General features: G+C 71.3%; 51 protein-coding genes and 1 pseudogene (1 of these 52 running past the window's edge). 33 read left to right on the plus strand and 19 right to left on the minus strand.

The features are described 5' to 3' along the window. Together ACZ52C_RS23105 and ACZ52C_RS23110 are read left to right on the plus strand one after the other, a co-directional pair. Positions 1–176, plus strand: a 176-nt coding sequence (locus ACZ52C_RS23105; protein ID WP_469076829.1) for a rodlin, incomplete at its 5' end; no start/stop codon positions are given. A gap of 130 nt (positions 177–306) precedes the next feature. Beyond that, on the plus strand, positions 307–711 hold the full coding sequence (locus ACZ52C_RS23110; protein ID WP_469076513.1) for a rodlin: 405 nt from the start codon (positions 307–309) through the stop codon (positions 709–711). 85 nt (positions 712–796) lie between these two features. Here the strand turns inward: ACZ52C_RS23110 and ACZ52C_RS23115 are convergent, their stop codons facing one another. Then, positions 797–2722: an AMP-dependent synthetase/ligase gene (locus ACZ52C_RS23115; RefSeq protein ID WP_469076514.1), complete on the minus strand. Its 1926-nt coding sequence runs from the start codon at positions 2720–2722 to the stop codon at positions 797–799. A gap of 120 nt (positions 2723–2842) precedes the next feature. Between ACZ52C_RS23115 and ACZ52C_RS23120 the strand changes: the two genes are divergently transcribed. Beyond that, positions 2843–3481 carry a chorismate mutase gene (locus ACZ52C_RS23120; RefSeq protein ID WP_469076515.1) on the plus strand — a complete coding sequence of 213 codons (639 nt, stop codon included), beginning with the start codon at positions 2843–2845 and terminating at the stop codon, positions 3479–3481. Positions 3482–3567: 86 nt separating this feature from the next. Here the strand turns inward: ACZ52C_RS23120 and ACZ52C_RS23125 are convergent, their stop codons facing one another. From ACZ52C_RS23125 to ACZ52C_RS23135, 3 genes are all read right to left on the minus strand, one after another. Beyond that, a complete protein-coding gene (locus ACZ52C_RS23125) occupies positions 3568–5190 on the minus strand; it encodes a vWA domain-containing protein (protein ID WP_469076516.1) in 1623 nt (540 codons plus the stop codon). A gap of 169 nt (positions 5191–5359) precedes the next feature. Beyond that, the gene (locus ACZ52C_RS23130; RefSeq protein WP_469076517.1) at positions 5360–6256 is read right to left on the minus strand and encodes an ABC transporter permease; all 897 of its coding nucleotides are present in this window, start codon (positions 6254–6256) and stop codon (positions 5360–5362) included. Continuing rightward, positions 6253–8910 (minus strand): alpha/beta fold hydrolase, encoded by a 2658-nt coding sequence (locus tag ACZ52C_RS23135; RefSeq protein WP_469076518.1) that lies wholly within the window; start codon positions 8908–8910, stop codon positions 6253–6255. The genes ACZ52C_RS23130 and ACZ52C_RS23135 overlap by 4 nt, the downstream gene beginning before the upstream one ends. A 321-nt stretch (positions 8911–9231) precedes the next feature. Between ACZ52C_RS23135 and ACZ52C_RS23140 the strand changes: the two genes are divergently transcribed. Further along, the gene (locus ACZ52C_RS23140) at positions 9232–9408 is read left to right on the plus strand and encodes a hypothetical protein (protein ID WP_469076519.1); all 177 of its coding nucleotides are present in this window, start codon (positions 9232–9234) and stop codon (positions 9406–9408) included. Between the two features lie 90 nt (positions 9409–9498). Here ACZ52C_RS23140 and mmsA read toward each other — a convergent pair whose 3' ends face one another. From mmsA to iolC, 5 genes are all read right to left on the minus strand, one after another. Continuing rightward, positions 9499–11001, minus strand: a complete 1503-nt coding sequence (gene mmsA / locus ACZ52C_RS23145; protein ID WP_469076520.1) for a CoA-acylating methylmalonate-semialdehyde dehydrogenase — start codon at positions 10999–11001, stop codon at positions 9499–9501. A gap of 16 nt (positions 11002–11017) precedes the next feature. Then, the gene (iolD, locus tag ACZ52C_RS23150) at positions 11018–12919 is read right to left on the minus strand and encodes a 3D-(3,5/4)-trihydroxycyclohexane-1,2-dione acylhydrolase (decyclizing) (protein WP_469076521.1); all 1902 of its coding nucleotides are present in this window, start codon (positions 12917–12919) and stop codon (positions 11018–11020) included. Beyond that, positions 12916–13764: a 5-deoxy-glucuronate isomerase gene (iolB, locus tag ACZ52C_RS23155; RefSeq protein ID WP_045557628.1), complete on the minus strand. Its 849-nt coding sequence runs from the start codon at positions 13762–13764 to the stop codon at positions 12916–12918. The genes iolD and iolB overlap by 4 nt, the downstream gene beginning before the upstream one ends. Positions 13765–13771: 7 nt before the next feature. After that, positions 13772–14602 (minus strand): Cgl0159 family (beta/alpha)8-fold protein, encoded by an 831-nt coding sequence (locus ACZ52C_RS23160; protein WP_469076830.1) that lies wholly within the window; start codon positions 14600–14602, stop codon positions 13772–13774. An 80-nt stretch (positions 14603–14682) separates the two neighbouring features. Further along, positions 14683–15633 carry a 5-dehydro-2-deoxygluconokinase gene (iolC, locus tag ACZ52C_RS23165; RefSeq protein ID WP_469076522.1) on the minus strand — a complete coding sequence of 317 codons (951 nt, stop codon included), beginning with the start codon at positions 15631–15633 and terminating at the stop codon, positions 14683–14685. A 125-nt stretch (positions 15634–15758) separates the two neighbouring features. On the opposite strand from iolC, the gene ACZ52C_RS23170 reads away from it, so the two are divergent. The 3 genes from ACZ52C_RS23170 (at position 15759) to ACZ52C_RS23180 (ending at position 17859) form a co-directional block, all read left to right on the plus strand. After that, positions 15759–16676: a sugar phosphate isomerase/epimerase family protein gene (locus tag ACZ52C_RS23170; protein WP_045557631.1), complete on the plus strand. Its 918-nt coding sequence runs from the start codon at positions 15759–15761 to the stop codon at positions 16674–16676. Positions 16677–17002: 326 nt separating this feature from the next. After that, positions 17003–17206, plus strand: a complete 204-nt coding sequence (locus ACZ52C_RS23175; RefSeq protein WP_060884633.1) for a helix-turn-helix transcriptional regulator — start codon at positions 17003–17005, stop codon at positions 17204–17206. 62 nt (positions 17207–17268) lie between these two features. Beyond that, positions 17269–17859 carry a GNAT family N-acetyltransferase gene (locus ACZ52C_RS23180; protein WP_469076523.1) on the plus strand — a complete coding sequence of 197 codons (591 nt, stop codon included), beginning with the start codon at positions 17269–17271 and terminating at the stop codon, positions 17857–17859. Here ACZ52C_RS23180 and ACZ52C_RS23185 read toward each other — a convergent pair. Next, a complete protein-coding gene (locus tag ACZ52C_RS23185; protein WP_469076524.1) occupies positions 17840–18883 on the minus strand; it encodes a zinc-dependent alcohol dehydrogenase family protein in 1044 nt (347 codons plus the stop codon). The two genes, ACZ52C_RS23180 and ACZ52C_RS23185, sit on opposite strands and share 20 nt — an antisense overlap. A gap of 207 nt (positions 18884–19090) precedes the next feature. Continuing rightward, positions 19091–21325, minus strand: coding sequence for an MMPL family transporter (locus ACZ52C_RS23190; protein WP_469076525.1), 2235 nt, complete (start codon positions 21323–21325; stop codon positions 19091–19093). A 171-nt stretch (positions 21326–21496) separates the two neighbouring features. Here ACZ52C_RS23190 and ACZ52C_RS23195 point away from each other — a divergent pair, with 171 nt between their 5' ends. The 3 genes from ACZ52C_RS23195 to ACZ52C_RS23205 all read left to right on the plus strand — a co-directional run bounded on the left by ACZ52C_RS23195 (position 21497) and on the right by ACZ52C_RS23205 (position 24848). Beyond that, positions 21497–22225 (plus strand): TetR/AcrR family transcriptional regulator, encoded by a 729-nt coding sequence (locus ACZ52C_RS23195; protein WP_329912260.1) that lies wholly within the window; start codon positions 21497–21499, stop codon positions 22223–22225. Positions 22226–22300: 75 nt separating this feature from the next. Then, on the plus strand, positions 22301–22540 hold the full coding sequence (locus ACZ52C_RS23200) for a heavy-metal-associated domain-containing protein (RefSeq protein ID WP_045557636.1): 240 nt from the start codon (positions 22301–22303) through the stop codon (positions 22538–22540). Positions 22541–22565: 25 nt separating this feature from the next. After that, positions 22566–24848 (plus strand): heavy metal translocating P-type ATPase, encoded by a 2283-nt coding sequence (locus ACZ52C_RS23205; RefSeq protein WP_469076526.1) that lies wholly within the window; start codon positions 22566–22568, stop codon positions 24846–24848. A gap of 677 nt (positions 24849–25525) precedes the next feature. Here the strand turns inward: ACZ52C_RS23205 and ACZ52C_RS23210 are convergent. Together ACZ52C_RS23210 and recD2 are read right to left on the minus strand one after the other, a co-directional pair. Next, on the minus strand, positions 25526–26815 hold the full coding sequence (locus ACZ52C_RS23210; protein WP_329897229.1) for a citrate synthase: 1290 nt from the start codon (positions 26813–26815) through the stop codon (positions 25526–25528). Positions 26816–27088: 273 nt separating this feature from the next. Then, positions 27089–29353, minus strand: coding sequence for an SF1B family DNA helicase RecD2 (recD2, locus tag ACZ52C_RS23215; protein ID WP_469076527.1), 2265 nt, complete (start codon positions 29351–29353; stop codon positions 27089–27091). 188 nt (positions 29354–29541) lie between these two features. Between recD2 and ACZ52C_RS23220 the strand changes: the two genes are divergently transcribed. From ACZ52C_RS23220 to ACZ52C_RS23275, 12 genes and pseudogenes are all read left to right on the plus strand, one after another. After that, on the plus strand, positions 29542–30111 hold the full coding sequence (locus tag ACZ52C_RS23220; RefSeq protein WP_469076528.1) for a hypothetical protein: 570 nt from the start codon (positions 29542–29544) through the stop codon (positions 30109–30111). A 160-nt stretch (positions 30112–30271) separates the two neighbouring features. Further along, the gene (locus ACZ52C_RS23225) at positions 30272–31306 is read left to right on the plus strand and encodes a LacI family DNA-binding transcriptional regulator (protein ID WP_469076529.1); all 1035 of its coding nucleotides are present in this window, start codon (positions 30272–30274) and stop codon (positions 31304–31306) included. Then, positions 31303–32832, plus strand: coding sequence for a sugar ABC transporter ATP-binding protein (locus ACZ52C_RS23230; RefSeq protein WP_469076530.1), 1530 nt, complete (start codon positions 31303–31305; stop codon positions 32830–32832). Before ACZ52C_RS23225 ends, ACZ52C_RS23230 begins: the two co-directional genes overlap by 4 nt. Further along, positions 32822–34783, plus strand: coding sequence for an ABC transporter permease/substrate-binding protein (locus ACZ52C_RS23235; protein WP_469076531.1), 1962 nt, complete (start codon positions 32822–32824; stop codon positions 34781–34783). The genes ACZ52C_RS23230 and ACZ52C_RS23235 overlap by 11 nt, the downstream gene beginning before the upstream one ends. Positions 34784–34897: 114 nt before the next feature. Further along, a complete protein-coding gene (locus ACZ52C_RS23240) occupies positions 34898–35797 on the plus strand; it encodes a ribokinase (protein WP_469076532.1) in 900 nt (299 codons plus the stop codon). Continuing rightward, complete coding sequence (gene rbsD, locus ACZ52C_RS23245) at positions 35794–36183, plus strand: D-ribose pyranase (protein WP_469076533.1); 390 nt, start codon at positions 35794–35796, stop codon at positions 36181–36183. The genes ACZ52C_RS23240 and rbsD overlap by 4 nt, the downstream gene beginning before the upstream one ends. A gap of 185 nt (positions 36184–36368) precedes the next feature. After that, a pseudogene (locus ACZ52C_RS23250) lies at positions 36369–36865 on the plus strand (type VII secretion protein EccC); the annotation flags it as partial. Then, positions 36780–37373 carry a DUF6177 family protein gene (locus tag ACZ52C_RS23255; protein WP_469076534.1) on the plus strand — a complete coding sequence of 198 codons (594 nt, stop codon included), beginning with the start codon at positions 36780–36782 and terminating at the stop codon, positions 37371–37373. The pseudogene ACZ52C_RS23250 and the gene ACZ52C_RS23255, both read left to right, overlap by 86 nt. Positions 37374–37501: 128 nt before the next feature. Then, positions 37502–38656: an ABC transporter substrate-binding protein gene (locus tag ACZ52C_RS23260; protein WP_469076535.1), complete on the plus strand. Its 1155-nt coding sequence runs from the start codon at positions 37502–37504 to the stop codon at positions 38654–38656. Between the two features lie 49 nt (positions 38657–38705). Then, positions 38706–40478 (plus strand): ABC transporter permease, encoded by a 1773-nt coding sequence (locus ACZ52C_RS23265; RefSeq protein ID WP_469076536.1) that lies wholly within the window; start codon positions 38706–38708, stop codon positions 40476–40478. Further along, complete coding sequence (locus tag ACZ52C_RS23270; protein WP_469076537.1) at positions 40471–41598, plus strand: ABC transporter ATP-binding protein; 1128 nt, start codon at positions 40471–40473, stop codon at positions 41596–41598. The genes ACZ52C_RS23265 and ACZ52C_RS23270 overlap by 8 nt, the downstream gene beginning before the upstream one ends. A 101-nt stretch (positions 41599–41699) precedes the next feature. Continuing rightward, positions 41700–42404 carry a hypothetical protein gene (locus ACZ52C_RS23275; protein WP_469076538.1) on the plus strand — a complete coding sequence of 235 codons (705 nt, stop codon included), beginning with the start codon at positions 41700–41702 and terminating at the stop codon, positions 42402–42404. On the opposite strand, the gene ACZ52C_RS23280 is transcribed toward ACZ52C_RS23275, so the two are convergent. Next, positions 42331–42861 carry an ATP-binding protein gene (locus ACZ52C_RS23280; RefSeq protein ID WP_469076539.1) on the minus strand — a complete coding sequence of 177 codons (531 nt, stop codon included), beginning with the start codon at positions 42859–42861 and terminating at the stop codon, positions 42331–42333. The two genes, ACZ52C_RS23275 and ACZ52C_RS23280, sit on opposite strands and share 74 nt — an antisense overlap. Before the next feature lie 157 nt (positions 42862–43018). Between ACZ52C_RS23280 and ACZ52C_RS23285 the strand changes: the two genes are divergently transcribed. Then, positions 43019–43912, plus strand: a complete 894-nt coding sequence (locus tag ACZ52C_RS23285) for a Scr1 family TA system antitoxin-like transcriptional regulator (protein ID WP_469076540.1) — start codon at positions 43019–43021, stop codon at positions 43910–43912. A 52-nt stretch (positions 43913–43964) separates the two neighbouring features. On the opposite strand, the gene ACZ52C_RS23290 is transcribed toward ACZ52C_RS23285, so the two are convergent. Both ACZ52C_RS23290 and ACZ52C_RS23295 read right to left on the minus strand, forming a co-directional pair. After that, complete coding sequence (locus ACZ52C_RS23290) at positions 43965–44534, minus strand: dienelactone hydrolase family protein (RefSeq protein ID WP_469076541.1); 570 nt, start codon at positions 44532–44534, stop codon at positions 43965–43967. A 105-nt stretch (positions 44535–44639) separates the two neighbouring features. Further along, the gene (locus ACZ52C_RS23295; protein ID WP_469076542.1) at positions 44640–45359 is read right to left on the minus strand and encodes a DUF6333 family protein; all 720 of its coding nucleotides are present in this window, start codon (positions 45357–45359) and stop codon (positions 44640–44642) included. A gap of 144 nt (positions 45360–45503) precedes the next feature. On the opposite strand from ACZ52C_RS23295, the gene ACZ52C_RS23300 reads away from it, so the two are divergent. From ACZ52C_RS23300 to ACZ52C_RS23310, 3 genes are all read left to right on the plus strand, one after another. After that, on the plus strand, positions 45504–46511 hold the full coding sequence (locus ACZ52C_RS23300) for an AraC family transcriptional regulator (protein WP_469076543.1): 1008 nt from the start codon (positions 45504–45506) through the stop codon (positions 46509–46511). A gap of 70 nt (positions 46512–46581) precedes the next feature. After that, positions 46582–46857, plus strand: coding sequence for a hypothetical protein (locus ACZ52C_RS23305; protein ID WP_469076544.1), 276 nt, complete (start codon positions 46582–46584; stop codon positions 46855–46857). Continuing rightward, positions 46854–47258, plus strand: coding sequence for a DNA-binding protein (locus ACZ52C_RS23310; RefSeq protein WP_469076545.1), 405 nt, complete (start codon positions 46854–46856; stop codon positions 47256–47258). The genes ACZ52C_RS23305 and ACZ52C_RS23310 overlap by 4 nt, the downstream gene beginning before the upstream one ends. A 48-nt stretch (positions 47259–47306) precedes the next feature. Here ACZ52C_RS23310 and ACZ52C_RS23315 read toward each other — a convergent pair whose 3' ends face one another. The 3 genes from ACZ52C_RS23315 to ACZ52C_RS23325 form a co-directional block, all read right to left on the minus strand. Continuing rightward, a complete protein-coding gene (locus ACZ52C_RS23315; RefSeq protein ID WP_469076831.1) occupies positions 47307–48104 on the minus strand; it encodes a sugar phosphate isomerase/epimerase family protein in 798 nt (265 codons plus the stop codon). Between the two features lie 38 nt (positions 48105–48142). After that, positions 48143–49297 carry a dihydrodipicolinate synthase family protein gene (locus ACZ52C_RS23320; RefSeq protein WP_469076546.1) on the minus strand — a complete coding sequence of 385 codons (1155 nt, stop codon included), beginning with the start codon at positions 49295–49297 and terminating at the stop codon, positions 48143–48145. 220 nt (positions 49298–49517) lie between these two features. Continuing rightward, complete coding sequence (locus tag ACZ52C_RS23325) at positions 49518–50675, minus strand: Gfo/Idh/MocA family protein (protein WP_033531296.1); 1158 nt, start codon at positions 50673–50675, stop codon at positions 49518–49520. Positions 50676–50913: 238 nt separating this feature from the next. Here ACZ52C_RS23325 and ACZ52C_RS23330 point away from each other — a divergent pair, with 238 nt between their 5' ends. The 7 genes from ACZ52C_RS23330 to ACZ52C_RS23360 all read left to right on the plus strand — a co-directional run. Beyond that, entirely contained in the window at positions 50914–51957 is a 1044-nt protein-coding gene (locus ACZ52C_RS23330; protein WP_469076547.1) for a LacI family DNA-binding transcriptional regulator, read from the plus strand. A gap of 501 nt (positions 51958–52458) precedes the next feature. Further along, the gene (locus ACZ52C_RS23335; protein ID WP_469076548.1) at positions 52459–53151 is read left to right on the plus strand and encodes a hypothetical protein; all 693 of its coding nucleotides are present in this window, start codon (positions 52459–52461) and stop codon (positions 53149–53151) included. 95 nt (positions 53152–53246) lie between these two features. Beyond that, entirely contained in the window at positions 53247–53456 is a 210-nt protein-coding gene (locus tag ACZ52C_RS23340; protein ID WP_469076549.1) for a CsbD family protein, read from the plus strand. 225 nt (positions 53457–53681) lie between these two features. Next, the gene (locus ACZ52C_RS23345) at positions 53682–54677 is read left to right on the plus strand and encodes an iron-containing redox enzyme family protein (RefSeq protein ID WP_469076550.1); all 996 of its coding nucleotides are present in this window, start codon (positions 53682–53684) and stop codon (positions 54675–54677) included. Positions 54678–54758: 81 nt separating this feature from the next. Then, positions 54759–54995 carry a CDGSH iron-sulfur domain-containing protein gene (locus tag ACZ52C_RS23350; RefSeq protein ID WP_469076551.1) on the plus strand — a complete coding sequence of 79 codons (237 nt, stop codon included), beginning with the start codon at positions 54759–54761 and terminating at the stop codon, positions 54993–54995. A gap of 15 nt (positions 54996–55010) precedes the next feature. After that, positions 55011–56537 (plus strand): FAD-dependent oxidoreductase, encoded by a 1527-nt coding sequence (locus tag ACZ52C_RS23355; protein WP_469076552.1) that lies wholly within the window; start codon positions 55011–55013, stop codon positions 56535–56537. A 49-nt stretch (positions 56538–56586) separates the two neighbouring features. Then, a protein-coding gene (locus ACZ52C_RS23360) for a sugar phosphate isomerase/epimerase family protein (protein ID WP_469076553.1) crosses the window boundary here: on the plus strand, positions 56587–56642 show its start. The gene runs 751 nt beyond the window's last position; 56 of the gene's 807 nt are visible here — the first part of the coding sequence; it begins with the start codon at positions 56587–56589; its stop codon lies off the right edge, out of view.

Consider the following 56642-nt stretch of genomic DNA (forward strand, 5'->3'; position numbering starts at 1 on the left):
TCGGGGGCATCGGGCTCATCGGCGTCGCCGCCCTCCAGGACGTGCCGATCCTCTCCGCCCCGCAGAACCAGCAGTGCACCGAGAACTCCACCCAGGCCAAGGGTGACGAGCCCCTGTCGCACATCCTGTCCGACATCCCGATCCTCTCGGACAACGGCAACGGCGGCGGCAGGTAACCTCCGCACCTCTGCACGACGATAAGCCGCCTATTGCGCCAATAGGGGCAATCTACGCAACCGTTGACCGGATGCCCTGTTGATCAGGGCGCAACTCCGCAACGGAGTCCGCTTTCCGAAGGGATCCAACATGAACAAGCTGTGGGCCACCGCGGCTGTTGCCGCTTCCATCGCCGGCCTCGGTGCCGCGACCGCGCCCCAGGCCCTCGCGGACGACGGTGGGACCACCTCGTTCAGCGGCAACGGTGCCAGCCAGGCGTTCGGCAACTCGGTGACCAAGGGCGACATGAGCCCGCAGCTCTCGCTGGTCCAGGGCTCGCTCAACAAGCCCTGCATCGGCCTGCCGGCCAAGCTCAACATCGGCGGCATCGGGGCCGTGGGCGTCGCCGCCCTCCAGGACGTGCCGATCCTCTCCGCCCCGCAGAACCAGCAGTGCACCGAGAACTCCACCCAGGCCAAGGGTGACGAGCCCCTGTCGCACATCCTGTCCGACATCCCGATCCTCTCGGACAACGGCAACGGCGGCGGCAAGTAGCCCCCACGCCACCACCGGGCAAAAGCGGGTCGCCGAGCATCGGCGGCCCGCTTTCATGTGCGGGGAGGGGCGTCACGCCCCCGGCTCACTTCCTGGCGTACAGCGACTCGATCGCCGCCGCGTACGCCGCCGTGACCGCGTGGCGTTTGACCTTCATGGACGGGGTGAGCAGGCCGTTCTCCTCGCTGAACTCGCCTTCCACCAGCTTGAACTCACGGATGGACTCGGCGCGGGAGACGGCCTGGTTGGCGTAGTCGACGGCCTGTTGGACGTCGGCGCGCATCCGGGGGTCGGTGACGATCTCGGAGAGCGGGGTGTCCGGGGACATGCCGCGGACGTGCAGCCAGTGGGTGACGTCCTCGGGGTCGAGGGTGATGAGGGCGGCGACGAAGGGGCGGTTGTCGCCGACGACCATGCACTGCCCGACCGGAGGGCGGCTGCGCAGCCGGTCCTCCAGGACGGCCGGGGAGACGTTCTTGCCGCCGGAGGTGACGAGGATGTCCTTCTTGCGTCCGGTGATGGTGAGGTAGCCGTCGTCGTCGAGGGCGCCGAGGTCGCCGGTGGCGAACCAGTCGTCGGTGAGGGCGGCGTCGGTGGCGAGCGGGTTGTTCCAGTACGTGCCGAAGACGATGGCGCCCTTGATGAGGACCTCCCCGTCGTCGGCGATGCGGACCGCGGTGCCGGGAACGGGTTGGCCGACCGTGCCGGGGCGTGGCCCGAGCGGCGGCACGATGGTGGCGGCGGCGGTGGTCTCGGTGAGGCCGTAGCCCTCGTAGACGATGATCCCGGCGGCGTAGAAGAACAGGTTGAGGTCGCGGTCGAGGGGGGAGCCGCCGCTGATGGCGTACCGCATGCGGCCGCCGAGCTCCTTGCGGACGCGGCGGTAGACCAGCAGGTCGTACAGGGCCCAGGCGGCGTACAGGCCGGGGGTCGGGCCGGGGCCCCGGTCCAGGAACTTGTCCAGGTGGGCGCGGGCGAAGCGGACGCCGAGGCGGTGGGCGCGGTCGAAGGAGGCGCCCCGGCCGAGGCGTTCGGCGGTGGCGCGGCCGGTGGCGTGGATCCGCTCGAAGAGGTACGGGACGCCGACCAGGAAGGTGGGGCGGAACTTCTTGAGCGCGGGCCGCAGTTCGTCGGGCTTGATGCTCGGGCAGTGGCCGATCTCGATGCGGGCCATGAGACAGGCGATCTGGATGGTGCGGCCGAGGATGTGGGCGAGCGGGAGGAAGAGGAGCGTGGAGGCGACCTGCCCGGAGATCTCCTTGAAGATCGGGTGGAGCAGTTCGACCGTGTTGGCGGCCTCCGCGTGGAGGTTGGCGTGGGTGAGGACGCAGCCCTTGGGGCGGCCGGTGGTGCCGGAGGTGTAGCAGATGGTCGCCGCCGTGTCGGGCGTGAGGGCGGCGCGGCGCTTGGTGACCTCGTCGTCGGGGACACCCCGGCCCAGGTCGGCGAGGTGGGCGAGGGCCTCCCGGTCGATCTGCCAGACGTGCGGGGGCTGGGAGTGGCGGGCGGTGGCGGTGGCGACGGCCTCCGCGTTCTCGGGGGTCTCCACCACCACGAATCGGCAGCCCGAGTCACGGACGATCCACTCGATCTGGTCCGGCGAGGACGTGGCGTAGACGGGGACGGACTGGCCGCCCGCCGCCCAGACGGCGAAGTCGACGACGGTCCACTCGTAGCGGGTGCGGGACATCACCGCCACCCGGCCGCCGGGTTCGAGGCCGGCGGCGATCAACCCCTTGGCGGTGGCGGCGACTTCACGGGCGAAGGCGGTGGCGGTGACCGGGTGCCAGGTGCCGTGGCGGTCGGTGCGGCGCAGGACGACGGCGTCCGGGGCCTCCGTCGCGTTGCGGAAGGGAAGATCGGCGATGCTGCCGCTGGTGGGGGGCGAGGCGAGGGCGGGTGTGCGTGCCTCACGGACGACTCCCCGCGCGTCCTTGACGACCTCGACCTCGACCCGGTCGAGCAGGGCGCCGCGCTGCTTCGCCCGGTTCAGGTCCTTGCGTACGCCCATCACGGCTCCCGAGGCCGACTCCTACATTACTGGCGAGTCAACTTACTCGTAAGTAAGAGATTTTCAAGGGTTTCGCCCGACTCCGGGGGGCGACTGAGGCACGTGTGATACCCGTGGATCATGCGCCCCCCACGCCTCAGGTCCGTCCTGATATCCGTCATGTCCGTCTGCGTCTCGTCCGCCGTGGTGCTGACCGGTGTCGCACCGGCCGCCGCCGATTCCTCGTCCACTCCCCCTCGTACGGTCGCGGGCGCCCGGTCGCTCACCGTGCTGACCGATCTGTTCGCCGAGCGGCTGCTCGTGGCGGACAAGGTCGCGGCGGCGAAGTACGGGACCGCCACGCCGATCGACGATCCCGTGCGGGAGAAGGCGATCCTGGACGACGTGGCGGCGCGGGCCGTCGGGCTCGGCCTCGATCCGGACGCCGTCACCGCGGTCTTCCGGGACCAGATCGAGGCCAACAAGCTGGTGCAGCGCGGTCTTTACGCACGGTGGGACGCGCACCCCGAGGAGCGGCCCACCGCGCGGCCCGATCTGGTGAAGGAGGTGCGGCCGGTGCTCGACCGGATCACCACCGAGGTGCTGAGCGCGCTCCGGGAGACGGAGTCGTCGCGGGCCGGGGCGTCGTGCGGGCCCCGGCTGCGGGTGGCGGCGGTGCGGTCCGCGGTCGAACACCGGCTGGACCGGCTGCACGGGGAGGGGCTGGCGCGGGCGCTGCCCTCGGCCTGCGCGCCGAGGTCCTACGCCGTCAGCCCCTGACCCCGTCCGGTTTGCGGTCCGCCAGGTTCCGGCCCGTCAGTTCCTGACCCATCAGGCCCTACCCAACAGGCCCTACCCAACAGGTCCTAACCCATCAGGTCCTCCGCCGTCCTGATCGCCTCGGCCAGGGCGCGGAGGTCCTTGTCCTCGCGGTCCCTCGCCAGATCGTCCGCCCGGTGGCCCAGCCGGCTCAGCGAGGGGCGGGCCGGGAGGTCGGTCCGGCCGTCCTCCTGGCGGAGCGCGTCGGCGAAGTACGCGGCCACGGCGGCGACCTGGAGACCGTACGGTGCGGAGGTCCACAGGCCGCCGTGGAGGTCCGAGGCCTCCAGGCCGGCCGATTCCTCGTGCGGGGTCCGGGTGTCGGGGTCGAGCCAGCGGACGGTGGCGGTGGCGAGATGACCGGCGTCGGCGCCGTCCTCGGTGCGGACGGCGTAGAGGGCGGTGACCGTGTGGCCGGGGCCGACCTCGCCGCCGTCGACGCGGTCGTCGCGGAAGTCCTCGTCGGCGACCTGCCGGTTGTCGTAGCCGATCAGGCGGAACTCCTCGACCGTCGCCGGGTCGAAGGAGACCTGGACCTTGGCGTCGCGGGCGGTGAGGTCGACGTGGCGCGGGAGTTCCTCGCAGAAGACCTCCTCGGCCTCCTCCTCGGTGGAGACGTAGGTGGTGTGGCCGTCGCCCCGGTCGGCGAGCTGTTCCATGAGGCCGTCGCCGTAGTCGCTGCCGACACCGACGCCGAAGAGGGTGATGCCGTGTTCGCGGCGTTCGCCGGCGATGCGTTCGAGGATGGTGTCGGCGTCGGTGGCGCCGGTGTTGGCGAGGGCGTCGGAGAGCAGGACGACCCGGTTCGTCGCGCCCTTGCGCAGGCCCTCGACGGCGGTCTCGTAGCCGGTCTCGACGCCCGCCGCGAGGTTGGTGGAGTCGGTGGGCTCCAGGCTGTCGACCGCTTCCAGGACCTCGTCCCGGTCCTCGTCGAGGCGGGTCATCGGCAGCACGGTCTCGGCCTCGTCGCTGAAGGTGACGATGGCGACCGAGTCGTCGTCGCGCAGCCGCTTCGTCATCGTGCGCAGGGCGTCCTGGGCGAGGTCGAGGCGGCCCGGTTCGGCCATGGAGCCGGAGACGTCGATGACGAAGGTGAGGGCGGCGGGCGGGCGTTCGCGATCGCCCCCGGCGGCCCGGGTGGCGAGGCCGACACGGACCAGGGACCAGGGTCCGTCCTCGCCGGTGGTGCGGGCGCCGTCGACGGTCACCGAGAAGCCGTCGCCGTCGGGGCGTTCGTAGTCCTGGCGGAAGCTGTTGACGAACTCCTCCGGGCGGACGGTCGACGGGTCGGGCAGGCTGCCGTCGGCCAGGGTGCGGCGGGCGTAGCCGTAGGAGGCGGTGTCGACGTCGAGGGCGAAGGTGGACAGGTGGTCCTCGGGGGTGGGTGCGATGTCCCGGGACTCCTCGTCCCCCTCCCGCTGTTCACGGGGGCCGTCGGGGGCGGGGGCCGGGAAGCCGTCCGCCTTGCCGCCGTTCCCTCCCCGGTCGTACGAGGAGGAGTTGCCCCCGTCACCGCTGTTCCCGCAGCCGGTGAGGAGCAGGGCGCAGGCCGCGCCCAGGGCGATGAGCGCGGTGCCGGTCCGTCGTCGTGCCGTCCGCCTCGATTCCGCCGGCCTCGATTCCGCCGGCCTCGTCGTCGGCGTGCTCCTGCGATAGCGGTACGTGTGCATCCGGGCCCCCTAGCCACGTCGTCCGTCGCCTTGTCGTGGGTTCTCGCAGGCGACTGTTGTGACTGTGACGGTGGTGGGGGCCCGGATGTGCGCCACGGGGAGTTGCGGATGCGTCTCGAAGCGGCCACGGCGGGGGCCCGTCGAGACCGGTCGGTGATCCTCCGTTGACCTAGGAGACGACGTCCTTGCGGCCGAAACCCCTGAAGGCCAGGGCGAACAGGATCAGGGCGTACGTTATCGAGATCGAGACGCCCTGGATCATGTCGGTGTACTCGGGCTGGGGGCGGACGACGTCCAGCCAGGCGTACTGCCAGTGCGCGGGCAGGAAGTCGCGCCAGTCACCGAGGGCGGTCACCGAGTCGAGCACATTGCCGACGATGGTGAGGCCGACGGCGCCGCCGACCGCGCCCAGCGGCGCGTCGGTCCGGGTGGACAGCCAGAACGCCATACCGGCGGTGACCAGTTGGGACACGAAGATGTACGCCACGGTGATCACCAGGGCCTGCGCGGCGGCACCCGCGGCGAGTTCACCACCGGTCGGCAGCTCCAGCGGGCCCCAGCCGTAGGCGGCGGTGCCGACAGCGAGGGCGACGACCGGCAGCAGCACCAGCGCGGCGAGGCTGAGGGTGAGGCCGACGACGAGCTTGGACCACAGCAGCCGGGCGCGGGGCACGGGCGCGGCGAGGAGATAGCGCAGGGAGGACCAGCTGGCCTCCGAGGCGACCGTGTCGCCGCAGAACAGCGCGACGGGGATGACGAGGAGGAAGCCCGCCGCGGCGAAGAGGTTCACCGCGGCGAAGTTCGCGCCGGACGCCGTCGCCGTGTCCATCAGGTTGACCCGGTTGTTGCCCTCGCCGGGCGAGCCGCCGACCTGGAAGGCGATCAGCAGCACGAGGGGCAGGGCGAACAGGATGCCGCCCATGACCATCGTGCGCCGGCGCTTCAGCTGGCGGACCAGCTCGACCCGCAGCGGGAGGGTGCGGCCGGCGCGGTAGCCGTCGGCGACCTCGACGGGCCGCGCGGAGTCGGGTTGTGCGTGCTCGGCACGCTCGGCCAGCGTGCTCATGCGGACTCTCCGATCAGGGTGAGGAAGGCGTCTTCGAGGCGGCGGTGGGGGCCGACCGACGCCACGGGGACCTCCAGCCGTACGAGGTCGGCGACCAGGCGCCGGGCGCTGCCGTCGGCGTCGAGGCGGACCACCAGTCCGTCGTCGGCGCGGACGGCCGAGTCGACGCCCGGCAGGGCGGCGATCTTCTCGACGACCGGCTCGTCCACGGGCTCGGACGTGCCGATCAGCAGCGTGTCGCCGGAGCCGACGATCTCGCTCACGGGGCCCGCCTGGACGAGCTGCCCGTGGTCCATGACGACCAGATGCGTACAGGTCTGCTCGACCTCCGCCAGCAGGTGGCTGGAGACGATGACCGTGCGGCCGGCGGCCGCGTACCGGATCATGACCTCGCGCATTTCGCGGATCTGCGGCGGGTCGAGTCCGTTGGTCGGCTCGTCGAGGATGAGCAGGTCGGGCAGGCCGAGCATGGCCTGGGCGATGGCCAGGCGCTGGCGCATGCCCTGGGAGTAGGTGCGGACCGCGCGGGCCAGGGCGTCGCCGAGTCCGGCGATCTCCAGGGCCTCGTCGAGGTGCGCGTCCTCGGCGGGGCGGCCGGTGGCGGCCCAGTACAGCTCCAGGTTCTCGCGGCCGGAGAGGTGCGGGAGGAAGCCCGCGCCCTCGACGAACGCGCCGACCCGGGAGAGGACCGGGGCGCCCGGCACGATCGCGTGTCCGAAGACCCGGATCCGGCCGCCGTCGGGCTGGATCAGGCCCATCAGCATGCGCAGGGTGGTCGTCTTGCCCGCGCCGTTCGGCCCGAGCAGGCCGAGGACCTGGCCCTTCTCGACACGGAAGGAGAGGTCGCGGACGCTGTAGCGGTCGCCGTTCTTGTACTTCTTGCTGAGGTCGGTGATCTCCAGCGGGACCTCGGCGAGCGCCGGGTCGGGGGCCGGGGTGACGATCCGGCGGCGGCCGGTGACCAGCAGGACGGCGGCGATCACGGCGCCGGCGATGGGCAGGTACCAGACCCAGGCGGGCAGCGCGTCCGCGCGGTCGGCCCGGCCGAGCGGCGTGGGCACCTCCAGGTCGCCCTTGAGGGAGACGGTGTACGTCGCCGGGGTCGTCGGAGAGGCGTAGCCGAGGTCGGTGGAGGCGAGGACCAGGCGCAGGCTGTGGCCGTCGTCGAGTTCGTGGTCGATGGCCGGGAGGGTGAGACGGACGTCCTTGCCGGACTTGGCGCCCTCGACGCGCAGGGGTTCGACGAGCTGGGAGGGCAGGACCTGGGACCTGCCGTCCGGGCCGACGTCGTACACCTTGGCGAAGAGGACGGCGTCGTCGCTGGTCGACTTGACGTGGACCGTGGCCGTGGGCGAGCCGGTGATCTGGAGGTCGTCGGCGACGGGCTTCGACTGGAACGCGGCGGACTGGCCGGGGAAGTCCAGGGAGATGCTGACGCCGAGCGAGGAGAGCTGGGCGAGGCCGCCGCCGGCGCCGAGGCCGGGGAGGGCGGAGATACCGGGCGGGTTGGCGCCGGCCGGGTTCTCGAAGCTCTGCTCACGGCCGGCGAGGGCGATCTTCGTGGGGTCGCTCTCCAGGCCCGGGTAGGTGTCGTCGGTGGTGCCGGCGAGGCGGGGCTCGCCGTCGCCGGAGCCGGTGCCGAGGGTGCGGGTGACGCGGAAGGCGGAGCCGGTGTCGGCGCCCTTGTCGTCCTTGAGGTAGCGGTCGAACCAGGCGGCCGTCCGGGCCTGGACCCGGCTGGTCTCCATGTCGCCGCCGTCGTGGCCGCCGGAGATCCAGTCGACGTCCACGGGGGCTCCGTTGGCCTTGATCGCCTTGGCGGCGGCGTCGGCCTGGCCGAGCGGGAAGAGGGAGTCGGTCTGGCCCTGCATCAGCAGGGTGGGCACCTTGATGCGGTCGCCGACGGCCTCGGGGCTGCGTGCGGCGAGCAGCTTCACGGCCTCCGCGTCGGGTCGTCCCGACTCGGCGACGCGCTGGTACATCTCGCACAGCTGGGGCTCGAACTTCTCGCAGCCGCCGCCGGTGTTGACGAAGAGCCCGGCCCACAGCTTCTTGAAGACGCCGTTCGGGAAGAGGGCGTCCGCCAGGTTCCAGTACGTGATCGCGGGCGCGATGGCGTCGACGCGGTCGTCGTACCCGGCGGTCAGCAGGGCGATCGCTCCGCCGTAGGAGGCGCCCGCCATGCCGAGGCGGGGGTCGCCCTTCTTGTCGAGCTGCACCTCGGGGCGTTTCGCCAGCCAGTCGATCAGCTTCGAGACGTCGGCGACCTCGCCCTCGGGGTCGTTGAGTCCGATCTTGCCGGTCGACTTGCCGAAGCTGCGGGCGGACCAGGTCAGCACCGCGTAGCCGTCGCGGGCGAGGGCCTCGGCCTGCTCGCGGACGTCGTTCTTGCTGCCGCCGAAGCCGTGGCCGAGCAGGACGGCCGGGCGGCGGCCGTCACCGCCGGAGGTGAAGTACGAGGTGTCGATGCGCACGCCCTCGGCCGTCTCCATGGCCTGGTCGGCGCGGGTCACCGGCGCCGCCTCGTCCGAGGCGGTGGCCGTCCAGGTGCCCGCGCCGGCGAGCACGACGACGGCGGCCGCGGCGGCGATGGCGCGCCTCGGCCTCCGCCGGAGCGCTCCGCGCAGGCGCGGCCCGGTCAGTCGAAGATCCATGCGTCAACGGTACGGGGCCCCCACCGTGCCCCAGGGCCCCCTGAGGGGGGAAGAGTGGGACATCCCACGGTCGTACGGGGGGAATTCGGCATACAGCGGGTGCGGTATGCGGGGGCGGGGGGCGGCCTCGACAGCAACCTGACAAGTCGGATCCGCCGGGGGCGCGGGGCGGCTGACCGTCAGCCCTTCAGTTCGGGGTCGAGCCCGCCCAGGTGCGACAGGACGAGAGTTACTTGAAGTTTCACATTGACTTGTGGGGCAGTGATCCAACAAGCTGATGATCTATCGCAACCCCCACTGCGCGAAGGGACCAACGCAGCGATGCAACGACTCATCACCAAGGCCCTGACCACGGCCGTGGCCGCCGCCGCCCTGATCGCCACAGCCGTCGGCATCACCTCCGCCGACACCGGCCGGACGCCGTCGAACGGTCACTCCGTCTCGGCGGCGTGCTGGCCGAACACCCCGTGCTGGAAGGATTGGGACGACAGGGGCTAGACCGGCGGCACGGTCGGCTCCGCCGACCGCCCGGGTGGCGTGACAGAGGGGGCGGCCGGTGCACGGCCGCCCCCTCTGTCACAACAGGGCTCAGTGGTTGCGCGGGAAGCCCAGGTCGACTGCCGACGGGCCGTCGGCCGGGTCGGGCCAGCGGGTGGTGACCACCTTGCCGCGGGTGTAGAAGTGGGTGCCGTCGTTGCCGTAGATGTGGTGGTCTCCGAAGAGGGAGTCCTTCCAGCCGCCGAAGCTGTGGTAGCCGACGGGGACCGGGATCGGGACGTTGACGCCGACCATGCCGGCCTCGACCTCCAGCTGGAAGCGGCGGGCGGCGCCGCCGTCGCGGGTGAAGATCGCGGTGCCGTTGCCGAAGGGGGAGGCGTTGATGAGGGCGATGCCCTCGTCGTAGGTGTCGACGCGCAGGACGGTCAGCACCGGGCCGAAGATCTCGTCCTGGTACGCCTTCGCGGACGTGGGCACCTTGTCCAGCAGCGAGATGCCGATCCAGTGGCCGTCCTCGTAGCCGTCGACCGTGAAGCCGGTGCCGTCCAGGACGACCTCGCAGCCCTCGGCCGCCGCGCCCTCGACGTACGACGCCACCTTGTCACGGTGCACGGCCGTGATCAGCGGGCCCATCTCCGAGGTCGGGTCGTTGCCGGGGCCGATCTTGATCTTCTCGGCGCGCTCGCGGATCTTCTCCACCAGTTCGTCGCCGATCGCGCCCACGGCCACGACCGCCGAGATCGCCATGCAGCGCTCGCCCGCCGAGCCGTACGCCGCCGAGACCGCCGCGTCGGCCGCCGCGTCCAGGTCCGCGTCCGGGAGGACCAGCATGTGGTTCTTGGCGCCGCCGAGGGCCTGGACGCGCTTGCCGTTCGCCGAGGCCGTGGTGTGGATGTAGCGGGCGATCGGGGTCGAGCCGACGAAGGAGACGGCCTTGACGTCCGGGTGCTCCAGCAGGCGGTCGACGGCCACCTTGTCGCCGTGGACGACGTTGAAGACGCCGTCCGGGAGACCGGCTTCCGCCAGCAGCTCCGCGATCTTGATCGACGCCGACGGGTCCTTCTCCGACGGCTTCAGGACGAACGTGTTGCCGGTCGCGATGGCGATCGGGAACATCCACATCGGGACCATCGCCGGGAAGTTGAACGGCGTGATGCCCGCGACGACACCCAGCGGCTGGCGGATCGAGGAGACGTCCACCCGGCTGGCGACCTGCGTGGACAGCTCGCCCTTCAGCTGCACGTTGATGCCGCAGGCCAGGTCGACGATCTCCAGGCCGCGCGCGACCTCGCCGAGCGCGTCGGAGTGCACCTTGCCGTGCTCGGCGGTGATCAGCTCCGCGATCGCGTCCCGGTTGGCGTCGAGCAGCGCGCGGAAGCGGAACAGGATCTCCGTGCGCTTGGCCAGCGAGGACTGGCCCCAGGTGGCGAAGGCCTCCTTGGCGGTGCGGACCGCCGCGTCGACCTCGTCGACGGTCGCGAAGGCGACCTTGGTGGTGACCGCGCCGGTCGCCGGGTCCGTGACCGGCCCGAACGTACCCGACGCGCCTTCGACGGTCTTGCCGCCGATCCAGTGGTTGACGATCTTCGTCATTCCAGAAACTCCTTGCTTACAGATGGCGGCGTCGGGTTGAGACGTGCCGGTCGTACTCCTCGCGTGCCTTGACCGCGGACGCGCGGGTCGCGGTCTCGGCCACAGGTACATCCCACCAGGCCTGCGCGGGAGGCGGGCCCGACACTGTGTCTGCCGTTTGGGTCTCCACGTAGACACAAGTGGGAGTGTCGGCCGCCCGCGCCTCGGCGAGGGCGGCGCGCAGCTCACGGACGGTCTTGGCGCGCAGCACGCGCATGCCGAGACTGGCCGCGTTGGCGGCGAGGTCCACGGGCAGCGGGGCGCCCGTGAACGTGCCGTCGTCGGGGTTGCGGTGCCGGTAGGCGGTGCCGAACCGCTCACCGCCGACCGACTCCGAGAGGCCGCCGATGGAGGCGTACCCGTGGTTCTGCACCAGCAGCACCTTGATCGGGACGTTCTCCTGCACGGCCGTGACGATCTCGGTCGGCATCATCAGATACGTGCCGTCGCCGACCAGCGCCCACACCGGGCGCCCGGGAGCGGCCAGCCGGACACCGATCGCGGCCGGGATCTCGTACCCCATGCAGGAGTAGCCGTACTCCAGGTGGTACTGGTCCCGCGACCGTGTCCGCCACAGTTTGTGCAGGTCACCGGGGAGGGAACCGGCCGCGTTGATGAGGATGTCGGACTCGTCGACGAGCTCGTCGAGGAGGCCGAGGACCTGGGCCTGGGTGGGCCGGGTGTCCGGTTCGTCGGCCTCGTAGCAGGCGTCGACGCGGTGCTCCCAGCGCTGCTTGTCCTCCGTGTACTCGGCGACGTACCCGTCCGCGACCCGGTGGCCGTGCACCTCCAGCGCCTCGGAGAGCGCTTCGAGACCCGCCCGCGCGTCCGCGATCAGCGGCAGACCGGAGAGCTTGTGGCCGTCGTAGGGCGCGATGTTGAGGTTGAGGAAGCGGACGCCGTCGGCGGCGAAGAGGGTGTTCGAGGCCGTGGTGAAGTCCGTGTACCGGGTGCCGACGCCGATCACCAGGTCGGCGGTGCGGGCGAGTTCGTTCGCGGTCGCGGTGCCGGTGTGGCCGATGCCGCCCACGTCCTGCGGGTGGTCGAAGCGGAGGGAGCCCTTGCCGGCCTGGGTGGAGGCGACGGGGATGCCGGTGGCGTCGGCGAGTTCGGCGAGCGCCTCCTCCGCGCGGGCGTGGTGGACGCCGCCACCGGCGACGATCAGCGGGCGGCGGGCCGCGCGGATCGCGTCGATCGCGGTGGCCAGTTCGGCGACGTCCGCCGCGGGGCGGCGCACGGTCCAGGTCCGCTCGGCGAAGAACTCCTCCGGCCAGTCGTACGCCTCCGCCTGCACGTCCTGCGGCAGGGCGAGGGTCACCGCGCCCGTCTCGACGGGGTCCGTGAGCACGCGCATCGCCTGGAGCGCGGCCGGGATCAGCGCCTCGGGGCGGGTGATCCGGTCGAAGTACCTGGACACCGGGCGCAGGGTGTCGTTGACGCTGATGTCGCCCGCGTAGGGCACTTCGAGCTGCTGGAGGACCGGGTCGGCCGGGCGGGTGGCGAAGATGTCGCCGGGGAGCAGCAGGACCGGCAGGTGGTTGATGGTGGCGAGGGCGGCGCCGGTGACCAGGTTGGTGGCGCCGGGGCCGATGGACGTCGTCACCGCGTGCGTCGACAGCCGGTTCGACTGGCGGGCGTAGCCGACGGCCGCGTGCACCATCGACTGCTCGTTGCGGCCCTGGAGGTAGGGCATGTCGTCGGCGTACTCGACCAGCGCCTGGCCGAGGCCCGCGACGTTGCCGTGGCCGAAGATGCCCCAGGTGGCGCCGATCAGTCGCCGCCGCTCGCCGTCGCGCTCGGTGTACTGGGCGGACAGGAAGCGGACGAGCGCCTGGGCGACCGTGAGCCGTGTGGTGGCCGTGGTCGAGGTCGGGCTCATCGGTAGCCCTCCGTGTGGTCGGGGTGGAAGCAGATCTGCCACTTCCGCTCGGGGCCGGGGCCCGCCATCACGTTCAGGTAGTACATGCTGTGGCCGGGCTGGGCGATGGACGGGCCGTGCCAGCCGTCGGGCACGAGCACCGTGTCACCGGAACGGACCTCGGCGAGCACCTCGGCGCCGCCCTCGCGGGAGGGCGACACCCGCTGGTAGCCGAAGCCGTGCGGGCCGTCGATCTCGAAGTAGTAGATCTCCTCCAGCTCGGTCTCCTCCCCCGGCCGGTTCTCGTCGTGCTTGTGCGGCGGGTACGAGGACCAGTTGCCACCGGGGGTGATGACCTCGACGGTGATCAGCTTGTCGCACTCGAAGGCGTCGGCGGAGGCGAAGTTGCGCACCTGGCGGGCGCAGGTGCCGCTGCCCCGGTCCTCCACGGGGACCTCCGGCGCGGGGCCGTAACGAGCGGGGAGTCGTCGCTCGCACTTCGCTCCTGCCAAAGCGAAGCGGCCTCCCGCGCCGGAGGCGATCTGTACCCGGGCGTCACGGGGCGCGTACACGAAGTCGGAGACTCCGGCGAACACGCTCTCCCTGCCCAGGATTTCGAACTCGGTGCTGCCGCCACCGTCTGAATTGCCCGGTTCCTCCGACACCTGAACCGTACAACCGCCGCTCAGGGACAGCACGATCCATTCACTGTCCTCGGTCGCGAACGTGTGCGAGCCACCCGGCTCCAACTCCACGACGCGCAGGCTGCTGTGGGTCCAGCCGGCCCGCTTCGGGTCGATGTCCACGGCGTACCGGGCGTTCGCGGTGGCGCCCTTGGGTACGTACAGCTCGGTCTTCTGTGTCATGCGGCCCTCACAACAGTCCGACGGCGGTGTCCACGGCGGCGGTCACGTCGTCGTCCGCCGGGTAGAGCAGCGAGCGGCCGACCACCAGGCCCTGCACGGTGGGCAGTTGCAGCGCGCCGCGCCACTTCTCGTACGCGCCCTCCTGGTCCTCGCCGACGTCGCCGCCGAGCAGGACGGCGGGCAGCGTCGAGGTCTCCATCACGCGGGCCATGTCGTCGGGGTTCTCGGTGACGGGCACCTTCAGCCAGGTGTACGCCGAACTGCCGCCGAGGCCCGCCGCTATGGCGATCGACCTGGTGACCGCCTCGGCGCTCAGGTCGTTCCTGACCTTGCCGGTGGCCGGGTCGCGGCGGCTGATGAACGGCTCGACGAACACCGGGAGTCGGCGCTCGGCCATGGCGTCCACGGCACGGGCGGTGGACTCCAGGGTGGTGAGCGAGCCCGGGTCGTCGTAGTCGACGCGCAGCAGGAGCTTGCCGGCGTCGAAGCCGAGGCGCTCCATGTCCTCGGGGCGGTGGCCGGTGAAGCGGTCGTCCAGTTCGAAGCTGGCGCCCGCGAGACCGCCCCGGTTCATCGAGCCCATGACGACCTTGCCGTCGAGGGCGCCGAGGAGGAGAAGATCGTCGAGGATGTCGGCGGTCGCGAGGACGCCGTCCACGCCGGGGCGGGACAGCGCCAGGCACAGTCGTCCGAGGAGGTCGGCGCGGTTCGCCATGGCGAGCTTGCGGTCGCCGACGGAGAGCGCGCCACGGGCCGGGTGGTCGGCGGCGACGATCATCAGCCGGCCGGAGTCGCCGATCAGGGGGCGCCGGACGCGGCGGGCGGCGGCCTCGGCGATCGCCTCGGGGTGGTGGACCCGGGTGCGGACGAGGGCGGAGACGTCGACGGGGCCGAGGGGGCCGGCTTGGCGGGTGGAGGTCACAGCACCGCTCCCGCCGCGACCGCTGTCTCGATCTCTTCCACGGTCGGCATCGCGGAGGAGCACTCCAGACGGGAGGCGACGATCGCGCCGGCCGCGTTGGCGTACCGCATGATCTTCTCCAGGTCCCAGCCTTCGAGCAGGCCGTGGCAGAGGGAGCCGCCGAAGGCGTCACCGGCGCCGAGGCCGTTGAGGACGTTCACGGGCAGCGGCGGGACCTCGGCGGACTCGCCCTTGCTGTTGACCGCGAGGACCCCCTTGGGGCCCTGCTTGACGACCGCCAGTTCGACGCCGACGTCGAGCAGCGCGCGGGCGGCGGCCTGCGGCTCACGGACACCGGTGGCGACCTCGACCTCGTCCAGGTTGCCGACGGCGACGGTGGTGTGCCGCAGGGCCTCCTCGTAGAACGGGCGGGCCTCGGCCGGGTCCTTCCAGAACATGGGGCGCCAGTCGAGGTCGAAGACCGTCGTGCCGGCCCTGGCGCGGTGGGCGAGCGCGGCGAGCGTCGCCGTGCGGCTGGGCTCCTCGCTCAGGCCCGTGCCGGTCACCCAGAAGATCCGGGTTCCGGCGATCGCGTCGAGGTCGAGCTCGTGGGCGTCGATCTCCAGGTCGGGCGCCTTGGGGCGGCGGTAGAAGTAGAGCGGGAAGTCGTCCGGGGGGAAGACCTCGCAGAAGGTGATCGGGGTCGCGAGGCCCGGCACCGGGGTGACCCAGCGGTCGTCCACCCCGAAGTCGCGCAGCGCCTGGTGGAGGTAGTCGCCGAACGGGTCCTCGCCGGTGCGGGTGATGACGACGGTGGAGCGGCCGAGACGGGACGCGGCCACCGCGACGTTCGTCGCCGATCCGCCGAGGAACTTCCCGAAGGACGTCACCTGCGGCAGCGGGACCCCCGTCTGCAACGGGTAGAGATCCACACCGATCCGCCCCATGGTGATCAGGTCGTACGCCATCGAGTTCCCTTCACGCGCCGGTTCCCGTCAAGGTCTAGTCGCGCGGGAGCGACCCTGTCAATACTTTGTCCAGACATTCGGACTACCTATTGACACCCTCAGCTCCGGGGCTGAAGCTGACTCCCATGACGTCGTTGTCACCTCAGTCCTCACTCTCGCGCATCCGAGTCGGCTCGGCGCCCGACTCCTGGGGCGTCTGGTTCCCCGACGACCCCCAGCAGGTCCCCTGGCAGCGCTTCCTCGACGAGGTCGCCGCTTCCGGCTACGAGTGGATCGAGCTGGGCCCGTACGGCTATCTGCCGACCGACCCGGCGGTCCTCGCCGAGGAGACGGCCAAACGCGGCCTGAAAGTGTCGGCCGGCACCGTCTTCACCGGCCTGCACCACGGTCCGGACGTCTGGGAGAAGACCTGGGCGCACGTGGCCGACAACGCGGTCCTCGCACAGGCCATGGGTGCCAAGCACCTCGTCGTCATCCCGTCGTTCTGGCGGGACGACAAGACGGGCAAGGTGCTGGAGCCCAGCGAACTGACCGTCGAGCAGTGGCGTCACCTCACGCAGCTGACCGAGCGGCTCGGGCGCGAGGTGCGGGAGAAGTACGGCCTCCAGATCGTCGTCCACCCGCACGCCGACACCCACATCGACAGCGAGGAGAACGTCGTCCGCTTCCTGGACGGCACCGATTCCTCGGTGGTGTCGCTCTGCCTCGACACCGGGCACTACGCCTACTGCGGCGGCGACAGCGTCAAGCTGATCGAGACCTACGGCGAGCGCATCGGGTATCTGCACCTCAAGCAGGTCGACCCCGAGATCCTGGCCGACGTGCGGGCGAACGAGGTCCCGTTCGGGCCGGCCGTCGCCCGGGGCGTGATGTGCGAGCCGCCGAAGGGTGTGCCCGAGCTGGGGCCGGTGCTGGCCGCCGCCGCGAAGCTGGACGTGGACCTGTTCGCGATCGTCGAGCAGGACATGTACCCGTGCGAGCCGGACGCTCCGCTGCCGATCGCCCAGCGGACGCGGGCGTTTCTCAGGTCCTGCGGGGCGTGACGGTTGGCGTGCCCGGAAGGGGCTGGGGCTGCGGGACGTTCGAGGCCGCGGGTTCGTCGTGGCTGGTCGCGCAGTTCCCCGCGCCCCTGAAGGGCGCGGCTGTCGGGCCCCGTCATGCACTGCTCGGCACTTGTGTCACAAAAGTTCCCCTTCTGTCACGTGTGTCACGTGTACGCGGGTCTTCCGTCACACGTGACACACGAGGGCTCGCTTCGATCACTGAGGGTCGTTGACCGGTCACAGATTTGTGAATCGCCAGCGCAGCGCCCGGCTCCCCCTACGGCCTTCCCGGCCGCCGCCGTGGTGCGCGCAGGGAGGTGCCACTGATGACGACCGACCGACTTCTCTGGTCGTACAAGGACATCGCGGCGCACATCCGTGTGCAGCCCGACACCGTCCGCTCCTACCGCAAACACGGGCTGCTGCCGCCGCCGGACCACGTGGAGAGCGGCAAGCCCTACTGGTACGCCGACACCATCCGCGCCTGGGTCGCCTCCAGACCGGGCAACCGGGGGCGGAAGGTCGAGTGAGGCGGTCCCTCGTCGCACCTATTCGCTTGTCCCCGGGTCCGCGCCTTGTCCAGGATCCGGGGATGAGCCTTTTCGAGAACCCCGTCCTCACCGGTGAGAAGGCCGTGCTGCGGCCGTTCAGGGAGGACGACGCGCCCGTGATGGCGCGCATCCTGGCCGACCCGGAGGTCGTCCGGCTCACCGGCAGCCCGACCGAGCGATTCGAGCTGGACCGGCTGCGGTCCTGGTACGGCAGCCGCAACGACCAGACCGACCGCCTCGACCTCGGCATCGTGGACCGGGCGAGCGGTGACCTGGTGGGTGAAGCCGTACTCAACGAGGTCGACGAAGCCAACCGCAGCTGTTGCTTCCGGATCCTGATCGGTCCCGGCGGGCAGGACCGGGGGGTGGGCACGGAGGCCGTTCGGCTCACGGTCGGCCATGCCTTCGAGCACATCGGTCTGCACCGCGTCGCGCTGTACGTCTTCACCCACAACCCCAGAGCCCGGCGCGCCTACGAGAAGGTCGGCTTCGTGGCCGAGGGAATCGAGCGGCAGACCCTGTGGCAGGGCGGGGAGTGGATCGACGCCGTGCGGATGTCGATCCTCGCCCCGGAGTGGGCCGCCCATCGGGGGCGACCCGAGGGGGACGGGGTCAGCTCCACGGTTCGATGACCGTCACCCCGCTGCCCGGAGCCGTGCCCATCGCGGCGAGTGCTGCCGGGGCCGCGTCCAGGCCGATCGTCGCGGTCACCAGGAGGTCGGGGCGCAGGACGCCCTCTTCGACCAGCTTCAGCATCGTGGGGTAGGCGTGGGCCGCCATGCCGTGGCTGCCGAGGAGTTCCAGCTCCAGGGCGATCGCGCGGGCCATCGGCACCGGGGTGGTGCCCGTCTCCGAGGGCAGCAGCCCCACCTGGACGTGGCGGCCCCGGCGGCGGAGGCCGTTGACGGAGGCCGCGCAGGTGGCCGGGGAGCCGAGCGCGTCCAGGGAGAGGTGGGCGCCGCCGCCCGTGAGGTCGCGGACCGCCTCGGCCGTGTCCTTGACCGCCGACGCGTCCACGCACTCCGCCGCACCGAACTTCCTGGCCAGCTCCAGGGCCCGGGGCGACACGTCGACGGCGATCACCCGGGCTCCGGACGCCGCCGCCACCATCACCGCCGACAGGCCCACACCGCCGCAGCCGTGGACGGCGACCCACTCCCCCGCCGCGACGCGGCCCTGCGCCACCACCGCGCGGAACGCCGTGGCGAAGCGGCAGCCGAGCGAGGCCGCCGTGCCGTACGACAGGTCGTCGGGCAGCGCCACCAGGTTCACGTCGGCGTGGTCCAGGGCGACGTACTGGGCGAATGAGCCCCAGTGGGTGAAGCCCGGCTGTGTCTGCCGCTCGCACACCTGCTGGTCGCCGGCCGCACAGGCGGGGCAGGTGCCGCAGGCGCACACGAACGGGACGGTGATCCGGTCGCCGGGGCGCCAGCCCGTGACCGCCGCGCCGGTGGCCTCCACGACGCCGGCCAGTTCGTGGCCGGGGACGTGCGGGAGCGTGATGTCGGGGTCGTGGCCCTGCCAGCCGTGCCAGTCGCTGCGGCAGAGGCCGGTTGCCTCGACGCGGACGACTACGCCGTGGGGGGTGGGGGTGGGGGTCGGGACGTCTTTTGTCTTGGGCGTCTTTCCGAACTGCTCGAACACTACTGCGCGCATGTGGCCCACCCTTCCGTTCGGGGCCGGTGATCGCTGGCGGCCCCGGTCAGCATCGCATCGTCGGTGCGTGGGGTTTTCTCGCCCCCGCCGCCCCTACCCGTCCCATCCTCAAGGGCTGCGCCCCTTTGACCCCCAGCGTCCGTCCGGTGGGGGCTGGTCGCGCAGTTCCCCGCGCCCCTGAAAAGCAGGGGCTGCGCCCCGTGCTTTTCAGGGGGCCGAATGCGTGGCGACCGGCTCCGGTTGCGGTTCGGGGGTGGGGGTGGGGGTCGGTGGGGCCGCTTCGGTCAGGCCGAACCTGTTGTGGAAGCGGCGTAGTGGGGGTGGGGCCCACCATGTCGCGCGGCCTGTGAGGCGCATGACCGCGGGGACCAGGAGGCTGCGGATGACCATGGCGTCCATGAGGACGGCCAGGGCTATGCCGAGGCCGAGCATCTTCGTGTTGGTGACCCGGGAGGTGCCTATGGCGACCATGACGACGGCGAGGATGACGGCGGCGGCGGTGATCAGACCGCCGGTGCGCTGGAGGCCGAAGCGCACCGAGGCGGTGTGGTCGCCGGTGTGGTCGTACTCCTCCTTGATGCGGGAGAGCAGGAACACGCCGTAGTCCATGGAGAGTCCGAAGGCCACGCAGAACATCAGGACCGGGAGGGTCGTCTCTATGGAGCCGGGGCTGGTGAAGGCGAGCAGGCCGGAGAGGTGGCCGTCCTGGAAGACCCACACCAGCGCGCCGAACATCGCCGTCAGGCTGAGGGCGTTGAGAAGGACCGCCTGGAGGGGGATCAGCACACTGCCGGTGAGCAGGAAGACCAGGATCAGCGTGACGATCACGATGAAGGAGAGGGCCCAGGGGAGGCCGTCCCCTATCGCCACCTTGGTGTCGACCAGCACCGCCGCCGTGCCCGTCACCGAGGTGTCGAAGGGGGCGTGCGTCGCCCGGATCTCCTCGACCAGGTGTTGCGCGCCCTCGTCGACCGCCTCGCCCTTCGGCTGCACGGTGAAGTAGGCCCAGTCGCCCTCGACCAGGGGCCCCTCCACCCTGAGCACCTCGGGGAGGTCCGCCAGCCGCTCCTTGTAGGCGCCGTACTCCGCCTTCGTCGCCTCGCCCTCCGCGAGCACCGCCAGGCCGCCGCCGGGAGTGCCCGGGAAGCCCTCGCGCAGATGCTGCTGGACGACGTGCGACTCGGCGGTGGAGGGGAGTTGGCGGTCGTCGGCCGTGCCGAACCTCACCCCCAGGAAGGGGAGGCCGAGGAGGAGCAGACCGGCGGTCGTGGCGACGGCGAAGTACGGGGCGCGGCGCATGACGAGGGCTGCCGTGCGGCCCCAGGCCGCGCCCTCCTCCGCGGCCGGGGAGTCCCCGCTGCCGGTCTCCGCCTTGCGGCGGCGCTTGAACAGTTTGCGCAGGTCCAGGGCGTTGACGCGGTCGCCCAGGAGGACGAGCGCGGCCGGGAGGAGGATCAGGGCCGCTGCGGCCGCCAGCAGGACCACCGCGATGCCCGCGTAGGCGAAGGACTTCAGGAAGTACTGCGGGAAGACCATCATCGCGGCGAGGGAGACGGCGACCGTGAGGGCGGAGAAGAGGACCGTGCGGCCGGCCGTGCGCAGGGTGGTGGCGACGGCCGTCAGGGGGTCGGCGCCGGTGGACAGCTCTTCGCGGAAACGACGCACGATGAACAGGGCGTAGTCGATCGCCAGGCCCAGGCCCATGGCCGTGGTGAGGTTCAGGGCGAAGACCGACACGTCGGTGACCTCGGTGAGGCCGCGCAGGATGGCGTTGGTGCCGAGGATCGCGACGATGCCGACGCCGAGCGGCAGCAGGGCGGCGACCGCGCTGCCGAAGACCATGACCAGCAGGACGAGGGTCACCGGCAGGGCGATCATCTCGGCCCGCAGCAGGTCCTCCTGGATGGTCGTCTGCATCTCGTGGCGGACCGCGAGGATGCCGCCGACCTTGACCTCGACCGGGCCGTGCGTACCGCGCAGCTCGGGGGCGATGCGGTCCAGGGTCTTGTTCACGGCGGTGTCGTCGCCGGTGAGGCGGGCCGCTATCAGTGCCTCGGTCCCGTCCTCCGAGCGCAGCGTCGGGACGCCGGTCAGCCAGTAGGAGCCGACGCCCGTGACGCCCTTCTCGGCGGTCAGCCGCTCGGTCAGCTGCTTCGCCTCGGCGGCGACGGCCGGGGCGTCGACCGAGGTCTCGCCGGCGTCGACCAGCAGCAGGAAGTTCGGCTGGGAGTCGGGGAACTCGCGCTCCAGAGCCTTGGTCGCGTAGGTGGACTGGGCGGCCGGGTCCTCCCAGCCGCCGCTGCCGAGCCGGTCGGCGACATCGCTGCCCGCGACGACCGCGAGGGCGGTGAGCACCAGGGCGACCAGCAGGGAGAGCCGGGGGCGGGCGGTCACGAACCGGGTCCAGCCTCCGGGTCGGGGTGGCCGGTTGACTTCGGTCATGGTGCGGTGTCCCCTTCACTCTGATCGCTCCGCGTCCGCGCCGAGCGCAGCCAGGTGGCACGGGAGCACCGAGCCATACACTGGCAAACACGAGCAGTCGCTCGCGTTTCATCAGAATGCGAGCGACCACTCGTGTTTGTCAATCACGTCCGGAAAGCTGGGGATAACCGCGTGCCCACCCACCAGGAGAAGGAACAGCCCGAACAGCCCCAGAAGGCTGAGCGACTCCGGGACAAGGAGCAGCCGCGCCGCCGCCAGGCCCGCGGCGAACGCCGTATCGCCCAGCTCCTCGACGCCGCGGCCTCCGTGTTCAGCTCGACCGGGTACACCGCCGCCAGCACCAACGCGATCGCCCGCGAGGCGGGGGTCTCACCGGGCACGCTGTACCAGTTCTTCCCGAACAAGGAAGCGATCGCGATCGAGCTGGGCGAGCGGCTCATGCGGGAGATGCAGGCGGCGTACGGCGAGGCGCTCGCCCCGGTCGACCCGGCGACCCCGCTGGAGGAGGCCGTCGCGGCGGCCGTCGACCGTTTCATCGACTTCAACTGCCGGCACCCGGTGTTCTTCGCCCTGATGCACGGCCCGGACGTCCCCGGACGGATCGCCGAGCAGCACGACGCCCTGCACACGACCCTGGTCGCACGCGTCGAGGCCCTGCTCACCCCCCTCCTGCCCGACGAACCGGCCGCCGCCGTCAGCCGCGTCGCGCGTGTCTGCATCGGCGTCTACATGGCCGGTCTGGAGCTGGTGCTCGCCCACGAGGGCGCCGAACGCGACGCCTACGTACAGGAACTGAAGAACGTCGTGCTCCGGTACCTGGAGCCCCTCGTGGGCGACAAGCTCGCTGCCGGCCCCGCGAGCGGCACTCCCGCCCCACGCGCCTTGGATTCATACCCCTAGGGGGTATAAGATGGGCACCCTGAAGGGTTACCCGACCCGACATCGCCCCCACCCGCCCCGATGAGGAGTAACGACATGACCACCGAGACCGACACCCAGGGCACCGTCACCGCCGTCTACAAGGTGAGCGGCATGAGCTGCGGGCACTGCGAGGGCGCCGTTTCGGGCGAGATCACCCAGCTCGACGGCGTGTCCTCGGTGAAGGCCGTCGCCTCCACCGGCGAGGTCACCGTGGTCTCGGCCGCCCCGCTCGACGAGGAGGCCGTGCGCGCCGCCGTCGACGAGGCGGGCTTCGAGCTGGTCGGCAAGGCCTGAGGCACCGGGTCGTACGGGCACGGACATGACGAGCACCACCGCGGCAGCGGCCCCGAGCGCCCCCGTCCACGAGGTCGAGCTGACCATCGGCGGAATGACCTGCGCCTCCTGCGCGGCCCGCGTCGAGAAGAAGCTCAACCGCCTGGACGGGGTCACCGCGTCGGTGAACTACGCGACGGAGAAGGCGAAGGTCACCTACCCCGCCGGGACGGAGGTCGCCGACCTCATCGCCACCGTGGTGAAGACGGGCTACACGGCCGAGGAGCCACCGCCCCCGGCCCCTCCGCGGACCGAGGAGGACGAGCCCCTCCCGGCGGCGGAGGCGGACCCCGAACTCGCCTCGCTGCGGCAGCGGCTGACCGTCTCGGCGCTGCTCGCGGCGCCCGTCGTCCTGATGTCCATGGTCCCCGCCCTCCAGTTCGACAACTGGCAGTGGCTCTCGCTGACGCTGGCCGCGCCCGTCGTCGTCTGGGGCGGGCTGCCCTTCCACCGGGCCGCGTTCACCAACCTCCGACACGGCGCGGCCACGATGGACACGCTCGTCTCCGTCGGCACGCTCGCCGCCTTCGGCTGGTCCCTGTGGGCCCTCTTCCTGGGGCACGCGGGCATGCCGGGCATGCGGCACGGCTTCGAGTTCACCGTCTCCCGGACGGCCGCCTCGTCGACGATCTATCTCGAAGTGGCCGCCGGGGTGGTCGCGTTCATCCTGCTCGGCCGCTATCTGGAGGCCCGCTCCAAGCGCCGCGCGGGCGCCGCCCTCAAGGCGCTGCTGAAGCTGGGCGCCAAGGACGTCTCGGTGCTGCGGGAGGGGCGGGAGGTGCGCATCCCGGTCGGGCGGCTGGCGGTGGGTGACCGTTTCGTCGTACGCCCCGGGGAGAAGTTCGCCACCGACGGCACCGTCGTGGAGGGCGCCTCCGCCGTCGACGCGTCCATGCTGACCGGCGAGTCGGTGCCGGTGGACGTGACCGTCGGCGACACCGTCACGGGCGCGACGGTGAACGCCGGCGGACGGCTGGTCGTCGAGGCCACCCGGATCGGCGCGGACACGCAGCTGGCCCGGATGGCACGGCTGGTGGAGGACGCGCAGAACGGCAAGGCGGAGGTGCAGCGGCTCGCCGACCGGATCTCGGCGGTGTTCGTGCCGGTCGTCCTCCTGATCGCGGTCGCCACGTTCGGCGTCTGGCTCGGCGCCACCGACGACATCACCGCCGCGTTCACGGCGGCCGTCGCGGTGCTGATCATCGCCTGCCCGTGCGCGCTCGGCCTCGCCACCCCGACCGCCCTGATGGTCGGCACCGGCCGGGGCGCCCAGCTCGGCATCCTCATCAAGGGCCCCGAGGTCCTGGAGTCCACCCGCCGCGTCGACACCGTCGTCCTGGACAAGACCGGCACCGTCACCACCGGCCGGATGACGCTGAGGCGGGTGTACGTCGCCGGGGACGCCCACGCGGGCACCGATGACATCGGCGAGGCGGACGTCCTGCGGCTCGCCGGTGCGGTCGAGCACGCCTCCGAGCACCCGGTGGGCCGGGCGATCGCCGCGGGCGCCGAGGAGCGCGTGGGCGCGCTGCCGCCCGTGGAGCGCTTCGAGAACCTGCCCGGAAGGGGCGTACGCGGCCTCGTGGAGGGCCACGACGTCCAGGTGGGCCGATTCCCCGGCCGGTCGCTCCCCGAGGCCGTACGGAGCGCCAAGGAGGCCGCGGAGGACGACGGGCACACGGCGGTCGTCGTCCTCCGCGACGACGTGGCACTCGGTGTCGTCACCGTCGCCGACGCGGTCAAGGAGACCAGCGCCGAGGCGGTGCGGCGGCTGCGCGCCCTCGGGCTCACCCCGTTGCTGCTGACCGGGGACAACGAGCGCGTGGCCCGGTCCGTGGCCGCGGCGGTCGGCGTCCGGCCCGAGCACGTGATCGCGGAGGTACTGCCCGAGGACAAGGCCGACGTCGTCCGCGGGCTCCAGGGCGAGGGCCGTACGGTCGCGATGGTCGGCGACGGGGTCAACGACGCCGCCGCGCTGGCCGTGGCCGACCTCGGGCTCGCGCTGGGCACGGGGACGGACGCGGCGATCGAGGCGGGCGATCTGACGCTGGTGCGCGGGGACCTGCGGGTGGCCGCCGACGCCATCCGGCTGTCACGGCGGACCCTGTCCACGATCAAGGGCAATCTGGCCTGGGCCTTCGGATACAACGTGGCCGCGCTGCCGCTGGCCGCCGCCGGATTGCTCAATCCGATGATCGCGGGGGCGGCTATGGCCTTTTCGTCCGTTTTCGTGGTAACGAACAGCTTGCGACTGAGGACATTTTCGTGACCGAGGGGCAAAAGTCCCTCTAGAGTCCGGAAGCAGCCTCACATAAGCTCTTCACAAGGCTCGCGCATCATCCTTACGCTGGGACCTCGATCACCGAATCGGGTCTCTTGCGCATCTTCAGGACATAACGCAAGAGACGCAGATCACAGTCGAGTGAACGTAACCACCGAAGGGGTTCGTGAGTCTAAGTTGGCGATGTCAGAAGCGTCTTGGGGGGCGTGACTGGCATCTGGGGATGTCTTGGGGGACGTTCCCGGAATTGCGTTGCCGGGGCACGTGCACCGGGGAGCTTTGAGCGGCCCTCCCGTACGTACGCGTCCCGGCAGACCGCACACCGCAGCACAACAGACACATACAGGTAGGACGACGAGTTCCGCTCGTCCAGCTCAGCGAATTCAGGCGCTGTGCCCACCAGACGCCCGGCCGGATCCCGTGGGGGGAATCCGCACCGGGACATGGGAAGGCGCCCTGCTCGCCGGCCCGTGGGGGGACCAGCGTTGCAGGGCGCCTTCTCCTATTTTTTGGGCTCGGTTCGCCTCCGGGGCGCCCTCTGCTGTAGCGAGGCACGTAGCGGGACTGCGCGTGACGGGACCGGCGAGGTGCAGCGGAGGGGCCCGTACGGACGGCTCTCCGTACGGGCCCCTCTGCTGCTACGGGTACTACGGGTACTCGGTCGTTCAGCGGGCCTCGACCGGGACGAAGTCGCGCTCGACCACGCCCGTGTAGATCTGACGGGGGCGGCCGATGCGGGAGCCGGGCTCCTTGATCATCTCGTGCCACTGGGCGATCCAGCCCGGCAGGCGGCCGAGGGCGAAGAGGACCGTGAACATCTCGGTCGGGAAGCCCATGGCGCGGTAGATCAGGCCCGTGTAGAAGTCCACGTTCGGGTAGAGGTTGCGCGAGACGAAGTAGTCGTCGGAGAGCGCGTGCTCCTCCAGCTTCAGCGCGATGTCCAGCAGCTCGTCGGACTTGCCGAGGGCCGAGAGGACGTCGTGCGCGGCGGCCTTGATGATCTTGGCGCGGGGGTCGAAGGACTTGTAGACCCGGTGGCCGAAGCCCATCAGGCGGACGCCGTCCTCCTTGTTCTTCACCTTGCGGATGAAGGAGTCGACGTCGCCGCCGTTGGCCTTGATGCCCTCCAGCATCTCCAGCACGGACTGGTTGGCGCCGCCGTGCAGCGGGCCCCAGAGCGCGGAGATGCCGGCGGAGATCGAGGCGAACATGTTCGCCTGCGAGGAGCCGACCAGGCGGACCGTGGAGGTCGAACAGTTCTGCTCGTGGTCCGCGTGCAGGATGAGCAGCTTGTCGAGCGCGGAGACGACGACCGGGTCGAGGTCGTACTCCTGGGCCGGGACCGAGAAGGTCATGCGCAGGAAGTTCTCGACGTAACCGAGGTCGTTGCGCGGGTAGACGAACGGGTGACCGATCGACTTCTTGTACGCGTAGGCCGCGATGGTCGGCAGCTTGGCGAGCAGACGGATCGTGGAGAGATTGCGCTGCCGCTCGTCGAACGGGTTGTGGCTGTCCTGGTAGAACGTCGACAGGGCGCTGACCACGGAGGAGAGCATCGCCATCGGGTGGGCGTCCCGGGGGAAGCCCCGGTAGAAGTTCTTGACGTCCTCGTGCAGCAGGGTGTGCTGCGTGATCTCGTTCTGGAACGTGGAGAGCTCGTCGACGGTCGGAAGCTCGCCGTTGATCAGCAGGTACGCCACCTCGAGGAAGGTGGAGCGCTCGGCCAGCTGCTCGATCGGGTACCCACGGTACCGAAGGATGCCCTGCTCACCGTCGAGATAGGTGATGGCGGATTTATAGGCGGCGGTGTTCCCGTAGCCGCTGTCCAGGGTGACCAGACCGGTCTGGGCCCGGAGCTTCCCGATGTCGAAGCCCTTGTCGCCGACGGTGCTGTCGATCACCGGGTAGGTGTACTCGCCGTCGCCGTACCGCAGTACTACAGAGTTGTCGCTCACGTCATCCCTCACCGACGTAGTGCCTCTTCTTCGAGGTGCCCTGACTGTCTCTACCATCCCCCAATTGGCTCTGGAGAGTGCACTCGGGGTCGACCATCGGGCCCATCGGCGGCACTCAGTGCCGCCAACTTGCTCATCCTGCCCCCTCCGTCCGACATCTGGAAGGGCTGTGTGACCTTTACGACTCATTTGATCGATCAAATTTCACTCACGGGGCGACGCGCCGTCACGAGAGGTCCCCAACCGGGCGTCGGGGCGGCCCCGCCGGGACGCTCACAGGGACCGCGGCGCGAGCCGGAAGTCGAGGGCCGTGCACCTCCGTCCCGCCGACACCGTCCGTACCGCCTGCCCTATCGCCTTGCGGGAGCCGACGAGGACGACCAGCTTCTTCGCCCTGGTCACCGCCGTATACAAAAGGTTGCGCTGGAGCATCATCCAGGCACCGGTGGTGACCGGGATCACCACGGCCGGGTACTCGCTGCCCTGGGACCGGTGGATCGTCACCGCGTAGGCGTGCGCCAGCTCGTCCAGTTCGTCGAACTCGTACCCCACCTCCTCGTCCTCGTCGGTGCGGACCGTCAGCCGCTGGTCGACCGGGTCGAGCGCGGTGACCACGCCGACGGTGCCGTTGAAGACGCCGTTCTCGCCCTTCTCGTAGTTGTTGCGAATCTGGGTGACCTTGTCGCCGACGCGGAAGACCCGGCCGCCGAACCGCTTCTCGGCCAGGTCGGGGCGGGCGGGGGTGATGGCCTGCTGGAGCAGCCCGTTGAGGGTGCCCGCGCCGGCCGGGCCCCGGTGCATGGGCGCGAGGACCTGGACGTCCCGGCGCGGGTCGAGCCCGAACCTGGCCGGAATGCGACGGGCCGCCACGTCGACCGTGAGCCGCCCGGCCTCCTCCGTGTCGTCCTCCACGAAGAGGAAGAAGTCCTTCATGCCGTCGGTGACCGGGTGCTGCCCGGAGTTGATCCGGTGTGCGTTGGTCACCACACCCGACTGCTGGGCCTGGCGGAAGACCTTGGTGAGGCGGACGGCGGGGATCGGGCTGCCGTCCGCCAGCAGATCGCGGAGGACCTCGCCGGCGCCGACGCTCGGAAGCTGGTCGACGTCTCCGACGAAGAGGAGATGGGCCCCCGGAGGCACCGCCTTCACCAGCTTGTTGGCGAGGAGGAGGTCCAGCATGGAGGCCTCGTCGACGACCACCAGATCGGCGTCCAGGGGGCGGTCCTTGTCGTACGCCGCGTCACCGCCGGGCTTCAGCTCCAGCAGGCGGTGGACGGTGGAGGCCTCGGCGCCGGTCAGCTCGGCGAGGCGCTTGGCGGCCCGGCCGGTGGGGGCGGCGAGAACGACCTTCGCCTTCTTGGCGCGGGCCAGCTCCACGATCGAGCGGACCGTGAAGGACTTGCCGCACCCCGGGCCGCCGGTCAGCACGGCCACCTTCTCGGTGAGCGCGAGACGTACGGCGGCCTCCTGCTCGGGCGCCAGCTCCGCGCCCGTACGCCCCCGCAGCCAGGCCAGCGCCTTGTCCCAGGCGACGTCGTGGAAGCCGGGCATGCGGTCGGCGTCGGTGCGCAGGAGGCGCAACAGCTGGGCGGAGAGGGAGAGTTCCGCGCGGTGGAAGGGGACGAGATACACGGCGGTGACCGGGTCGCCGTGCTCGCCGTCCTGGCCGGGGACCTTCTCCCGTACGACACCGGGGTCGCCCGAGTCCTCGTCCGGCAGGGCGAGTTCGGCCAGGCACTCGATGACCAGGCCCGTGTCGACCTGGAGGAGCTTGACCGCGTCGGCGATCAGGCGCTCCTCCGGGAGGTAGCAGTTGCCCTGGTCGGTGGCCTGCGAAAGGGCGTACTGCAGGCCCGCCTTGACCCGCTCCGGGCTGTCGTGGGGGATGCCGACGGACTGGGCGATCTTGTCTGCGGTGAGGAAGCCGATGCCCCAGACGTCGGCGGCGAGCCGGTACGGCTGGTTCTTCACGACCCCGATCGAGGCGTCGCCGTACTTCTTGTAGATGCGGACCGCGATGGACGTGGACACCTCCACGGTCTGGAGGAAGAGCATGACCTCCTTGATCGCCTTCTGTTCCTCCCAGGCGTCGGCGATCTTCTTGGTGCGCTTGGGGCCGAGCCCGGGGACCTCGATGAGGCGCCCCGGCTCCTCCTCGATGATCTGGAGGGTGTCCAGGCCGAAGTGCTGGGTGATGCGGTCGGCGAAGATCGGGCCGATGCCCTTGACCAGGCCGGAGCCGAGGTAGCGGCGGATGCCCTGGACGGTGGCCGGGAGGACGGTCGTGTAGTTCTCGACGGTGAACTGCTTCCCGTACTGCGGGTGGGAGCCCCAACGGCCCTCCATCCGCAGGGATTCGCCGACCTGGGCGCCGAGCAGCGCGCCCACGACGGTGAGGAGGTCGCCGCCACCCCGGCCGGTGTCCACGCGCGCGACCGTGTAGCCGTTGTCCTCGTTGGCGTACGTGATGCGTTCCAGGACGCCTTCGAGTACGGCGAGACGTCGTTCGCCCGGGGGATTTCCCGCCTGCTGAGCCATGATCCGACGGTACCGGGGCGGTGTGACAGGGGCGGAGGAACGTACGGCCGGCGGTGCGCTTCGGTGGCGATGACCGAAAGTGATGCACACAAGCCGAGTTCCATGGAGATACTGGTGTCACTGATCATATGTATCCGGCCTCGGGCAGTGCGGTCGGCTGCTTCGGCACGTCGACCGTGGGAGCCGACTTGACGCCTCGTAAGGGAACCGGCCGGTGCGCCGCCTTCCTGTTGACGACCGTGCTGGCGACCGGAGCGCTCGCCGGGTGCGAACTTCTTGACGCCGCTTCCACCTCGGGCTGCGAGGGCACCGAAAGCCGGGTCGACAAGCTGAAGTCGTACGGCGTTCTCGACTCCCGGCCGCAGGGGACGATCCTGCCCCAGGGCTTCGAGGACCTCGACGCCGGCTGCTGGGTGGACAGCGGCGAAGCCTGGTTGTACGCCGAGCGGACCTACGTGTTCCCCGGTGACAGGGACGAAGTGATCCAGTACTACCGGGCCGCGGCGGAGCGCGAGGGGTGGAAGCTGTCCCGGGGCACGCGACAGGCCCTGGAGAAGGACCCGTTCGCGAGCCTGTGCTTCACCCGCGGCGGGACGGACGACGCGACGACGCTGGACGTCTATTTCCTGACCAAGGCGATCCTTGACGCGGAGGAGACCGAGACCGGGCCCGAGTTCGCCTCCGGGTTCGGCTACCGGGTGGCCGTCGGTTCCACGGCGTCCACGGCCGACGATTCCCCGACCGGCTGCTCGGACTGAAGCCGGCCCGTCCGCGCCGGACGCATCGCCCCGGGTGGTGACCGACCGCTCGGTCACGATTGGATTTCGGCCATGGCCGGGCCCTTGCCGCAGACCCGTGTAATCGATTCCAATCCTCCATGACGTCGATGTAATCGATTCCACGAGGAGGTGGACGGCGGTGGCGAGTATCAAGGACGTCGCGGCCGAGGCGGGGGTGTCCGTCGCCACGGTGTCGCGGGTGCTCAATGACCATCCGTCGGTCAGTGCGGACGCGCGGGCGCGGGTGATGGCCGCCGTCGCGGCGCTGGGGTACCGGCCCAACGCCGTGGCCCGGTCCCTGCGCACCGACCAGACCCACACCCTCGGGCTCGTCATCAGTGACGTGATGAACCCGTACTTCACCGAGCTGGCGCGGTCCGTCGAGGAGGCGGCGCGGGCGCTCGGATACAGCGTGATCATCGGGAACGCCGACGAGCGGCCCGAGTTGCAGGACCACCATGTGCGGAACCTGCTGGACCGGCGGATCGACGGGCTGCTCGTGTCGCCGACCGACGGTGGTTCGCCGCTGATGCTGGACGCTGTGCGGGCGGGGACGCCGATGGTGTTCGTGGACCGGTGGATCCCGGGCGTGGACGTGCCCGTGGTGCGCGCGGACGGGCGGGGTGCCGTGCGGGATCTCGTCACCCATCTGTACGGGCTCGGGCACCGGCGGCTGGCGATCATCGCCGGTCCGGCCGCGACGACGACCGGACGGGAGCGCGTCGAGGTCTTCCGCGAGGCGCTGGCCGAACACGGGCTGGCGCTGCCGGACGCGTACACAGGGCAGGGCGACTTCCAGGCCGAGAGCGGGCGGCGGGTCACCGAGGGGTTCCTGGACCTGCCCGAACCGCCCGAGGTCGTGTTCGCGGCGGACAACCTGATGGCGCTCGGCGCGCTGGACGCCGTCCGCGCGCGCGGGCTGCGGGTTCCGCAGGACGTCGGGCTGGCCGCGTTCGACGACATCCCCTGGTTCGTGCACACCGATCCGCCGATCACGGCGGTGGCCCAGCCGACCGGCGAGCTGGGGCGGGCCGCCGTGCGCGCGCTCGTCGACCGTATCGAGGGGCGGCCCCCGCAGTCCGTCACCCTCCCCGCACGTCTCGTCGTACGCCTCTCGTGCGGCGAGTCCACTCCCCCCGAGCCGTCCCCCGTGACGAACAGGAGCACGTCGTGAGCGACCCTGACGAGTTGCTGCGCATCGAAGGCATACGCAAGACCTTTCCCGGTGTGGTCGCGCTGGACGGCGTCGACTTCGAGCTGCGCCGGGGCGAGGTGCACGTCCTGCTCGGCGAGAACGGCGCGGGCAAGAGCACGCTGATCAAGATGCTCTCCGGTGCCTACACGCCCGACGCGGGGCGGATCCTGGCCGGCGGCGAGGAGGTGCGCATCCATGGTGCGCAGGACTCCGAGCGGCTCGGGATCGCCACCATCTACCAGGAGTTCAATCTCGTTCCCGACCTGACCGTCGCCGAGAACATCTTCCTCGGGCGGCAGCCGCGCCGCTTCGGGATGATCGACCGGAAGCGGATGGAGGCCGAGGCGGCCGAGCTGCTGGAGCGGGTCGGGGTCAGCGTGTCCCCCCGCGCGCGGGTGCGTGAACTCGGCATCGCGCGGCTCCAGATGGTCGAGATCGCCAAGGCGCTGAGCCTGGACGCCCGTGTGCTGATCATGGACGAGCCGACGGCCGTGCTGACGACCGAGGAGGTCGAGAAGCTCTTCTCGATCGTGCGGCGGCTGCGCGAGGACGGGGTCGGGATCGTCTTCATCACCCACCACCTGGAGGAGATCGCCGCCCTGGGGGATCGCGTGACGGTCATCCGGGACGGGAAGAGCGTCGGACAGGTGCCGGCCACCACGCCGCAGGACGAGCTGGTCCGGCTCATGGTCGGGCGGTCGATCGAACAGCAGTACCCGAGGGAGCGGGCGGACTCGGGCGAGGCCCTGCTCGTCGTCGAGGGGCTCACGCGAAACGGCGTCTTCCACGATGTGAGCTTCGAGGTGCGGGCCGGTGAGGTCGTCGGCATCGCGGGGCTCGTGGGGGCCGGGCGTACGGAGGTCGTGCGGGCGGTGTTCGGCGCCGATCCGTACGACGAGGGCGCCGTGCGGGTCGCCGGTTCCGCGGTGCCCGGGGACGACGTGGGCGCCGCCATGGCCGCCGGGATCGGGCTGGTGCCCGAGGACCGCAAGGGCCAGGGGCTGGTGCTGGACGCGTCCGTGGAGGAGAACCTCGGCCTGGTGACCCTGCGGGGCGCGACCAGGGGCGGCTTCGTCGACCTCAAGGGGCAGCGGGCGAACGCGGCCGGGGTCGCCGAGCGGCTCGGGGTCCGGATGGCCGGGCTGCACCAGCAGGTGCGCACCCTCTCCGGCGGCAACCAGCAGAAGGTCGTCATCGGCAAGTGGCTGCTGGCGGACACCAGGGTGCTGATCCTCGACGAGCCGACGCGCGGCATCGACGTCGGCGCGAAGGTCGAGATCTACGAACTGATCAACGAGCTGACGGCCGCCGGTGCGGCCGTGCTGATGATCTCCAGTGACCTGCCCGAGGTGCTCGGTATGAGCGACCGGGTGCTGGTCATGGCCCAGGGGCGGATCGCGGGCGAACTCGCCGCCGCCGAGGCCACCCAGGACGCGGTGATGGCGCTCGCCGTGTCCCACCCCACCACATCTACGACGGGAACGGAGGCCTCCGATGGCCGCTGACACGCTCAAGAGCACGCCGGGCGCGCGGGGCGCCTCGGGGACGTCGGGGCTACGCCGGCTCCTGCTCGACAACGGCGCGCTGACCGCGCTCATCGTCCTCGTCGTCGCGATGTCGGTGCTGTCCGGCGACTTCCTGACGGCCGACAACCTGCTCAACATCGGCGTCCAGGCCGCCGTCACCGCGATCCTCGCGTTCGGTGTGACCTTTGTGATCGTCTCGGCGGGCATCGACCTGTCGGTGGGTTCGGTGGCCGCCCTGTCGGCGACCGTGCTGGCCTGGAGCGCCACGTCGGAGGGGGTACCGGTCCCGATAGCCGTGCTCCTCGCCGTCGTCACCGGCATCGCGTGCGGTCTCGTCAACGGCTTCCTGATCTCGTACGGGAAGCTGCCGCCGTTCATCGCGACGCTCGCCATGCTGTCGGTGGGGCGCGGTCTGTCGCTGGTGATCTCGCAGGGCAGCCCGATCGCGTTCCCGGAGTCGGTCTCGCACCTCGGGGACAACCTGGGCGGCTGGCTGCCGGTGCCGGTCCTGGTGATGCTGGTGCTGGGCGGTGTGACGGCCGTGATCCTGGGCCGTACGTACATCGGGCGTGCCATGTACGCGATCGGCGGCAACGAGGAGGCGGCCCGGCTGTCCGGGCTGCGGGTGAAGCGGCAGAAGCTCGTCATCTACGCGCTGTCCGGGCTGTTCGCCGCCGCCGCGGGCATCGTGCTCGCCTCCCGGCTCTCCTCGGCGCAGCCGCAGGCCGCGCAGGGCTACGAGCTGGACGCGATCGCGGCGGTCGTCATCGGCGGCGCCTCGCTGGCCGGCGGCACGGGCAAGGCGTCGGGGACGCTGATCGGCGCGCTGATCCTGGCGGTGCTCAGGAACGGCCTCAACCTGCTGTCCGTGTCCGCCTTCTGGCAGCAGGTCGTCATCGGTGTGGTGATCGCGCTGGCGGTGCTGCTGGACACCGTGCGCCGGAAGGCGGGTGCGACCCCGGTGGCGGCCGGTGCCGGAGGCCCCGGGGACCGGAAGAAGCAGGCGCTGACGTATGTGCTGGCCACGGTGGTCGCGGCGGCGGTCGTGGGCGCGACCTCGTTCCTGCACGGCGGGTCGTCGGCGGCGAAGAGCGAGAAGATCGGGCTGTCGCTGTCGACGCTCAACAACCCGTTCTTCGTGCAGATCCGGGCCGGTGCCCAGGACGAGGCGAAGAAGCTGGGCGTGGACCTGTCCGTCACCGACGCGCAGAACGACGCCTCGCAGCAGGCCAACCAGCTGCAGAACTTCACCAGCGAGGGCCTCGGCACGATCATCGTCAACCCGGTGGACTCCGACGCGGTGACCCCGGCGGCGAAGGCCGTCAACAAGGCGGACATCCCGCTGGTGGCCGTCGACCGCGCGGTGAACGGCGCGAACACCGCCGCGCTCGTCGCCTCCGACAACGTCAGCGGCGGCAGGCTCGCCGCCAGGTCGCTCGCCGAGAAGCTGGGCGGCAAGGGCGAGATCGTCATCCTCCAGGGCCAGGCGGGCACCTCCGCCAGCCGGGAGCGCGGCGCCGGCTTCGCCGAGGGGCTGAAGGACTACCCGGGCATCAAGGTCCTCGCCGAGCAGCCGGCCGACTGGGACCGCACCAAGGGTCTCGACGTGATGACGAACCTGCTCCAGGCCAACCCCGGCGTCGACGGCGTCTTCGCCGAGAACGACGAGATGGCGCTCGGCGCGATCAAGGCGCTCGGCGCCAAGGCCGGAAAGTCCGTCCAGGTCATCGGGTTCGACGGCACCGCCGACGGGCTGAAGGCCGTGGAGGCGGGCACGCTGTACGCGTCGGTCGCGCAGCAGCCCGCCGAACTCGGCAGGATCGCGGTGCGCAACGCGGTCGAGGCCGCCGAGGGCGAGAAGGTCGAGAAGTCGGTGATGGTGCCGGTGAAGGTGGTCACGTCCGAGAACGTGGCCGAGTTCAGCGGCTGACACGATGCGGTGGCCGGACGGGAGTACGCGGACCCGTCCGGCCGCCTCGGCGTTTCCGCCCGCGGCGCGACCGGCCGGCGGGCGGCTCACTCCACCTGCACAGGGAGATGGATCATGTACGACTACGACCTGCTGGTCGTGGGATCGGCCAATGCCGACCTGGTGATCGGTGTCGAGCGCCGGCCGGGGGCCGGTGAGACCGTGCTCGGCTCCGACCTGGCCGTGCACCCGGGCGGCAAGGGTGCCAACCAGGCGGTGGCGGCGGCCCGGCTCGGGGCGCGTACGGCGCTGCTGGCGCGGGTCGGCGACGACGGCCACGGGCGGCTGCTGCTCGACTCGCAGCACGCGGCCGGGGTCGACACGGCCGGGGTGCTGGTCGGCGGGGCGCCGACCGGGGTCGCGCTGATCACGGTGGACCCGTCGGGCGACAACAGCATCGTGGTGTCGCCGGGCGCCAACGGGAGGCTTACCCCCGAGGACGTACGGGCGGCGGACGCGCTGCTGCGGGCCTCGCGGGTGGTCTCGGCGCAGTTGGAGATCCCGTTGGAGACGGTGGTGGAGGTGGTGCGGCGGCTGCCGGAGGGGACGCGTTTCGTGCTGAACCCGTCGCCGCCCAGGGAGTTGCCCGCCGAGGTGCTGGCCGCCTGTGATCCGCTGATCGTCAACGAGCACGAGGCGCAGGTCATCGTCGGGGGTGAGCTGGCGGGTTCGCCGGAGGACTGGGCGCGGGCGCTGCTGGCGCTCGGGCCGCGTTCGGTGGTGGTGACGCTGGGCGCGGAGGGTGCGCTGGTCGCGACCGCCGAGGGCAGTGCGCGGGTGGCGGCGGTGAAGGTGGAGGCCGTGGACACCACGGGGGCCGGGGACGCGTTCACGGCGGCGCTGGCGTGGAAGCTGGGGGCGGGGTCGGCGCCGGCCGAGGCCGCCGCGTACGCGGCCCGGGTGGGGGCCGCCGCCGTCACGAGGGCCGGGGCGCAGGTGTCGTTCCCGACCGCCGAGGAGGTCGCGGCGCTGTGAAGCGGAGCGGGATACTCAACCGTCATCTGGCGGGCGCCATCGCCGAGTTGGGGCACGGGCACGGGGTGCTGGTGTGCGATGCGGGGATGCCGGTGCCGCAGGGGCCGCGCGTGGTCGACCTGGCGTTCCGGGCGGGGGTGCCGTCCTTCGCGGAAGTGCTGGACGGGCTGCTCGACGAGATCGTGGTCGAGGGGGCGACGGCGGCGTACGAGGTGCGGCAGGCGAACCTGGAGGCGACGGCGCTGCTGGAGGACCGTTTTCCGGAACTGGAGCTGGTCTCCCACGAGAAGCTGAAGGAGCTGTCGGCGGGCGCGCGGCTGGTCGTGCGGACCGGGGAGGCGCGGCCGTACGCGAACGTGCTGTTGCGGTGCGGGGTGTTCTTCTGATCCCCCTGCTCCGACCACCGGCACATGTTTCGAGGGGCCCGGTTCAGTGGACCGGGCCCCTCGGCTTTCCCCTCCGTATCAAGACCCCCGCGATCCCCCCAGATCCCCCTCCGAGAAGTCCTGATGCCACGTACGACCCGCGAGGCGGGGGGAGGGTTGCACGGCGTCCCAAAGAATTTTGTGCGGCGGACGAGGAGCTGGTCTTCGGGGTGTTCGACCCGAGGCGCGGGCTGCGGGGGTGATCCCGGAGCCGTACCGGGGCGGGTACGCGCACAACGCGAAGCTCGCGGCGGGGCTGTCGAGCGGGATCGCGGGCGAGCTGGAGAAGCGGATGCCCCAGAGCGCCGACCCGGACGCGCTGACGGACGAGCCCGCGTTCGAGGGCCCGCGGATCGTGATCCTGGTCGACGACTACGACATCCTCACCACCGCCGGGCAGCAGCCGCTGGCGCCGTTCCTGCCGTATGTGTCGTCGGCGCAGGACATCGGGCTGCACTTCGTGATCACCCGCCGGGTGGCGGGCTCCTCCCGGGCGATGTACGAGCCGCTGTTGCAGACCGTCCGCGAGACCGGCACGGCCGCGCTGCTGATGACCGGTGAGCGGAGCGAGGGCCAGCTCTGGCTGGGGCACCGCCGAGCCGGTCAACCTCCCCTGGTCCCCACGGCAGTTGACCGACCTCGCCCGGGAGCGGGCGCCCGAACCCTCGCAGCTGATCGTCGTCGGCACACCGGACCGGCCCGCGACGGCGACGGTCCGGGTGACCCGGACGACGAAGGGCGTGGAGGAGGACGTGGTCCTCACGATCGGCTACGCGGCCGGTGAGCACCCGCCGCTGGACCGCGTCGAGGCGCTGGCCGACACCCTGGTCCGGGAGCACGGCCTGCGGACCATGCTGACCTCGGTGCGCGTGGCCCGCGCCGACCTGACGACCGCGCCCCGCCTGGAGGGACCGCCGCTGCCGGCGACCTTCACCCTCGGCCCGGACGACGTGCACACCGTCGGCCTGGACCACGCGCGCCGGCCACCGGTCGAGGTCCGCCCGCAACAGCTCGGCCCGACGTCCCGCCCGGCCCTGCACTACCCCCTCGGCGACGGCACGGACCCCGCCTCCTGGACACGACTCCAGCAGCTCACGGCGCACCTCCGGGGCGATCGTTCCCGGCCATCCGTCCCTGCTCAACAGGGGTGACTCGCGTCACTAACTCAACGACCAATACGAGCAGTACGAGCTCTGACAGGAGAAGGATTTACCGGCCTGACCTGGGTCTCTAACCTCCCGGCAACAGCTGCCAGAAGGCACGCGCCAGGAGGAGAACCATGGCCAGATCCAGCCAGCCCAGCACCCGACGCATCGTCGTCACCGCGTGCGCCGCGACCCTCGCGCTCGGCACCCTGGCCGCCTGCGGCGGCGGTGGGACCGACGCGCCGAAGGTGGCGGAGAACAAGATCTCGGCGGGTCAGGTGCCGGACTACTACCCGGCGGACTACGCGGACCTGATCGCGGCGGCCGAGAAGGAGGGCGGCAAGCTCACCGTCTACTCCAACCTCGGCGACGAGAACATGGCGCCGATCGTCCGGGACTTCAAGAAGAAGTACGACTTCATCAAGACCGTCTCCGTCAACGAGCTGGACAGCGACGAGCTGTTCCAGAAGACCCTGTCGGAGAACGCGGCCGGTTCCTCCCCGGCGGACGTGCTGATCTCCAGCGCGGCGACGGCGTGGGCGGACTTCTCGGCCCGCAAGGACACGGTCCTGGCGTACAGGTCGCCGGAGCTGAAGAAGCTGGGCGCGAGCGCCGAGCTGCTGCCGAGCGTGTACTCGCTGTCGCAGGACCCGATGACGATCGCGTACAACACGTCGCTGATGGAGACCCCGCCGACCACCCTGACGGACTTCGCGAAGATCGTGACGGAGGACGAGGGCACGTACAAGAACAAGGTGACGGTCCGCGACCCGGAGGGCTCGTTCGGCTTCACGGTCACGCGGGCGCTGACCGAGGGCAACCCGGAGGCATGGGACGACCTGGAGAAGATCCTTCCGCTGACCCGTCCGGAGACCTCCTCCGGCACCCAGCTGGAGAAGATCGTCGCCGGTGAGTACACGGCCGGCTTCCTGATCAGCGCCTCCCCCGCCTACCCGGTCGTCGAGGACAGCGCGGGCCTGGTGAAGATCGTCTTCCCGAAGGACGGCACGGTCGTCCTGCCGCGCGGTATGGGCATCGCCGCCGAGGCGCCGCACCCGGCGACCTCGAAGCTCTTCATGGACTTCGCCCTCTCCGAGGAGGGTCAGCGCGCGGTCGCCGAGGGCGGTCTGGCCTCCTACCGCGACGGGGTGAAGGGCGAGGGCCTGCACACCTACCAGGAGGTCGTGGACGCCGTCGGCGAGGAGAACATCATCCACGTCAAGTACGAGGCGGTCTCCAAGGACGACTCCGAGGCCTGGCTGGAGCGCTTCGACGGACTGCGTAAGTAGACGGACTCCGTAGGCAGGCAGCTTTCAAGGACGATCGGAGTCAGCACAGATGTCAACCCTCACCCAGCCACCCCGCACACCGGCGGACGAGACACCCGCGGAGACGTTCCGGCCACCGCGCTACCGCCGCCCCTTCGGCATCGGACGGGACACGCTCGTCCAGTACGCGGTCCTGGCGTTCCTCGCCGTGCTGGTGCTGGCCCCGATCGTCCCGACGCTCTACCAGAGCATCCGCAACCGCCCGCTCTACGAGGCGGGCGGGGCGTTCACCCTCAGCGGCTACACCGACCTCTTCACCAAGGCCGGTTTCGGTGAAGTCGCCCTGAACACCCTGCTGTTCGCCTCGCTGACGACGGTCCTCAGCCTGGCGATCGCGATCCCGATGGCGATCGTGGTGGTCCGCACGAAGCTGCCGGGCGGGCGGCTGATCGCCCTCGCGATGCAGTGGCCGTTCTTCATCTCGTCGCTGATCCTGGGCTTCGGATGGATCATCATGTACGGCCCGGCCGGGTTCGTCAGCGTGAAGGTGCAGCAGGTCCTCGGCTCGGTGCCGTGGAACCTGTACTCGATCCCCGGCATGGCGCTCACGGAGGCCGTGGCGCTCGCCCCGATCGCGTACGTCTTCTGCGCCAACGCGCTCAGGCAGTCCGACGCCTCGCTCGAATCGGCCGCCCAGGTCTGCGGGGCCGGCCCCTTCCGCATCCTCGCGCAGGTGGTCGTGCCGCTGCTGCGGCCCCCGATCGTCTACAGCGCGATCCTCGTCTTCTCCGTCTCCATCGAGACACTGAGCGTGCCGCTGCTCTACGGCCAGCCCGTCAGCATCGACGTCTTCTCAACCTTCCTCTACCACAACGGACTTCAGTCGGTGGACCCCGACTACACGATGCTGGGCGCGGCCTCCACGGTCATCCTGGTGGTCACCCTGAGCCTGGTCGCCGTCCAGGCGAAGCTGCTGAAGGACGCGGCGCGGTTCGTGTCCGTGCGCGGCAAGGTCACCCGGCCGCGCAAGCTGGACCTGGGCTGGCTGAAGTGGGTCAGCATCGCGTGCATCTGGTGCTACGTGGTCGTGGGCGCCCTGATCCCGATCGCCGGCCTGGTGATGCGGTCGTTCACGCTCGTCTTCACCCCGTTGCAGTCGCCGTTCCGGACGGTCACGACGAAGAACTACGAGCTGGTCCTCGACTCCGACAACTACGTGCAGTCGCTCTACAACAGCATGATCGTGGCCGGTGTCGGCTCGGTGGTCGTGTCCGCGCTCGCCGTGTTCGCGGTGATGGTGGCCCGGCGGTCGACCTTCCGCTTCGGCCGGGCGGTGGAGTACCTGGCCCTGATCCCGCAGTCCCTGCCCGGCATCATCATCGGTATCGGCTTCTTCTGGGCCTTCGCGCTGGCCCCCTTCGGCATGGGATCCGTCCTCCAGGGCACGATCTACGCCGTCGTCATCGCCTTCGGCATGCGGGCCCTGCCCAGCGCGTTCGGCTCGGTCGCCCCGGCGATCATGCAGATCGGCGGTGAGCTGGACAACGCGGCCCGGGTCTCCGGCGCCGACTGGCTGATGACCTTCTTCCGCGTCCTGCGGGCCCTGATCACACCGGCGTTCGCGGGAGCGCTCGTCCTCACCTTCGTGATCATGCTCAAGGAGTACTCCCCGGCCGTCTTCCTCTCCTCGGCCGACAACAACATCCTCGGCACCACCATGCTCAGTCTCTGGACGCAGGGCAGGGCCGGATCCGTCGCCGCGCTGGCCACCCTCCAGATCGGCATCACCGCGGTCTTCGTCGCACTCGCTGGACTGCTCATGAAGGGAAAGCACCATGCCTGAGGTGACCGTCAAGAACCTCGCCAAGACCTTCGGCGACAACTCCGTCCTGCGGGACGTCACCTTCACCATCAAGGACGGCGAGTTCTTCACGCTGCTGGGCGCGAGCGGCTGCGGCAAGTCGACCACGCTGAACTGCATCGCGGGTCTGGAGCAGCCGACGGAGGGCTCGATCGCGGTCGGCGGACGGACGTTCGTGGACGCCGGCGCGGGGGTCTTCCTTCCCCCCGAGGAGCGCAACCTCGGCATGGTGTTCCAGTCGTACGCGCTGTGGCCGCACATGACCATCGCGAAGAACCTGGCGCTGCCGCTGAACATCCGCAAGGTCCCCAAGGAGAAGCAGAAGACGCTGATCCACGACGCCCTGGACAAGGTGGGCCTGGCCGCGCTGGCGGGTCGCTACCCCCACCAGCTCTCCGGCGGCCAGCAGCAACGCGTCGCCCTGGCACGGGCGTTGGTCTACTCCCCGACGGTCCTGCTCCTCGACGAGCCCCTCTCCAACCTGGACGCCAAGCTCCGCGAGCAGGCCCGCGCCTGGCTGAAGCGGCTCCAGGAGGAGCTGGGCATCACCACCGTCTACGTCACCCACGACCAGGACGAGGCGCTCGCGCTCAGCGACCGGATCGCCGTGATGGAGGGCGGCAACATGATCCAGATCGGCACGCCGCACGAGATCTACGAGAAGCCGGCCGCGCCCGCCGTCGCCGCGTTCGTCGGCCGCTGCAACTTCCTCACCGGCAAGGTGGTCAGCGTCGACGGCACCCGGCACACCGTGCTCCTCGACGCCGGCGGGGAGCTCGTCCGCGTCGACAGCGACCAGCGCGTCCCGACGGGCGACTCGGTCACGGTCGCGGTCCGCCCCGAGCGCCTGGAGGTCGTGGCCCCGGCGGAGACCCCGGCGGGCGTGAACCGCCTCGACACCCAGGTCGTCACCAGCTCCTACGTCGGCTCCCGCTACGAGTACGACGTCCGCCTCGGCGACCAGGTGGTCCAGGTCCTCAGCGGCAACGGCGGCCTGGCGGGCGAGGTCTCCCTGGTCTTCGACCCGGGGCACGCGCTGCTGTACGCGGACCGGGTGGAACTGCCGGAGGACCAGCGGGACCTGCTCACCGTCACGTCGTAGCCGGGTGAGCGGCGGTTGCCGGGGCACGGCAACGAAGGGCGGGGCCAGGCTGCCCGGCGCCTCCGTTGTCCGCCCGGCCGCCGCCGAGTGAAGCTGTGGCCATGAGAATCGGTGCGTCGCTGCTCACGTCGTCCCTCGTCCCGCTGCTGGCCTGTGTCCTGGTGTTCACCGTGTGGCTGCCCCGGGACCTGGACCGCTACGAGGCGTACGGGGCGGCTGAGCCGTGTCCCGCCGGCGCCCCGGCGGCCGAGTGGGAGGACTGTCTGCGTACGGCCTCCTTCACCGTCGACAGCACCCGGAACGAGGTGAGCAGACGCGGGAGTTACCGGGCGACGCTGTCCGGGGCGCCCTTCTGGAACGGGACCGTGGCGTTCGGTGACCCGGACCCGCTGCTGGAGCGCCTGCGGCCCGGGGACCGGGTCACCGGCACCGTCTGGCGCGGGGACGTCATGGCGCTCGGCCGGGGAGACGTGCGGCAGAGCACCTCCGAGGAGCCCCGCGACGAAGCCCAGATGACAGCCGCGATCGGCACGTTCGCGGGCCTGCTGGCGGCTCTGGGCTTCTGGCTCGGCGGGATGCGGCTGACCGGTCCCCGTGACCGTGAGCACCGCACCTGGGCCGGATACGGCCGGCCCCTGCTCATCGCCCTGCTCGTCGCGTCCTTCGGCATGGGACTGCCGTCCGTGTGGCTCGGCCTCCCGTGGTGGCTCGTGCCCGCCGCGGTCGTCCCCGTCATGGTGTGCACGGCCTGGCAGCTCCACCGGTACCGCGCCGCTTCGGCGGTCGGCGCTCCGGGATCCGCTTGACCAGGGACAGCCAGCAGGGCAGGTCGATCTCCACCAGTACGGTCTTGCCGGGCGGGACGCGGTCCTGGACCTCCCAGCGGTCGGCGAACGCGTCGACCAGGGTGAGGCCGCGGCCGTCCTCCGCGAGGGGGTGGGCCAGGGGTACGGCGCCGGGGCGCGGGGGCAGGCGTTCGGCTCGGGTGTCGGTGACCTCGATGCGGAGGGAGCCGGTGGGCAGGGAGAGGCGCAGTTCGAAGTCCCGGCCCGGGACGCGGCCGTGCGTCACCGCGTTCGCCGCCAGCTCCGCCACGACCACCGCCGCCCGTTCCGACTCCTCCGAGCCGTAGCGGATGCCCCAGGCGTGCAGCTGTTTCAGGGCCAGGCGTCTCGCCAGGCGGGCGCCCAGCGGGGTCGAGCTGAAGCGTCGCGTGAACGTCGGTGCCGTGAGCGGGTGTCGCGCGGTGGGCGGTGCGGTCATGTCGCCAATGTGGCCTGCGGGAAGGCCGGTTCGCCAGCTCCACGCCGCGTACGCTGGGCGAGCGTACGCGGTTACGCGCTGGACGGTACTGGTGACGTGCCGTAACCATGGGCGTTGAACGGTGTGGTTCGGTGGGCGGGTGCGCGGGAGGTGGCCGATGGTGGCCGACAGCGGCGGCGTGGTGGGGATCGGCGGGGGCGGCGAACCGGAGTCGTCCGACAGCCTGCGGACGTTCGGGGCGATGGTCCAGGCGTTGCGCGAGCACGCGGGGCTGAGCCGGGAGGAGTTGGCCGAGGTCATCGGTTACTCCAAGCACATGGTGGCGTCGGTGGAGCTGGGGAGGCGGATGCCGGACGCGGCGTTCGTGGCGGGGGTGGATCGGGCGCTGGGCGGTACGGGTGCGCTGCTTGCGGCGGCTCAGCATCTCGGGCGCCAGCCGGGGTTGGCGGCTTGGTTCCGGAAGTGGGCGCGGTTGGAGGCGACGGCGATCGTGCTCTATACGTACGAGTGCCGCCTCATTCCTGGGCTGTTGCAGACGGAGGGGTACGCCCGAACGCTGTTCAAGAACCAGCTGCCGCCGCTGGGTGACGAGCAGATCGAGGCGCAGTGGGCGGCGCGGTCGGAACGGCAGCGGCTGTTGAGGGAGCGATCGAACACGGCGTTCGGGCTCATCCTGGAGGAGGGCGTGTTCCTTCGGCGCACGGGCGGGGCGGAGATCACAAGGGAACTCATCGATCACGGCCAGGATGCGCTCACAGGCTCTCACTCTCACAGACTCCAAGAGCCTGTTGCAGCGGATGCGAGGGGACCTATGAGCACCACCGAACTGGCATGGTTCAAGAGCAGCTACAGCAGCGGCGGCTCCGGTGACTGCGTCGAGGTCGCCTGGTTCAAGTCCAGCTACAGCAGCAGCGGGGACGGCGACTGCGTAGAAGTAGCCGCCGCCCCCTCTGCCATCCACGTCCGCGATTCAAAGAACGCGGACGGGCCTCAGGTCGTCCTCTCCTCCGGCGCCTGGGCCGACTTCATCCCGTACGCCTCCCGGGGCTGATCCCTCGGCGGCGCATCCACCGCACTTTGCCCGGGGTCGGGTGATGGCCGTCCTAGAGCGAGCCGAGGAAATCGAGCGTCCGTCGGGTCAGGAGCGCGGCGGCGTCCGGGTCGTGGGACGGCAGGGAGCTGTCCGCGAACAGGTGCTGGTCGCCGGGATAGAGGAACAGCTCCGCGTCGGCGCGGGCGGCGACGAGGGCGCGGGCGGCGTCGATGTCCTCGGCGAAGAAGGGGTCAGCCTCCTTGGCATGCACCTGCACCGGCACACCGCCGGGCCATGCCGCGCCGAACTCCGAGACGGGGATGCAGGCGTCGATCAGCAGCGCGCCCCGCGCGCCCGCCCGCGTCTGCGCCAGCTTCTGCGCGGGCACCACGCCGAGCGAGAACCCGGCGTACACGACGTCCCGAGGCAGCGGTTCGGCCGCGCGGACACCGCGTTCGGTGATCTCGCCGAACCCGACCTGCCGTACGTGACCCATGCCCTCCTCGATGGAGCCGAACGTCCGCCCCTCGAAGAGATCGGGCGTGTGGACGGTGTGGCCCGCCGCGCGGAGTTCGTCGGCGAAGGCGACGACTCCGGAGGTCAGCCCCTGCGAGTGATGGAACAGTACGACCTCGGTCATGCCCGACCCCTTGCCTCGTGGATGACGACTAGTGGTGCCGACTCGTGGTGACGACTGGTCCGGAACCCTAGAACGACCCACCGACACTCGCGGGCTGCCGCCCCGTCAGCCCTCGACGAAGTACAGCTCCTCCATCGTGGACGTGGCGAACTCGGTGTGGCGCACACGGAAGGCCGTGGTGCGCAGCTGCCGGCGGCCCCAGGGGTCGGCCTCGGCCAGGGCCAGGGCGGCGAGGTCGGCCCAGGGGATGTCGGCCGGGTCCTCCTCGTCCAGGCCGAGGTCCGCCGGCTTCTCGGCGGGGACGGCGAGCGCGGCGGCGACGGCGGCCGGATCGCCGGTCACCTCGAACGGCTCGTCCCCGGCCCAGCCGGCGGCGTGGAACATGGTGCCGTCGGGCATCCAGACGAGATCCTCCGTGTGGGAGGCGCCGGCGTGGAAGTCGACACGGCCGACGATGCGGGCGTCCGGGTACCACTCGCGCAGCGAACGGGCCTCGGACAGCAGGGGGTTGTCGTCGCCGGCGCCGGCCGGCGCCGGGTCGCTGAAGCCGAGGACGTGGCCCCACACGGCGGCCTGGACGACGTCGAGGTCGGTCCGCGCGTACGAGTAGGGGACGTCGAGGACGGACCGGGGGCCGAGGTCCTCCAGGATCTCGTCGACGGTGCCGAAGGACGCGGCGAACTCGGCCGCGCGGGCAGGGTCGTTGGCGGGGAGCGTGCACGCGTCGACGTCGAACGGCGGGAGGAGGACGGTGAGGTCGCAGTGGCCCAGGGAGCCGCGCACCACACGGTCGGGAGGGAGGGTCCAGAAGCTGTCGTCGGTCATGCGGGCCACCGTAGAGGGCGTGATGGGGATACGAGGGGGGGGTGCTTCGGGGGTGCTTCGGGGGCGATGTGCCAAGATGCGGTGAATGAGCACCGACAAGCTCACAGCAAGCCGACCGACGAGCTGACCCAGAGGTGACCCGGCATGATCGGAACCGTGTTCCGGAGCGATGACCTGCCCGCGGAGCACCGGTTCGACTACTGGCGGGAGTTGGTCCACCGCGCGATCGCGCCCAGCGACATGAGCAGCGAGTTCGCCGGTGACTTCTGGGCGCGGCAGCGGCTGTTGGAGCTGGGGCCGGTGCTGGTGTGGCCGACCGCGCATCTGCCGACGGGGTTCCGGCGCACCGAGAAGATGGTGCGGCGGTCCGACCCGGAGATGTACCACCTGTCCTTGGTGCTCGGGGGCGGGCTGGGGCTGGAGCACATGGGGCGGGCCGAGATGTACGGCCCGAGCGACCTGTGGGTGAGCGACACGTCACGGCCGTACGACGTGCGCCCGCCGGACGATCTGGGCCGGCAGGTGATCACGGGGGTCGGCGTGGACTTCCCGAAGGCGCTGCTGCCGCTGCCGCCCGCCCGGGTCGGGCGGTTGCTGGGGCGGCGGCTGTCGGGGCGGGAGGGGACGGGGGCCCTGCTGACGGGGTTCCTGACCGGGCTGGAGCGGCAGGCGGACGCGCTCGGGCCGTCCGACGCGCCTCGGCTGGGCACCGTGCTGCTGGATCTGCTGGCCGCGTGGTTCGCCCAGGTGCTGGAGGCGGAGGACGCGCTGCCGCCGGAGACGCGGGAGCGGGCGCTGACGACGCGGATCCGGGCCTTCGTCCGGCAGAATCTGCACGATCCGGAGCTGACCCCGCCGGTGATAGCCGCCGCGCACCACATCTCGCTGAGCTATCTGCACCGACTGTTCCAGCAGGACACCACCGGCGAGACGGTCGCGGCCTGGATCCGCGCCCAGCGCCTGGAGGGCGCCCGCCGCGACCTGGCGAACCCGGCCCTCAACACCACCCCGGTCCACACGATCGCCACCCGCTGGGGCCTGCCTCGCGCCTCCGACTTCACGCGGGCGTTCCGGGGGGCGTACGGGGTGTCTCCGACGGAGTACCGGGCACGGGCGGGGGCGGGGGCGGGGGCCTCGCAGGTGACGGGATAGGCGCAGCGGACCGTGCCGGTCCACGGTGCACGGCAGAACGTTCTGATAAAAGTTTTACTAGATTGAGTGGGTGAGTGACCACACCTACGGGCCCGGCGAGGGCCCGACCAAGTCCGTCTCGGTCTCCGTGCACGAGGGCACCATCGCGGCCCTCCGCTCCCGCGTCGGCAAGCGCGGCATCTCCGCCTATGTGGAGGCCGCGATCCAGCGACAGATCGAGCGGGACCAGCTCGACGAACTCATCGCCTCGAACGAGGACTTGCACGGCCCGCTCACCCAGGAGGAGATCGACGCCGCCGAGCGCGAGATGTTCGGCGGAGGCCGGGGCGACCGGGCGGTGGCGTGAGCGGCACCTGGGTTCTCGGCAGCGAGGCTCTGTCCCTGTACCTGCGGGCCGACCGGACGATGACCGCCCGGCTCGCCGCCGCCCGTAAACGGGACGTCAAAGTGATCACCAGCGCGGCCACCATCGTGGAAGCCGATCCTCAAGGGGCTCACTCCGCCCGCCTCGCCTGGGCCCTCTCCCGGCTCGTGGTGGAGCCTGTCACCAAGGACACCGCCAAAGAGGCTCTCGCACGGATGAAGGACAGCGGCAGGACCGGCGGGCACAAGTACGCCCTGGACGCGATCGTCGCCGCGACCGCCCGCGCGGCGCGGCCCCCGGTGACCGTCCTGACCTCCGACCTCGACGATCTCAAGCCGCTCTGCGGCAAGCAGGTCGAGGTCAGAGAGGTCCGACAGGTCTGACCCGAGGCGGTGGGCCGGGCGTCATTCCCCCGGCCCGCCGCCCGGACGTCACACCGCGTGCTCCACGAACCGCCGCGCCGTCTGCGCGAGCAGCTCGCGGCCGTCGCCCGACCACAGGTCGTCGTTGAAGAGTTCGACCTCGATGGGGCCCGTGTAGCCGGCGGCCTCGACGTAGGACTTCCACTCGCGCATGTCGATCGCGCCGTCGCCGATCTGGCCCCGGCCGGTCAGGACACCCTGGGGCAGCGGGGTGATCCAGTCGGCGAGCTGGAAGGTGTGGATGCGGCCGGTGGCGCCCGCGCGGGCGATCGCCGCCGGGGCCGTGTCGTCCCACCAGATGTGGTACGTGTCGACCGTCACGCCCACCTGGTCCGCCGGGAAGCGTTCCGCGATGTCCAGCGCCTGGGAGAGCGTCGACACCACACAGCGGTCCGAGGCGAACATGGGGTGGAGCGGCTCGATGGCCAGGCGCACGCCGTGGGAGGCGGCGTACGGGCCCAGCTCCGCCAGCGCGTCCGCGATGCGCTCCCGCGCGCCGTGCAGGTCCTTCGAGCCCGCCGGGAGACCGCCCGAGACCAGGACGAGGGTGTCCGTGCCCAGGGTGGCCGCCTCGTCGATCGCCTTGCGGTTGTCGGCCAGCGCCGCCGCCCGCTCGGCCGGGTCGATCGCCGTGAAGAAGCCGCCCCGGCACAGGGTGGTGACCGCGAGGCCCGCGTCGCGGACCAGCTTGGCCGTCGCCTCCAGGCCGTACTCGGCCACCGGCTCACGCCACAGGCCCACCCCGGGGATGCCCAACTCGGTGCAGCCGTCGACCAGTTCGGGCATCGACAGCTGCTTGACCGTCATCTGGTTGATGCTGAAGCGCTCAAGTCCGCTGCCGGTGCTCACTGGTCCACTCCGTACAGGGAGAGCAGGTTCTTCATCCGGTCCCGGGCCAGCGCCGGGTCCGGGAACAGGCCCAGGCCGTCGGCGAGTTCGTAGGCCCGCGCGAAGTGCGGGAGGGAGCGGGCCGACTGGAGGCCGCCGACCATGGTGAAGTGCGACTGGTGGCCGGCCAGCCACGCCAGGAAGACCACGCCCGTCTTGTAGAAGCGGGTCGGGGTCTGGAAGAGGTGGCGGGACAGCTCGACGGTCGGGTCCAGGAGCTCCCGGAAGCCCTTCACGTCACCCGTGTCCAGGACGCGCACCGCCTGAGCCGCCAGCGGGCCCAGCGGGTCGAAGATGCCGAGCAGCGCGTGGCTGAAGCCCTTCTCGTCGCCCGCGATCAGCTCGGGGTAGTTGAAGTCGTCGCCGGTGTAGCAGCGGACGCCCTGCGGGAGCCGGCGGCGGATGTCGATCTCGCGCTGGGCGTCCAGCAGGGAGACCTTGATGCCGTCGACCTTGTCGGGGTGCGCGGCGATCACGGCGAGGAAGGTCTCCGTGGCCGTGTCCAGGTCCGACGAGCCCCAGTAGCCCTCCAGCGCCGGGTCGAACATGGGGCCGAGCCAGTGCAGGACGACCGGCTCGGCGGCCTGGCGGAGCAGGTGGCCGTAGACCTCCAGGTAGTCCTCGGGGCCCGAGGCCGCCGCGGCCAGCGCGCGCGAGGCCATCAGGATCGCCTGGGCGCCCGACTCCTCGACGAGCGCCAGCTGCTCCTCGTACGCCTTGCGGATGTCCGGCAGGGAGGCGGGGCCCGTGAGCTGGTCGGTGCCCACGCCGCAGGCGATCCGGCCGCCGACCGCCTTCGCCTCGGCGGCGCTGCGGCGGATCAGCTCCGCCGCGCCCGCCCAGTCGAGGCCCATGCCGCGCTGCGCGGTGTCCATCGCCTCGGCGACACCCAGGCCGTGCGACCACAGATGGCGGCGGAAGGCGAGGGTGGCGTCCCAGTCGACGGCGGCGGGCGAGTCCGGGGACACGTCCGCGAAGGGGTCCGCGACGACGTGTGCCGCGGAGAAGACCGTACGAGAGGTGAGGGGGGTGCCCGGGGACACCGCCAGGGGTTCGGTACGGGGGGTGTAGGGCCGCAACACTCCATCGGCACCCGGCAGTTGAATCGTCATCGCAGGCCTCCGACCGGGTAAACCGTCCGGCGTGCGTTGCGAGAACCAAGCGCGCACACCGTGCTGAGCGAGAACCAAGCCAGCACAGCAACTCCTTTGCTTGCAGTACCAAACCGGGCAGGTTCCGTCCCGGCTGGTGTTGAGGGTGTAGGACCTGACCGTCCGTTGGCCGGACAGGCAACCTGAGTCAGGAATCCCCCTGCTTCGGCTGAGGGAGGGTTCAAAGCTGGATCTCCGGTACGTCGAGACGGACGCCCTCGGCGGAGGACTTCAGGCCCAGTTCGGCGAGCTGGACGCCACGGGCGCCGGCCAGCAGGTCCCAGTGGTAGGGCGCGTCGGCGTAGACGTGCTTGAAGAACAGCTCCCACTGTGCCTTGAAGCCGTTGTCGAACTCGGCGTTGTCGGGCACCTCCTGCCACTGGTCGCGGAAGGAGTAGGTGGCGGGGATGTCGGGGTTCCACACCGGCTTGGGGGTGGCGGAGCGGTGCTGGACGCGGCAGTTGCGCAGGCCGGCCACGGCCGAGCCCTCCGTGCCGTCGACCTGGAACTCCACCAGCTCGTCGCGGTTGACGCGGACGGCCCAGGAGGAGTTGATCTGGGCGATCGCGCCGCCGTCCAGCTCGAAGATGCCGTACGCGGCGTCGTCGGCGGTGGCGTCGTACGGCTTGTCCTGCTCGTCCCAGCGCTGCGGGATGTGCGTGGCGGTGAGCGCCTGGACGGACTTCACACGGCCGAACAGCTCGTGCAGGACGTACTCCCAGTGCGGGAACATGTCGACGACGATGCCGCCGCCGTCCTCCGCGCGGTAGTTCCAGGAGGGGCGCTGGGCCTCCTGCCAGTCGCCCTCGAAGACCCAGTAGCCGAACTCGCCCCGGATGGAGAGGATCCGGCCGAAGAAGCCGCCGTCGATGAGGCGCTTGAGCTTCAGCAGGCCCGGGAGGAACAGCTTGTCCTGGACGACGCCGTGCTTGATGCCGGCCGCGTTCGCGAGACGGGCCAGCTCCAGGGCGCCGTCGAGGCCGGTGGCGGTCGGCTTCTCGGTGTAGATGTGCTTGCCGGCGGCGATCGCCTTCTTGATCGCCTCCTCGCGGGCCGAGGTGACCTGGGCGTCGAAGTAGATCTCGACGGTCGGGTCCGCGAGGACCGCGTCGACGTCCGTGGAGACGTTCGCCGGGTCCAGGCCGTGCTGCTCGGCGAGCGCCTTGAGCGCGTGCTCGCGGCGGCCGACGAGGATCGGCTCCGGCCACAGCACGGTGCCGTCGCCGAGGTCGAGACCGCCCTGCTCGCGGATGGCGAGGATCGAGCGGACGAGGTGCTGGCGGTAGCCCATGCGTCCGGTCACGCCGTTCATGGCGATCCGTACGGTTCTGCGTGTCACGGCCGGTTCCTTTCGTTGGTGTGCGTTCGTGTGTGCGTACGCGTCGGGCGCCGCGTACGCCCGACGAAAGGGTGAGCGTCACAGCAAGCGCTTTCTATTCGATAAGAAGCTAGCCTCTGAGCAGCGGTCTGGACAAGACCGCGAGGGGGTCGAGTTGTTCGAGGGGGCGAACGGCGATCGCGGTCGTATGGTTCCCCGACAGCCCGAACGAGACGCGCACCCGGAGGACGAGAAAACGATGACTGTGACCCTGGCGGACGTGGCGGCCCGTGCGCAGGTGTCGCCGGCGACCGTCTCCCGGGTGCTCAACGGGAACTATCCGGTGGCCGCGTCCACGCGCGAACGGGTGTTGAAGGCCGTCGACGAGCTGGACTACGTCCTCAACGGTCCCGCGAGCGCGCTCGCCGCCGCCACCTCCGACCTGGTCGGCATCCTGGTGAACGACATCGCCGACCCCTTCTTCGGGATCATGGCCGCGGCGATCCAGTCCGAGATCGGCGGGCCCGGCGGGCGCGCGGGCGGGGAGCGACTGGGTGTGGTGTGCAACACAGGCGGCTCCCCGGAGCGCGAGCTGACGTATCTCACGCTGCTCCAGCGGCAGCGGGCCGCCGCCGTGGTGCTGACCGGTGGGGCCATCGAGGACCCGGCGCACCTGGCCGCCGTCGGCAACAAACTACGGAAACTGGCGGAGGCCGGGACGCGTGTGGTGCTGTGCGGGCGACCGCCCACGCCGGAGGCCATCGCGATCACGTTCGACAACCGGGGCGGCGGCCAGCTGCTCACCGAGCATCTGATCGGACTGGGTCACCGGAAGCTCGGGTACATCGCCGGGCCGGAGGAGCGGACGACGACCCGGCATCGGCTGGAGGGGCATCGCGCGGCGCTGGCGGCGGCCGGCATCGAGGACGACCCCAGATGGACCGTGTACGGCCGCTACGACCGGCTCTCCGGGTACGAGGCGACGCTGGAGCTGTTGCGCCGGGACCCCTCGCTGACGGCCGTGGTCGCCGCCAACGACACGGTGGCGCTGGGCGCTTGCGCGGCGCTCCGGGACTCCGGGCTGCGCATCCCCGACGACGTGTCCGTGGCCGGGTTCGACGACCTGCCCTTCAGCATCGACGCGGTGCCGGCGTTGACGACGGTGCGGTTGCCGCTGTCGGACGCGGGGGCACGGGCCGGGCGGATCGCCATGGGCCGCGAGGAGCCGCCGCCGGGCGGGATCGCCACGGTGCGGGGGGAGTTGATGGTGCGGGGGTCCAGTGGGGTGCCTCGGAAGGGGTGACGGGGGCTCCGCCGGGGGCTCCGCCGGGGGCCGGGTGCGGGCTCGGTGGGGGTTCGTGAGCGGGTGCGGGTGAGTGGGGGTTCTCGCGCAGTTCCCCGCGCCCCTGGAAAAGCAGGCCGTTGCCCCACAGGGTCATGAGCGGGTGCGCGCTCGGTGGGGGGTCTCGCGCAGTTCCCCGCGCCCCTGAAAGAGCAGGCCGTTGCCCCACAGGGTCGTGAGCGGGTGCGGGTGAGTGGGGGCTTCTCGCGCAGTCCCCCGCGCCCCTGAAAAAGCAGGCCGTTGCCCCACAGGGTCGTGAGCGGGTGCGGGTGAGTGGGGGGTCTCGCGCAGTCCCCCGCGCCCCTGAAAAAGCAGGCCGTTGCCCCACAAGGGCGTGAGCGGGTGCGGGTGAGTGGGGGGTTCTCGCGCAGTTCCCCGCGCTCCTGAGGGCCGGCGCGCGGCCGTGGTAGGTTCGCTCTCTTCTCCGGCGTGGCCGGACGGAGTCCCGTCAGGTGTGTCATCGTGACCGACCTCTCGGCCCATCTCCCGCGGCAGCGGCTCCAGGACGCGCTCGACACCTTGGACGCCGTCTTCGCGCCGCTCGCCAAGTCCTCGCTCCCCGTGGGCGGTTGCACCCACTGCTACGACGCGGCCGAACTCCGCCTGCTGGCCGGTCCCGTGCGCGAGGTGCCGGACGAGTTGATGTACTCCGTCGCGCACAAGGCGCCCGACCACTGGGACGACTTCCCTGCCCTGTACCGCCGGTTGACGCCCCGGATCGTCCGCCTCCTCGTCGCCGACGGACTCGACCACGGCATGGTCGCCTCCCGGATGCTCACCGCCGGCTGGCGCGACTGGCCCGGGGCGGAGCGCGGGGCTCTGGAGGAGGTCTGGCAGGCGTGGTGGCGGTCGGTCCTGCACGCCCACCCGGGCGTCGGACACGTCGCCGACGTACTGGAGACGCTCGCGGCCACGACGGGAACCCTCGGCCCCTGGCTCGCCGTCTGGGCCGGGACCCGCACCGAGGCGGCGGACCTGCACCTCGGCGACGCGATCGACCGCTGGCTCGTCGAGGACGGGCTCGCCGACCTCCGCCTCGGCTTCTACGGCGAGGCGCACGCCACGCCGGAACTGCTGCCGTGGCTCCTGTCGCTGGAGGAGGACCGTGTCGGGGCCGCCCGGCTGAGGGAGATCGAGCGGATCGCGTACGGCTGAGCACGGGCTTTCACGGACCGTGACGCTTCGACGCGCGAGCGTCACCGGCTCGCCGTACGTTGGGCGGGAAAGCACCCCCCACCAAGGAGGAAACCATGGCTGCCAAGGACAAGGGCAACATGGACAAGATCAAGGGCAAGGCCAAGGAGATGACCGGGAAGGTCACCGGCGACCGCACGCAGCAGGCCGAGGGCAAGATGCAGCAGGCACGCGGCGAGGCGAAGAAGACGAAGGGCAAGGCTCAGGAGCGCGTGCAGGAGCGTACGCAGCCGCAGCGGCCGGCGACGCGACGCACGGGCATCTGACGCCGACGCTCGAGCTACGCCACGCCGCTGACGCGCGAGCGCGTGACACTGACGCGTGAGCGCGGCTGACGGCCGGGGCCGCGTCCGGCGGGCCACGGCTCGTGGTCTGCCGCCGGTGGTCTCGCGGCAGTGCGGAGTGGAAGGGGGCTCCCCCGTGCGGGGAGCCCCCTTCGCTCGGTCCGGACCGGCGGTGAGTAGATCGCGGTGCACGGGTACCCGGCGCGCATGGGGAACCAGGTGGCAGGGCCGGTGTTGCCGGAGAGCAGGGGGGAGGTCTCCGCTGCCGTCATACGGTTCCTGCGGGGCGCGGGCGCGCCGCCCGAGAGCCGGGTGATCGCCGGGGCGGACCCGTTCGGCGACGACCTCCAGCTCGCCCTCTACCTCTGCTACGAACTGCACTACCGGGGCTTCGCCGACGTCGACGCCGACCTCGAATGGGATCCGGAGCTGCTGCGGTGCCGGGCGGCGCTGGAGTGGCCGTTCCTCGAAAGCCTGCGTGACCGGGCGACGCTGCACGTGCGGGCCCAGGAGGCCCTGGACGACCTGCTCGTGGAGCCCGCGGGCGGCGACGGGGGCGGGGTGGGCGACTTCCTCCAGAACGAGGGCGAACTGTGGCAGGTGCGCGAGTACGCGGCCCAGCGCTCCCTCTACCACCTGAAGGAGGCCGACCCGCACGCCTGGGTGCTGCCCCGACTGTGGGGGCGGGCCAAGGCGGGCATGGCCGCCGTCGAGTTCGACGAGTTCGGCGGGGGGCGGGCCGAGCGGGTGCACGCGCGTCTGTTCGCCGACCTCATGACCGACCTGGGGCTCGACCCGGCGTACGGCCGGTACGTGGACGCCGCCGGTCCCGAGGCGCTCGCCCTGGTGAACCTGATGTCCCTCTTCGGCCTGCACCGGGCGCTGCGCGGCGCCCTGGTCGGACACTTCGCGACGGTCGAGATCACCTCCTCCCCCGGCTCCCGCCGGCTCGCCCGCGCCATGCGGCGGACCGGGGCCGGGGCCGCCGCCGAGCACTTCTACGACGAGCACGTCGAGGCCGACGCCGTGCACGAGCAGGTCGTCCGACGGGAGGTCGTCGCCGGACTGCTGGAGGAGGAACCGGAGCTGGACGCCGACGTCGCCTTCGGCGTCGACGCCACCAACCACCTGGAGGACGCCCTCGCCGACCACCTCCTGACCGCCTGGCGAGCGGGCCGCTCGTCCCTGCGCACGCAGGTGTGAGGGGGCGGGGAGGGGTGGCAGGCCGTGGCACCGGGACCGCGTCGGTCCGCAGCATCGTCGACGGAGAGCTGGTGATCATCCGTGTCGGACCCGCCCGTTGAACGTCGTCGTGTCGCTCTGCAGCGGCCCGGGCCGTTGTTGGTCGAGGGGCCCGTCGAGGTGGTCCTGGAGGACGGGACGACCGTGTCGTCGGACCGCTTCTGCGTGGCGCTGTGCACCTGTCGCCGCAGCCGTATCCACCCGTGGTGCGACACCAGCCACCGGCGCCGTGAACGCGGCTCCGACGACCACCGCCGTAGCCAGCCGCCGCCCGACTGAAGGGACCGCCGAGTCATGCAGCTGAAGCAGCCCGCGCAGAAGTCGTACTGGATCGAGAGCGCGCCGCAGGAGGGCGCGTACCCGGCGCTGGACGGGGAGCTGGTCGTCGACGTGGCGGTGGTGGGGGCGGGGATCGCCGGGATCAGCACGGCGTGGGAGCTGGCGCGGCGGGGGCGGCGGGTGGCCCTGCTGGAGGCGGACCGCGTGGCCGCCGGCGTCACCGGGCACACGACCGCCAAGGTGACCGCGCTGCACACGCTGATCTACGACCGGCTGCGCCGGACCCGGGGCGCCGAGGCCGCCGCGCTGTACGCGCGCTCGCAGACCGAGGCGATCCGGCACGCCGCCGAGGTGGTGGAGGAGCTGGGGATCGCCTGCGACTGGGAGGACGCGGCGTCCTACACCTACGCGGAGGACGAGGGCGGTGTCGCGGAGCTGCGGGCCGAGGCGGAGGCGGCGCGCGAGGCCGGGCTGCCCGCCGAGTTCGTGACGGAGACGGGGCTGCCGTTCCCCGTCGCGGGGGCGGTGCGGGTGGCGGAGCAGGCACAGTTCCACCCCCGCAGGTATCTGCTCGCCCTGGTCGACGACCTGGTGCGGCAGGGCGCGGCGGTGCACGAGGGGACGCGGGTGGTGCGGCTGAAGGAGGGGACGCCGTGCCGGCTGACGACCGAGGCGGGATTCACGGTGACCGCCCGGGACGTCGTGGTCGCCACGCACTACCCCGTCTTCGACCGGGCCCTGCTCTTCACCCGGCTCTCCGCGCGCCGCGAACTCGTCCTCGCCGCGCCGATCCCGGCCGAGGCCGACCCGCATGGGATGTACATCACGCAGGAGCAGCGCACCCGCTCGGTGCGGACCGCCCCGTACGACGAGGGCCGACGGCTGCTGATCGTCACCGGGGAGCACTTCACCCCGGGCACCGCCAAGGTCGACGAACGGTTCGCGCTGCTGGCGGAGTGGGCCACCGAACGCTTCGGCCCCCTCGACATCAGCCACCGCTGGGCCACCCAGGACAACGACTCCACCGACTCCGTCCCCCTGGTCGGGCCGTTCCACGCGGGCAGCCGGCACAGCTGGGTGGCGACCGGGTTCGGCGGCTGGGGGATGAGCGGCGGCATCATGGCCGGGCGGCTGCTGGCCGAGCAGATCACCGGGCACAAGTCGCCGTGGAGCGATCTGTACGACCCGCGCCGGGTGCTCAGCGCGATGCGGGAGGCGCCGAGTTTCCTCAAGCACCAGGCGCAGGTGGCCCGGCACTTCGTCGGCGACCGGATCGGCGCGGCCGGAGGCGGCTCCGTGGAGGCCATCGCCCCCGGGGACGGCGCGGTCGTCCGGGTCGGCGGTCATCCGTGCGCGGTCCACCGCGACGAGGCCGGCTCGCTCCACGCCGTCTCCGCCCGCTGCACCCACATGGGCTGCCTGGTCGGCTTCAACCGCGCCGAACGCGCCTGGGAGTGCCCCTGCCACGGCTCCCGCTTCGACACCGAGGGCCGCATCGTCCAGGGCCCGGCGACGAAGCCCCTGAAACGACGGGACCTCTGAGGTGGGCGGGGTGCCCCGCCGGCCCGGCCGACGTGTACGGTCCGAAGGCATGAAACTCGCGTTCTCCACCCTCGGTGTCCCCGGTCTCCCCATCGCCGACGTCGT

The sequence above is a fragment of the Streptomyces sp. NPDC034049 genome, assembly GCF_055575575.1.

Bases quoted from the DNA above. Each gene is read 5' to 3' on its own strand.
- iolD (WP_469076521.1), bottom strand. From the start codon at position 12,919: ATGAGCCCGACCTCGACCACGGCCACCACACGGCTCACGGTCGCCCAG.
- ACZ52C_RS23260 (WP_469076535.1), top strand. From the start codon at position 37,502: ATGGCCAGATCCAGCCAGCCCAGCACCCGACGCATCGTCGTCACCGCG.
- ACZ52C_RS23185 (WP_469076524.1), bottom strand. From the start codon at position 18,883: ATGCGCGCAGTAGTGTTCGAGCAGTTCGGAAAGACGCCCAAGACAAAA.
- iolC (WP_469076522.1), bottom strand. From the start codon at position 15,633: ATGGCGTACGACCTGATCACCATGGGGCGGATCGGTGTGGATCTCTAC.
- ACZ52C_RS23270 (WP_469076537.1), top strand. From the start codon at position 40,471: ATGCCTGAGGTGACCGTCAAGAACCTCGCCAAGACCTTCGGCGACAAC.
- recD2 (WP_469076527.1), bottom strand. From the start codon at position 29,353: ATGGCTCAGCAGGCGGGAAATCCCCCGGGCGAACGACGTCTCGCCGTA.
- ACZ52C_RS23355 (WP_469076552.1), top strand. From the start codon at position 55,011: ATGCAGCTGAAGCAGCCCGCGCAGAAGTCGTACTGGATCGAGAGCGCG.
- ACZ52C_RS23135 (WP_469076518.1), bottom strand. From the start codon at position 8,910: ATGGATCTTCGACTGACCGGGCCGCGCCTGCGCGGAGCGCTCCGGCGG.
- ACZ52C_RS23345 (WP_469076550.1), top strand. From the start codon at position 53,682: ATGGGGAACCAGGTGGCAGGGCCGGTGTTGCCGGAGAGCAGGGGGGAG.
- ACZ52C_RS23130 (WP_469076517.1), bottom strand. From the start codon at position 6,256: ATGAGCACGCTGGCCGAGCGTGCCGAGCACGCACAACCCGACTCCGCG.
- ACZ52C_RS23280 (WP_469076539.1), bottom strand. From the start codon at position 42,861: ATGACCGCACCGCCCACCGCGCGACACCCGCTCACGGCACCGACGTTC.
- ACZ52C_RS23120 (WP_469076515.1), top strand. From the start codon at position 2,843: ATGCGCCCCCCACGCCTCAGGTCCGTCCTGATATCCGTCATGTCCGTC.
- ACZ52C_RS23330 (WP_469076547.1), top strand. From the start codon at position 50,914: ATGACTGTGACCCTGGCGGACGTGGCGGCCCGTGCGCAGGTGTCGCCG.
- ACZ52C_RS23285 (WP_469076540.1), top strand. From the start codon at position 43,019: ATGGTGGCCGACAGCGGCGGCGTGGTGGGGATCGGCGGGGGCGGCGAA.
- ACZ52C_RS23240 (WP_469076532.1), top strand. From the start codon at position 34,898: ATGTACGACTACGACCTGCTGGTCGTGGGATCGGCCAATGCCGACCTG.
- ACZ52C_RS23170 (WP_045557631.1), top strand. From the start codon at position 15,759: ATGACGTCGTTGTCACCTCAGTCCTCACTCTCGCGCATCCGAGTCGGC.
- iolB (WP_045557628.1), bottom strand. From the start codon at position 13,764: ATGACACAGAAGACCGAGCTGTACGTACCCAAGGGCGCCACCGCGAAC.
- mmsA (WP_469076520.1), bottom strand. From the start codon at position 11,001: ATGACGAAGATCGTCAACCACTGGATCGGCGGCAAGACCGTCGAAGGC.
- ACZ52C_RS23315 (WP_469076831.1), bottom strand. From the start codon at position 48,104: ATGACGGTCAAGCAGCTGTCGATGCCCGAACTGGTCGACGGCTGCACC.
- ACZ52C_RS23265 (WP_469076536.1), top strand. From the start codon at position 38,706: ATGTCAACCCTCACCCAGCCACCCCGCACACCGGCGGACGAGACACCC.
- ACZ52C_RS23275 (WP_469076538.1), top strand. From the start codon at position 41,700: ATGAGAATCGGTGCGTCGCTGCTCACGTCGTCCCTCGTCCCGCTGCTG.
- ACZ52C_RS23290 (WP_469076541.1), bottom strand. From the start codon at position 44,534: ATGACCGAGGTCGTACTGTTCCATCACTCGCAGGGGCTGACCTCCGGA.
- ACZ52C_RS23115 (WP_469076514.1), bottom strand. From the start codon at position 2,722: ATGGGCGTACGCAAGGACCTGAACCGGGCGAAGCAGCGCGGCGCCCTG.
- ACZ52C_RS23200 (WP_045557636.1), top strand. From the start codon at position 22,301: ATGACCACCGAGACCGACACCCAGGGCACCGTCACCGCCGTCTACAAG.
- ACZ52C_RS23190 (WP_469076525.1), bottom strand. From the start codon at position 21,325: ATGACCGAAGTCAACCGGCCACCCCGACCCGGAGGCTGGACCCGGTTC.
- ACZ52C_RS23180 (WP_469076523.1), top strand. From the start codon at position 17,269: ATGAGCCTTTTCGAGAACCCCGTCCTCACCGGTGAGAAGGCCGTGCTG.
- ACZ52C_RS23300 (WP_469076543.1), top strand. From the start codon at position 45,504: ATGATCGGAACCGTGTTCCGGAGCGATGACCTGCCCGCGGAGCACCGG.
- ACZ52C_RS23175 (WP_060884633.1), top strand. From the start codon at position 17,003: ATGACGACCGACCGACTTCTCTGGTCGTACAAGGACATCGCGGCGCAC.
- ACZ52C_RS23235 (WP_469076531.1), top strand. From the start codon at position 32,822: ATGGCCGCTGACACGCTCAAGAGCACGCCGGGCGCGCGGGGCGCCTCG.
- ACZ52C_RS23205 (WP_469076526.1), top strand. From the start codon at position 22,566: ATGACGAGCACCACCGCGGCAGCGGCCCCGAGCGCCCCCGTCCACGAG.
- ACZ52C_RS23140 (WP_469076519.1), top strand. From the start codon at position 9,232: ATGCAACGACTCATCACCAAGGCCCTGACCACGGCCGTGGCCGCCGCC.
- ACZ52C_RS23340 (WP_469076549.1), top strand. From the start codon at position 53,247: ATGGCTGCCAAGGACAAGGGCAACATGGACAAGATCAAGGGCAAGGCC.
- ACZ52C_RS23295 (WP_469076542.1), bottom strand. From the start codon at position 45,359: ATGACCGACGACAGCTTCTGGACCCTCCCTCCCGACCGTGTGGTGCGC.
- ACZ52C_RS23320 (WP_469076546.1), bottom strand. From the start codon at position 49,297: ATGACGATTCAACTGCCGGGTGCCGATGGAGTGTTGCGGCCCTACACC.
- ACZ52C_RS23125 (WP_469076516.1), bottom strand. From the start codon at position 5,190: ATGCACACGTACCGCTATCGCAGGAGCACGCCGACGACGAGGCCGGCG.
- ACZ52C_RS23110 (WP_469076513.1), top strand. From the start codon at position 307: ATGAACAAGCTGTGGGCCACCGCGGCTGTTGCCGCTTCCATCGCCGGC.